Source organism: Fodinibius sp. GM21 (assembly GCF_058386955.1).
In genome coordinates, this window is the sequence record NZ_JBYEIQ010000003.1 from 461372 (window position 1) to 519042 (window position 57671).

The following is a 57671-nucleotide window of genomic DNA, read 5'->3' on the forward strand; positions in this document are numbered from 1 at the left end:
ATCTACATTTTTGACATGGCTTTTTAACTCCGCTATTATCTCTTTTCTTACCGCCTCGCTCATTTGAACCTTATTTTTATCTTTGTAAACAACACTATCATAGACGGTCTTTACCCGTTTATATAATCTTTTACTTAACCAAGTTCGCATAAACTCTCTGAATTTTTTGACATATTTTAAATCTAATAAGTGCCTTAGTGAGATACTTAATGGAATTGAACTGCTATTTACTTGTTTTATACGCGGTGTAAAATTCGGATCAACTTCCAAAAATGAATAGATCTCTTTACAAACCTTTAAATTATTATCGTAAAAGTCATCAAATAATACGATCTTAATATTTTTGCGAGGGAAAAGATTCAAAAATTTCTTTATGTGTTTATCGTATTTTGCCTGCTCTAAATAAAAAAGATGAGATAACGGCGGTCTTTTAACTTTGACAGCCATTCCTTTCTTCCTTTTTTCTTCATAGTTTAGAGCTTCTTCAATGTTCTCAGCCCCTTCAGCCAATAAATCAAACTTATTCCACTGATACCACGATCTTACAAAATGTATCGGATTTCTTATAGATATTATGATTTTGGAATCAGGATTATATTCATAGATTTTTTGTGCTGCCTTTCTTGAATACAGATAGTGCACAGAAGCCTCTCCTATCATCTTTTCTTCCCTAGCATCAGAAAAAAGCTCTAGGTATTCTTTCAACTTTCTAAATCTAAATCGTTTTTGAATACCTAAAAACCGACTTTTTTCTTGGTAATATTGATCAACCTCATCATGAAAATCAGTACAAAAAAAATGAGGTTCCTTTAAATCTGGCATATATATCTGATTATGTTGTTTTAAAAAATCATATAAGGCTGTAGTACCAGACTTAGGAAATCCCACAATAAAAAAATTGGGTTGCTTCATATTTAAAACCACATCAAGCTTTTTAACAGAAATAAATTACTTTGCCTTGAACACATAATACTTGCTTATTAGAAAAGCGGCTCAGTATAGCCACGTATCAATGAAGATTCTACAAGGAATCTATTATTGATACAACTCCCTTTTAACCGCTTGCAAGAGTACATTTTTCTTTCCTGAATGGTTATCTTTTTTATAACTAGCAGAAACATCCCATAAAATAGCACCTCCTAAGTTGTTATTTTTAACATATTCTATTTTTTCTTTGATTGACCTTGCGTTATCAAAACTCACAAATTGCTTCGGCGAATCAATACTTAGATAGGGTACTTTCGCTGACTTATCCCACTTAGCATTCGATAAATTATACCGATTGGCAAGTTCATAATATGGAACTCCACCTGCTCGCTCTACTTTCGGTGTCTGATCCTGCCAACCCTCTCTAGGGCTATTCACTCCATGCCATACATATCCGTAAAAGTCGATTCCAATTCCAATTTTTTGGGGAGGTATCCCCACTTCAAGAAATTCCTGAACTTTACGATCAACGGATGGCAATGGATTACCATTGCTAAAAGTATCTCCGCCATTGTAAAGTGGAGAGTTATGCCAGGTCACCCAACCTTGCCAAGCCCCACTCATATCGTATGTCATTAAATTAATTTGGTCAAATTTTTCATATAGTTTTGCAAACATTTCAGGTTTCCAATTGGTCGCAGCAGTTAGTAGGGGTCTATCTAAAAGTGGAGTGGTTTCTTTTTGTAGAGCCTCATAAAGTTTATTGACAAATGTAATGTAATCTTTCTTATCACTTTCTCGAATAGGTTCTAAGTCAAGGTCGATACCATCAAACCCCCACCTGTTCATTGTTGATATCAAGTTATCAATAAAAATTGACCGACTTTTATCTGAAAAAGCACCAACAAATTTGTCATGTAACCCATAACCTCCTATTGTCAATAAGACTGGTTTTTGATGCTTATGGGCAGCCTTAATGATTGAATTTAATCGGTCTGGATTAATATTCTCGTATGGCTCAACTTTTGAAAGGGTTCCATCTTTGTTAGGAGTTAGTGCAAAATATATTAGATGTGTAAAAGCGTCCCAATTGATCTCACTAGCTTGCAAATGCCCCCAATTACCTCCAGGTGGAGCAAAATGATTCCAAGAAACCAAATAAGCAGAAACCCAAATATCTGAGCCTTGGCCTTTAGTAAGGTTCTCATTATTAGTTTGAGCAAATACCGAAGATGCAAAGCCTGAGAGCAGAAAATAAACACCCACAATCACACCAATAAAAAAATATCTGTCTTTATTTTTTAAACACATGATTTTAAATACCCTCTGGATTTAATCTCCACTTTCTTGCAATTCTTGTTTAATGGCATTTAACAGTGCATCCCTCTCAACTTCTCGGGCATTACTTCTATAGCCACCTCCAAGTTCCCAAATCATAGCTCCACCAAGACCATTTTCACGCACAAAGTTAAGTTTGTGCTTTATTGATCGCTCATTTTCAAATGAGATAAAAGTCTCGGGTTCATCAATGCTAACATATGGAACCCGAGCTTTATCATCCCACACAAAATCTTCAAGATTATAGTTCTCATACAAAGTGTGGTATGCTATACCACCCCGAGGTGAAATATCTGGCGGATTATCTTCTGTCCAATTATCCATTGGTTCCGATACACCTTCCCATACGTAACCATAAAAACTGACACCAATACCTAGTTTATTGCGATCTACTCCTGCCCTTAAAAATTCATGAACCTCTCGATTCACTGAAGGCAACTGCTGATCTGTAGCCCCTGGAAAAGTTTGCCCCCCATTATATAAAGGAGAGTTATGCCAAGCTACCCAACCATCCCAAACACCACTCATGTCATACGTCATGATATTTATTTGATCGAATTTATCATTTAGCTTACCAAATAGTTCTGGTTGCCAGCTAACGGTTGCCGTCAATAAAGGCGTAGATACCAAAGCAGCCTCCTCGTCCTGTAACTGCGTATAAAGCTCATCGATAAATGTGGTATACGCCTCCCGATCTTCCTCTCTTATTGGTTCCATATTTATATCTATGCCATCAAAATTCCACTTATTTAATATCTTTATAAGATGTTGAATAAAGTCTTGTCGGTTTGCATCTGAGATAGCTCCCAAGAATTCTGTTCTGGTATTCCATCCACCCACCGAGTACAGAATAGGAGTTTTATTTTCATGGGCAGCCTCTACGATCGAAGTAATTCGACCTTCATTCAAATTATCCGACGAACTTACAGAAATAACTGATCCGTCATTTTGTGGAATAAATGTAAAATAAACTAAATGGGTGAAGGCTCCCCAATCAATTTCATGCGTTGGCAGATTTCCCCAATTCCCCTGAGGTGGTACATAATGATTCCAAGAAGCTAAATATGCAGATACCCAGATATCCTCAGAGTAAAACTTTTCTTTACCCTCATCGGTTAAAATAGTACATGAAACAAAGATTACTGCTAAAAGCGGTACTACTATATAACGTTTGGTCTTCATTGCTGGCTGACTATAATTCTATTTATTCCGAAGCTTCTATAGAAAATTCCTGCATCGTAAATTCACATCTTTTGACCTCAATGTTATGTCTTTTTGAAAAGGTTTTAAGCCTTTCTCTGATAACTGGTTTAATCTGCTGTTTTGCGGAAATTAGAATCCGATCGAAGCTTTTTGTCTGTAACAGTCGAGGCAGCTTCCAATGTCCGCCATAAACAGGATATCCATTTACATATGTACCCTCCAATTCTGGATCTTCATCAAGAAATCCTATCGGCTTATCCTTGTAATCCTCATTATTTAAAATTCGATGAAGTAACATAAGTCCCGACTCATTGACGCCATGGATTAAAATATTATTCTCTGCTTTTGTTGTGCTTTTGAATAGATATTTCAGAACATGATAAGAGAACCGTATCCCTAGCACAAAAGTAAGCAAGAAGTAGAAATCCAGCACCAGAAATAACAAATGGGGCAACCCAAACGAATCGATAACAAGTGGGAAAATGGAACCAAATGCTATAACAGCATAAGCGACACTTTTCAAGACTTTTAAGACATCGCCTAACCCAACAAGTCTAATATTTTCTTTATATAAGCCTGTTCCCCAAAATAAACTCAACTGTATAATACAAGCAAGCACAAGGATAAACTGAAATTTTGATGTTTGGAGATAATTTGGATCCATCCAGTTTACAACAAAAAATGATGCACCGAATGATAGCGTTATAAATCCAAGGTCAAGAAGGCTTTGAAATATTACTTTATTAATCAAAAACTTCTCATACAAGGGTAAGAAAATACCGTTCCTGAATATATCTATTTCCCGATACTTCAATTGTCTTATTCCCCAGAAAAAAGCAATTCCGGCAATAATAAACAGGATAATAGTGTCTTTAAAAGAGTTCATCCATGTAAGAGTAAAGGCACCAATAGCAAAAATTGCTGAGACAATATAGAGAAGGATAACCGTATTTCTGTGTGTAAAGCCTTGCGCCAATAGTTGATGATGGATATGTGATTTATCCGGTACAAACATGGAATAGAGTTTGCTCACTAGTGACTTTTCCTCCGCTTTTTCACTCGAAGGAATATAATAGTAAAGAAGCCTGCGTAACATCGAGAGTATAGTGTCAGTAATCGGAAGTCCAAGTACAATAATGGGGAACAGAATTGAGAAACCTGTTGTAATTTTAGTTGAACTGTGAATTGATAAGATTGCAAGTGCGAATCCTAAAAGAAGACTGCCTGAATCTCCCAAGAATATTTTGGCAGGATTAAAATTATATCTAAGAAACCCCACCAGGCTTCCTGCCAACATTAAAGCTATCAATCCATTCCAAAGCTCAAGATATTGAAAGGAAACAATAAAAATGGTCACACATGCAATCGTAGCTATACCTGAGGCCAACCCATCCAATCCATCGATCAAGTTAATTGCATTAGTAACCCCAATAATCCACAGGATAGTTAAAGGAAAGTTTATAAACTCAACATCAACCAAAAAGGGAGTAACAGGATTTATAACTGTGGATATTTCAAATCCCGCGAAATAAACTATCCCAGCGGCAATAAACTGAATAACGAATTTGAAGCCTGGGCTTAATGTTTTTATATCATCCCAAACTCCAAGTATAAAGACTAACGTTATTCCTATTGCCAATAACCCCAGCTGAAAAATATGTTCATTAGTGTCAATAAATAGGTGAGGAAATATCAAATAGAAGACAAGTAGAGAGAAAAGGAAACTGATAAATAAAACGGCTCCTCCCAAATAGGGAGTCGCTTTTTGATGGACTTTTCTTTCATTTGGTTTATCCACCGCATGCAAGGAATACGCAAGCTTTATCATATATGGTGTTATCAAAAGGGCAATTATCACTGGAATCAGAAACGCCGCTATTGATTGTATAACCGATGTAACCATAACTCTATAAATCAAGCTGTATTAAGCAACTGGTACCCTTTACTTTTTAGACCAGACATACTCATCTCAATAGAATTTTTATCTAGATAAGAGAATGCTGAATTATTCATGATTTCTGCTAATAATTGTTCTTCTGCTTTTTGAAAACTTTTACTCCGCTCAGTTGCAATTAGCTCCGGTCTATTCCACTGATCCCAATCAAGAGAAAACGGGAGATCTTTGGTTTTAATGCTACCACTTTGGGCCTGCATCAATGCATTGTTGATGGCATTTTCAAGCTGACGGATATTCCCGGGCCAATAATATGTAATACACTTATATAAAGCCCGTAGTGAAATCCGTGGATCACTTCCTTTTTGTTTTCGATATTCTGACAATAATAATTTAATTATTGGATAAATATCTTCTCGACGATTTCTCAACGGTGGAAGCCAAATACATACTGGATTAAGATGATGCTGGATATAATCCCAGTAATTTTTGCTGGCAACTTTTTTAAATTCACTTTTGCTAATTGTTAAAACGATACGAAAGTTATTTAGTCCCCGATCATAACCTGTAGACTTCTTCATTTTTTTCTGAGAGCTGGATACTATCTCTGCAATATGGATCTGATTTTCGAAAGAGAGCTCAGCAAAATGATCTAAAAATAAAACCCCTCCTTTTGCTTTTTCAATGGCCTCGTGTTCTATTTTAATTTCATCCTCTTCAATATCTAAATGACCCTGAAAATTTCTTTTGAAAATGGAATGATGAATGGCAGGACAGAAAAAGCTTTGAAATTTCCCCTCACAATTACTTTGCTCATAAATTATTTGAGCTAACAATTTCTTTCCTGTTCCTTCTTCCCCTACTATTATTACATTGGAATTCTCTTCTGCCACAATCTTAAGTTTTGAATAAATATCCTTCATCAACGCACTCTTGCTGATATTCATCAAGGTTTCTATATCTATATCTTCTCCTACTTTAACCATATTATCTGTCCTGTTTCTTGTTTTAAGCTAGAAGTTAATAGTGGCGGAAAAGTGATGCCCTCCCATGGTATTAGCAATAGGAGATAGACCATAATCAATTCGTACCAGTTCTGTTATAACTCCCAGCCCGAATCGGAATCCTCTTTCATTTATTCCCCTAACATAACCCGTTCTGATTGCTAGCTTATTTATTGGTTTTATCTCTAGGCCTCCTTTATAAATAAGGCCATCCTCCCCAAATATTTTTTTATTCCCCAGGGAAACGGACAAAAAATGACTATCCGCATTTTCGGGAAACGTCATTGTTGCACCAAGTTCTAAAGTCTTGGGCGTTGCCCAATCCCCTCTTAGTATGGTAGTATCATCAAAATCATTATGATACCATATATCGGGCCCGATATCTCTGAAAGCTATAGCATAACTGACTGACGAGGTTGGTGCATATAATACTCCTATATCTAAATTTCCTGCCCATGCTATCTGAAATCTATTCCACCCGCGTATTAAATTTCCCCGAATACCAACGCTTAATTTAGGGGTAACAGCTAAAGCATAACCGGCACTTAATTGAATTCTTCTAAGATCTAGCTTCGTAATAGGGGAACTGTCTATATATCTGAGTCCTCCAAGGCCGTTATTTTGGACTGAAAATCCCGCTGCTATTGCATGTAAGGAATTTTTAAATACCGGAATATCAATATATTCTGACGCAATATTGTTACTCCAATTCTGGTCACTGCTTATTACTATCGATTGAGGGTTTTCATTATAGATCAAAGTAGCTGGATTTAGGCTCATGTTGGTAACATCATGATAATCGGCAAGGGTTGCTCCACCTAAAGCGTACGTTCTTGCTGATGTTTCCTCACCATTAAAAAAGTCCCAACGGGTTTGAGCTACGCTCTCGGTACCTGAAAAGTGCATACATGCCACACATATCAAGCAAAGAAGAATACTCCGATTGAAGATATTATTGAACATTTTTGCGTAATTTTTCTAAGATTATATCAATTTACAGCCCGAAATAATCCAAATACCATTATTATATCTCTCAGGAATGATGATAGCTCCCTAACCAAATTTTCCTCCTGAGGGACATACACAATATCTCCTGGTCCCACCGTTACCTCAGGATTGAGTTTCCCCTCATTAAAGTAGGTTGTCATATCAACCTTTTGATAATGAGGATTATGCTCCCGTCTATATATTTTAACATTCGCAAGATCAGCGTCTCCCGTTGTTCCCCCAGCCTTTGAGAGCAAGGCGAAAACAGAAATATCATCAACTACTTCAAAATTATTAGGTTGATTCACTGAACCCAATACAGTAATTACATTATCACTCTTATTTAATATTGAGACAGTGATTTTAATTTCTCCTTTGACATAATTTTTCAGTCTTTCCCGCAACTCTTTTTTCAAGCCCTCTTTTGTCATTCCATCTACTTTTATCTCTCCTAATAATGGCATTGCGATAGTACCGCTGCTGGAAACTTTGGTTTGAGTATTAAAATCGTCGTGCCCCCAAACCATTATTTTTAATTGGTCACCAGACCGTATAGTTACTTGCTCAAATGTGCTATCTGGCATTACACTTTGATTCGAGGTAAGGGAACTTACGACTTGATTTTGAGAAGCTTTTTTGGTTGAAACACATCCCAAAATGAGTACTGGAGCAAGGATAATTAATATCAGAAGACGACAATTAGAGATCATATTTGGCTTCTTTTTTAAAAGTATTTCATTAAACATTCCTTCAAGAAGCATGCCATAAACAGAAAATCACTCAACAAGTAGCACTCTTAGGAGTGCACATCGGAAACTGTATCAAATCATATATCCTAACCATAGAAGCAGATAATGAAAATGAGAATTATCTGCACACTAAAGATTAAGATAGGTGTGCAAAATTTTGGATTTACTTACTTGAACCTAGTCGACAAAAACTATTGGCCTTTTATTTATTTTTTTAAAAGCAAGTTAGACCGAAATAGATAAATACTTTTATCCTGATATATATATAGCCATTGAAATTACCTACCTATCATTTATTTGGCATGAGTATTGCAATTACTTAGACAGGCATACAACTAACTGAGAGGCGGATCAGAATTTTAAAAAAACTTATTGGCATGAGTCCAATACAAATCACTGTACAGGAGCTAAAAAGAATCATTAAAAGGCGTAAGCGGCTTTTAATTGTCATTCCTGTCCTAATGACAATAATTGGTATTGCTATTTCCTATTTAATTACGCCCAAATATGAATCCTCAATCTCAATATTGGTACAGAAAGAGCAGACTCTTAATCCTCTTGTTCTACATGACATGGCAGTAAGTCTTGCATCCGAAGACCGCCTACAATCATTTAATGAAATCATTTATAGTCGACAAACCATTGAGGTACTTATAGATAGCTTAGACCTTGCACAAGATGTAACAAATAGCATGGAAAGGCAGGACCTCATTGAAAAACTAAAGCAAAACATTCAAACAAACTTTAAAGGGTCTGATTCATTCAACATTACCTATTATGATACAGACCCGGAAAGAGCCAAGAGGGGGACTGAGATTCTCGCTAATCATTTTATTGAAACCAGACTCTCAATTGAAAATAAACGTAATGAACAGACTGTTGAATTTTTTGAGAATAAAATTAAGGACTTGGAAAAGGCTGTCAAGAAACGACAAGAAACACTCTTAACTCTTTCCCAAAAACGAATAGAAGAATCCCCTAATGATAAAGCAGCCCTCAACAATAAACTCCAAAATATCGAAGAACAAATTGAATCAACGGAAGATCGGATATCTGAATTAAATAGAGTTTTGAAAATTGTAACCAATATCTCAGGAAATACGTTGGCAGAAAGTGATTTTGAAACACTTTATAGTTTGCCCTTAAATAATATCCCGCTGGGTAACAAACTAAGAAGTAACTTGGAAAACTATGATAATCTACAACAAGAATACACTACAAATTATCCTGAATTTGACAAGGTTACCCAACAAATCTTGTCTGTGTTAGATCGAATTCCCAATGCGATTCAATCCGAAATTGAATTAAAAAAAGTCAATTTAAAAGACTTGAAACAACAACGGGAACAGGTCAAAAATGCCTTACAGGAAAATATTGCTTCCAACCGCATAGACGAAGTAGAGAAAGCAGATTATGGGATTTATCGAGAGTTATACGACAAAATGAAAGTTAAGTTAGAACAAGCCCGCACTACGAAAGATCTCGGTGAGAAAACACAAAGCCAATTCATAGTCATTGATCCTCCCTATTATCCGGAAGAACCCACATCTCCAAATCGAGCGTTAATTACAGCCGGGAGTTTTTGTATAGGAATCATTCTCGCTGTCATTGCAGTAGCTGCTGCCGAAATTCTAGATACCATCATTCGAAAAGAAGAAGACGTCCACGACTTTGAAGCACCTGTAATTGCCTATATACCAGATGGAACCCAATAGAATAGTATTATGAGTGAAAAAGAAAACGAGCTTCAAGAAATTCAGAAATTACAACCACGACCATCAAAGCTTGACAATAAGCCCCCTCTGGATATAAAAATCAATGCCGAACAAGCCTCTTATCTAGATACAAATGTAGTTTGTAGTAAGTATTACAATAGTTTCAACTATTCCAAGTTACCCCAAGAATATAAAAATATTCAACTTACGCTGGGTGTTACTAGTGCTAAAAAGGGAGAAGGAAAAACATTGGTCTCCTCAAATATGGCCGTTTCTTTTGCTTTAGGATATCGGAGGAAAACGGTACTGGTTGACCTTAATCATAAAAATCCAAGACAGCATGAAATTTTTGGCGTAGATCAACGACCGGGACTGGTTAAGGCAATAGACAAGGGGAAAATTGATCTGACACAAACAAAGGTGGACGAATTGTTTTTACTACCAACCGGTGACGTTCAAAATTTTAGACTTGAGTTGAATAACATCATGGCCATCCGACATGTAATAGATTCTCTAAGAACGAGATTTGATTTTGTAATTGTAGATATGTCATCAGTACTACCAATTGAAGATTTTCCCGTCCTATTTGCTAACGAAGTAGATGGTTTATTAGCTGTATTAGATACTCAAAAGACCAGAAGGGACGATATTGAAGAAATGTTTAATCATTTAAATGAAAATCAGGTTCTCGGATTTATAATGAATAGATATGGTACTGAGAACTAGTGATTGCAATAGAATTTAGAAACTATGACAACACTGATGGGGATTATCGCCTTACATCTATTAGTTATCATAAGTGGTCGGAAATTTAAGAATAAAGGTCTCTTAGAGAATACAATAATCATCATCCTGACCCTTCTGTTGGTAGGATGGGTAGCATTGGGAATGTATATGATGGAAAAGCCAGAACCCAGAATAGGTTTTTAGGGATGTTTACTTCCAAGTACAGAAAAGTGTCATTTAAAAATCGATTTGAACAATTGGTTTTGCAGCCATTGAGGCTAAACCATAATTCAATTGCAATTTTAGGGATCACATTACTTGGAATAATCCTATGTAGTACCACTTTGTATTTAACAGAGGGTAATATTAAAGCAACCATAGCAGCTCTTGCACCTTATGTATTGATATTAATCTCTATTTATCGGTTGGATTATAGCCTATATATTTTATTGTCTTGTGTACTTTTATTTGATCAATTTGCTATTCCCGGATTTTCTCCCTGGACTTATGAACTCGATTTTTTTCGGAATCTCAAAGAGATATCCTATATCCCTTACCTTCCTTTTGGAGTCGTAAATCCAATTGAGCTTTATTTAATACTTTTGGGATCGTTATGGTTTTTAGTGGTTGTCGTTAAAAAAAACTATCGACTCCAGCAAATCCCTGTCTGGGGGGCATTTATAGGCTTCTTTCTTTGGTTTTTAGTAGCATTTGTTAATGGCATACGCTCTGGTGGGGATTTTCTTATTGCCCTTTGGGAAGTGAGAGCACTGTTTTACTTCTGTGCCTGTTATCTTCTGGTTCCGCAAATAATCCAAACCCGAAAACAGCTTAAGGGTTTGGTTTGGATATTTATTATCGCTATTTCATTTAAGGGCTTCCAAGTACTTGAACGATTCGTAAGCATGGGATTTAGTACTGCCGGCCTGCAAACATTAGCAAACCATGAGGATCCGGTATTTATAACCACGCTGTTAATATTGTTGACAGCAATGACGATATTCAAGTCTGAAAATAAACAGCGCTGGGTATTATTTATTTTGGCTGTACCCCTCCTTCTCAGCGTTTATTTATCGCTTCGAAGAGCCGCAATTGCCGGCATGTTGGTTTCATTTGCCGCAATGATATGGTTATTGCCCTTTCGGTATCAAAAAAAATTCTTAAAGTATGCTCTGCCCACATTAGTGTTTCTGCTGATCTATGGATTTGCATTCTGGAATAGTTCATCGACATTGGCAGGCCCGGTTAAACTGATAAAATCCGGAGTCACCGAACCTTCATTCGAGGAGTCTCGCCAAGATTATTACTCCAATATGTATCGTGAAATTGAAAACTATAATTTAGCAGTCACTTATAGACGTAATCCAGTCATTGGAATTGGGTTTGGCAAAAAATATGATATGCCACTGAACTTGGCGCGTATCACATTTCCACTGCGAGACTACATACCTCACAATGAAATATTTTGGTATTTAATTAAAACCGGTAGTATAGGATTTTTCCTATTCTGGTTTTTTTTCAATGGTTTTGTGTACAAGGGAGTAACAGTTCTGGATAAATTGAAGGATCCCTATCTAAAATCAGTCTGTATCATGGTTATCCTGGCCGTCATTAATCAAATGGTAGTTTCATATTTCGATCTTCAACTCACGTACTACCGTAACATGATATACCTTGGCACTTTGATGGGATTACTACCACTCATAGAAAATCTCGGAGAAAAGAATCAAGAAGAAGATCATAACAAAACGTGAATAATAAGAAAGATTGAAGATGATATAAGACCTTTTAATCAAAAGAACTTTAAATATGTCATCATTAAATACACAACATTTTTTGGGCGTAAGGGTCGATAACCTTTGGCTTCATCAAGCTAGAGAACAAGTAAAAAGGGTGATCGAAGGCAATCAAAATTCCACCTGTACACAATCAATATTTTTTGTAAATGTGCATAGCATATTTTTGAGCCGAAAAAATAGACGATTCAAATCCAAGATTAATCAAGCTGACTTAGTTCTTGGAGATGGTATGGGGCTAGAAGTTGCCGGACATATATTGAATAGTCCGATGCGAGACAATCTAAATGGTACTGATTTCATTCCCCAAATTCTAGAAATGGCAGAGAAAAAAAATTGGTCAATATACTTGCTGGGGGCCAAGGAACAGGTAGTAAAGAAGTGCCATCAGAATCTTAGGAGACAATATCCTGAACTTCATATTGCCGGTTACCGTAATGGTTATTTCAAAAAACGTGAGGAGAAGGAAATAATTGAAACCATTAACAAAAAGAATCCGGATATACTACTTGTTGCAATGGGATCACCACTGCAAGAAAATTGGATAAGTCGAAATAAAGACCAGCTACAGGTTCCGGTTTCATTTGCAGTTGGTGGCTTGTTTGATTTCATATCTGGTACTGTACCCCGCGCACCAAGTTGGTTGAGAAATCTCGGCCTTGAATGGCTCTATCGTTTTATACAACAACCCGTTAAAAAATGGAACCGTATTCTTATAGAGATACCACTTTTTATTCCTCTGATTATTCTGAAACAGAAGGTGCCTAACAAGCTCAAATCAATATTTTAAAAGATTTTCGAATGTTATCAAACGTACAAAAATCGATTGCTAAGAATACCTCGGTTATGATGGGAGCGCAACTCATAACCTGGGTATCTAGCTTTGTACTATTGATTTTCTTGCCTCGCTACTTGGGTAGTGAGGCATACGGCAGATTATATCTGGCTATCTCAATTTCTATAATCTTAGAAGTAACTATTGATTTTGGTGGCAAGCATTTAATTCCCAAAGAGGTTTCAAGAGAAAAACCCAAAACAGCTAATCTGCTTGTTAACTTCTTAACATTACGGGCTGTCATCTGGGCTTTAGCCATGATTGGATTGCTAATCTTTAACTGGTTGGCTGGCTATCCTGCTGTAACCCAATACCTGATAATAATATTAGGCTTCTCAAAACTCTGGCAAGCTGCCAAAAGAACATTGAAAAGCTGTTTCCAGGGCCATGAAAAGATGGAATATCCGTCCATTGGTTCTATTGTTGAAAGGGTATTTATCTCGGCTTCTGCAGTTTCAGCTTTACTGTTGGGGGCTGGAGCAATAACAATAGCGATAATAATGGCCGTTGGTGTCCTTTTAAATTTCTTGGTCCTAGCCAAATTCTCAAAAAAAATTGTGAAGGACCTTCCAAATTTTGATTGGGCAGTAATTCGAAATGTATCACAAATAAGCATTCCCTATTTCATGTGGTCATTATTTTCAGTCATCTATTATCGGATTGATACCGTTATGTTATCGCTATTGACTAGCGATAGAGTGGTTGGCTGGTACGGGGCTGCCTATCGTTTTTTTGATGTGGTTATGGTCTTTCCAAGCATATTTACAACGGTGATTTTTCCGATCTTTTCCAGATTGTGGGTTGATGAGGAAAACAAGATGTTCAAAACGTTTCAAAAGAGCCTTAAATACATGGTTCTGCTAGCACTACCTGTTTCTATTCTGATCGTATTCTACTCAGAAAATATTGTCTCACTTTTCTTTGGACTAGCTGAATATAAGCCTTCAATATTTGTCCTAAAGATCTTCTCAATAGGAATACCTTTAGTCTATATCGATTTTATACTCGGTAATACGATATTAGCTATAGATAAACAAAAAAAATGGGCCGTCGTCGGTTTTGTAGCAATAATTATCAATGTTGTGCTAAACTATATTGCTATTCCTTATGCCGAGGCAAGCTGGCAAAATGGGGGGATTGGGGCCGCAGTTACCACACTATTAACTGAGCTATTCATTATGGTCTCAGCGCTGACAATGCTCCCTTCCAAATATTTCAATACTATCCGCTACTCTCCAATACTACGGGTGATACCAGCTTCTATTCTAATGGGGCTATTATGCTGGTTGCTTTCTACTACACCAATCTATTGGATGGTTCAAGCAATTATTGCCGGAATTAGTTACCTGGTAAGCATATGGTACTTAAATGTATTTGATAAAAAAGAACAGCAAATGCTTCGTAAATATCGAGACATTAGAAAATTTTGGAAACTAATTAAAAACAAGGGGGAATCAACAGCATGAAAATCTTACATGTTTTTCCATATCTGCCTACTCCGAAAACTTTTGGTGGTGCACTACGGATCTATCATATCCTAAAACATCACGTAAAGCATCACGACGTTACCGTATGTGGATTTGATGATCGTGGCGATAAAGATGCCTTTTTTAAAGAATTTCCACAGTTAGAAGGGAAAGCTCATTTTGTATCACGACCATTTAAAAAAGGTTACAGGCGAATATTTCAGTTTTACTCTCTATTTACAAACCACAGCTACACCTATAATGTAACTGCGTCAACAAAGCTTCAGTGTACTATTGATGAACTGGTTCATTCCAATGAATTTGATGTTGTGTTGACCGAATTTCCAACAACAGGAAAGTATCAATTTGATACGAATGCAGTTCAAATCATCGATGCACACAATGTGGAGTACCACAATTTTAAACGGATGTCTAAAATTAAAGACTCCATTTTACGGAAGTATTTTTATAAACGTGAATATAAAAAAACAAAAAAAGAAGAGATAGAGATCATTGATCAAAAAGATGCCATGTTTGTGACAAGTAAACGGGACAAGGGAATTTTTGACCAAGATATTCCAAATGTACCAAAGTTTGTGATACCCAACGGAGTAGATACAAATTTTTTCAGCCCTTCCGAGAATGAACCTGAATCCAAAAGCTTAGTTTTTACCGGCTCGATGGGCTATGTACCTAACTCTGAAGGAATCTTATACTTTCTTGATGAAATATTTCCTCTTATTCAAGAACAGCTACCCGATATTAAGATATATATCGTAGGAATGAACCCGCCGAAATCAGTTCGTAAACGGGCTTCTGATAATGTAATTGTAACGGGGTTTGTTGATGATGTTCGTCCATATGTGCATAAAGCCAATGTATATGTAGTACCCCTACAAATGGGTAGCGGTACACGACTTAAAGTTCTTGAAGCACTGTCTATGAAAAAACCTGTAGTAACGACAAGTATTGGGTGTGAAGGTATTGACGTGGTAGATGGAGAATCTGTACTCATCCGAGATGAAAGCCAATCGTTTGCTAATGGAATTGTTGAACTCATTCGTAAAGAATCACTGAGAAATAAACTAATTAGTAATGGATATGAATTGATTAAAAATAAATATGATTGGAATGTAATTGGCAATCATATCGAGGAGACCTACAATACAATTCTTGACAACGAGACTAAAAAGTGAAATGAAATCAAACTTTATCAACGAAAATATTTGGAATACTAAAATCCGATTTTTCATCAAAAAACTAAGATCGAAGATTATGCAAGTGATTGAAGAAATAAAAACAGTCGATCCCAGTAACACAGAATCTACCATTCACAAAAAATCGAACCCTGTATCTAATTCTTCTCCAGTTACGATAGAGGTATTTAATACCGAGGAAGTATTTCAAAAATTACAGGGGGATTGGAATAAATTAGCTACTAAAGCCGATACCCCGATTTACGTTACTCGGGAATGGATATCTTGCTGGTGGAAACATTTTGGGCGACATCCCAAACGTAACCCTTTTGTTATTGCTTTATATAAGAATGACACGCTTATTGGTCTCGCCCCACTATATAAAGGAAGGTCAGCAATTGGATCTATAGATTTTCAAGTACGACTACATATGATGGGGTGCGGCGTAGGTAAACAAGAGTTTCTAGGCTTTCATGATGAATATGGGAGAAGTGATTTTTTAGATATTATTGCAGATCCGGACCATGAGGAAGAAGTAGCGAACAAACTCCTATCTTTTTTATTAAAGCCTGAACTTGAGGTAGACACCCTTTCATTACAGCATCTAAGGGATAATAGCTTCGTAAAGCGCAAACTGCAACCACTTTTAGATGACAAGGATATCGACTACGATTTAGAACAGACTGATATTTGTCCCTATATAACGCTACGAGAACCTGACACAATGGAGGAGTACCTAAAACAATTAAGCTCAAACACACGTCGAAGACTACGCCAAACGCTCAGAGCCATTGGAGAAGAAGATGGATATAAAACCAAACAAGTTGATTCGTCAGAAACACTTCAAGAGGAACTGGAAAAACTGCGGGAAATGCATCAAAGCAGATGGAATGGATTTGGATATCCCGGAGCTTTCTTTGACACACGTTTTGACCATTTTTTAAAAGAATTTGTTGAAGAGGTTTATGATCAGGGATGGGTCTGGTTTAAACAGGCGATTGATAAAGATGGATATGCCGCTACGAGGTTAGCACTAAAATTTAATAACCGGTTTTATGATTATATGTCTGGATTTGATGCAAGCTGTCCATCTTCAAAATATAGACCGGGTATAGGCTTACTTACTTTAATGATTAAAGATTCCATTGAAAAAGGGAATGCAGAAATTGTAGAGCTCCTCCGTGGTGATGAACGATATAAGTTTGATATGACATCCAAGGTCCAAAAAAACTGGAGGCTTTCTCTACCTCTGCGTACCAAAAGGAGCCCTGCAAGAAAAATATTATCTAAAATCTTACAAATTGGAACTTCCTTTCACGCCATAATCAGTCGAGAATGGACGCTAATGAAAGTTCAGAAAAAACTGAAAGGTACGCCTCTAATGGTTATAAACTATATAAAAACCCGTTACAGTATGCTAAAATACAAATATCAACAAAATTAAAGATTAAGATGCTTTTTAATACTAAATAACAAAATATCAGTCACTATGGAAAATGAAATGGAAATCCCGGCATTATCATGCAGTGAAATTGGCTTAGTTCAAGCTCTAGGGAAAGCTGATATATCTACCTACGCAGGTTCCTTTTTTAAGGATAATCCTGCATTGTATTCTAGATTTTCCCAAAGAAAAGTATTATTCAAACAATACGATAATACTGAATTTATCGCCCAGCTTTGTGATTTTGGAAAAAAAATAGATTCCAAACCAGTTCTATTTAGTGATGATGATAGGGCTTTGCTACTTATATCACGCTTTCGTGATAAACTACAAGAGTATTATCGTTTTCTATTACCCGATCATGAAATGGTTAAACAAATTCTGGATAAAAGGCTTTTCGTAGAGCTATGTGACAACTATAATTTACCAGCTCCCAAATCATTTGAAGTTAAATCCCTTGAAGATGTAAATAATGCCGCAACTGAACTTCCATTTCCTGTCATCATAAAACCTGCTTACAAGCAAGATTGGTGGCATTCTGACTTTGAAGAAAAGGTGGGTCCTTATAAAAAAGCCTATAAATGTGATACTCCGAATGATTTAAAAAATCTCTATTCCAAAATTTCAAAAATAAATAAACGCGCCGTAGTACAAGAATTTGTACCTGGGGATGACAATCAGCTCTACAGTATTAATATGTTTGTAAATGATGAGGGAAGCTTGAAAGGTTATTTCCTAGCCAGGAAAAAACGTATCTATCCAATTTCTGCTGGTACTGGCTGTTATATTGTAACAGTCAAAGATGAGAAAATGACAAATTTGGCAGTAGAAATTACTGAAAAACTTCAGTTGAAAGGATTATTGAATATACAATTCAAAGTAGATTCAAGAACAGGAGAACCTCGCCTTATGGAAATTCATACAAGAAATAGTTATTGGGGATACTTGGGATGTGAGGCAGGTGTTAATCTCTCAAATTTATATTATTGTAGCCTTACCGATAAAAAACCTCCCTCAAATAATAGTTATCAAAAAGGGGTCAAATACATAGACCTAGGGAAAGATATTAAAGCCTTTTTTCAATATAAAAATGCAGGTCTATTAAATTGGAAAGATTGGTTAAAAACATACAGAGGTGATTTTGTATTGGGAGGTATGCTTCTTGAAGACCCTCTACCTATCTTAATGAATTTTTTATTCATCTTACGACGACGATTACCCGGTTATAATTCCAACAGTAATAATGAGACCCTACCCACTTAAAACATGTAATTTAATTTTGTTTAGGACTAATACGATTTAGAAACAAGTGTATGAATGGTAATACCTTTCGATCTCTTTAGTTAAGGTGGCGGACTTAAAATGGGAGGGTACATTATACATGGGATATTTACTAATTTTCAAGGAGAACTGTAAAAAACTGAAGCAGAAGGAAAGCTGAATGGCGCTAGACAAAAAAAGAAATCAGATATGTAAGCTTACCCGAAAGTTGTCCGTTAGATAAGAATAGTCCGGTTTTTAGGATGGAGGTCAACTACTTCCAAATTATCTAATCTTTCTTTAGCAGGGGCTAGATTAGTTTGGTTTATAAAAGATGGGACGTTCTTATTTAGGGCCAAGTTACTTATACATATCTCGACCTGTCATCACCATAATATGTGCCCAGGGGGTGCCGGGTTCCATAATCCAGGGGGCTCCCTTGCTGGCCGGTTTCTTTGATAATCCGGTAGATTCCTGGGTAGCATAAGGAATATAAATAACATAAAGGGGGGAGGCATTTTTAACCATTCCGGTTTTGTAATCAAAACTTTGTGCGGATCCCGTAAGTGAATACAGAGCCATCGGTTTTTGTGGCAACTCGATTTCTCCCTCTTCAATTTCCTTATAGCGTATGCTATCCACCTTCTCTCGTGACAGTCCCCGGGCTTTTAGTTCCCGACCTCGTTTCATAAATGGCTCCAAGGCCTTGTGGTAGCAGGCCACATGAAAATTAGCCTGTTGGGGATCATCTGCGATGCATATCAACGGGTTTGCCCCCTCGCGCAAAGTCGTCAGTTCTCCACTGTCATTATACCCTAAAACTCTGGCGTCTTTTTTCATTCCATCAGGGGCCGGACTAACAGCGGCTTTTATCTGATCTTCTTTGCTTAGGGTATCGGGCTGTGCATAACTGACTGAAGTGCCTAACAAAAATATCGTTGCAACAATGAGGATAAAAGTTGTGGTAAGATTCACAATATGATGCTTTTGGTTAAGCAGTTATAACGTAGGGTGAAGTATAAATAAACCATTTGTAACATCACTAACAATAATGATCCCGCTTTCAAAAAAGGGATAATTACTCCAGGCGCCATCAAACAATAGATTGTTATTGTCCGGAAATGTGTCGAAGTAAGCAACTTCTTCTAAGTCTCCATTGGCAATATCATCAAGACTTAATATGTGAAGCCCCGCGGTGTAATTAGCCTGATAAGCATAGCTGCCTTTGACGTATTGATTATGGTCAATGGACGGCGTATTTGCTTCATGTACGCCAATCAACTCAGGATTATCAAGATCCTGTATATCCCAGATGTACGTTTGTGTATTGATTCCATTTTGTGCTTCGTCAAATTCATCATCAAGCAAAAAGTAGCGATGGTCGTCGGTTAACCATCCCTGGTGGGCATAGCCATTATTTTCATAGGTTGATTTTGCGATGGTTTCAGTCTTCTTTTTATCGGTCACGTTTGCTATCACCAGATGTGTTTCGCTGGAATTCATGCAAATTTCATCCCCCTGATAGTCGGCATCCGGACCATCGTATATCACACACTGCGTGTCATGTACGTAACCTGTTGAATCAAAACCGACCGTGCTGTCGCTGTGAAATCCTGCAAATTGGGGATCAAGCGGATTCTGAAGATCTATGATGTGCAACCCCCCGCCATAGGTATCCGATCCCACAATATATCCATACCCGGTCTCTTCATTGATAGCAATGTTATGAGCTTCCCCAAAACCATCGTATAGATAATCTTCCTGGAACCTCACCGGCGGATCTTCCACTTCTCTGAGGCGTGTTAAATCAAAGACCTGCATGCCGTGAGGCTGACCATCACTCACCACGTACAAATGGTTTTGATACACCTTGAAGTCACGCCATGATGATTTTTCATCATGCAAAAGCTCAGCACGTCTTCTCGTTTTTGCGGATGTATTCGAAACAGATTCAGGTTCCTCCAATTTTCCAATTACCCGCGGCTCAGAAGGGGTTGAAAGATCTATAAATGCAACGCCACCTACGAGTCCTACCAATGCATATTCAACCCCCGTTTCCGGATCAGTCCATCCCCATATATCATTAAGCGCCTGACCATCATCCAGCGGTTCAGCCAATAGATTCTGGGGCGATACCGTAGCCACCAAATCAATTTTGTTACATTCGTACCTATCATTTGATAGTCCGTCTGTGCATTCAAAGTCAGCAGATATATCAAACCCATTATCGGAATTGCCAACATTTGTCGTATTGTCGCTGCAACCTAAAACTAATATTGCAACAACAAACAGTAGAGAATAAAGAGATAATTTCATAAGAATACGGGCTGTATTTAGTCTTTTAACTGTACAAGAACCCCAAAGTTTCCATTTGATTCTTGTTTAAAGATATGCCCTTTTAGAAATCCGGAAGCCTTACAAAACCGACTTCCCGACCATAATTTTTATCAACTTATGATATCCCTACACTCTTCGCAATACCCAAATCAACTCTCCAATACAGTGATGAGTTTCACCCAGGTTAATTTCGGTATAATGCTCCTTCCCATTCTCAGATTGGGCCATCAGCTTCCTTTGCTCTTTTTGCAAACGTCGCAAGAATGCCCCCTGTGATGAGGCAATAAGAAATATGCTATCATCCTCAGGCTCCCCATCAAGGTCAACAACAGCAATGTCATTCTCTTCTATTGTTGGTGCCATTCCATCCTCGGAATTTACGTATCCTATTAAACTGTCAGGATCTGTAAATCCCCCAATATCATTTGAAATATCAGTATAGATATTTCCCGCCTTTGGACTGCTATCAAAATCCGGTTTTAGATCTTTTATATACAGCGAGGTATAAACTGGTATTGCTGTCTGTATATTTACCCCACTAACAGCTCTTTTTTCACCTTCACCATGCAGCAACCAATTTTTATTTAAATCACTGCATCTCTCAATTATTCTCTTGAGATCTAATCTTCCCCTGTTCTTTTGCATACTTAGGGTGCTGGGTTTCATATCCAAAAAATCTGCAACTTCTGCGTCTGTCTCTAAATGATACGCCTCTTTAATGCGTTCTAATATTACATTCACTTTGTATTAATGTCTACATTTTATAAGTTCACAATATGTGAATAAACAAATATTCAATTTATAAATAAACAACTTTTAAATCGAAAACAAATGCAAAACAGAAAGCGCAATGAGGCTGAGAAAGAGGTCATGAAAATGATGATCGATGCGGATATCACTCAAAAAATGATTGCTAAACATCTTGATATTACCCCTCAAGCTGTAAACAATCGTCTTAAAAGAGGTAGTGTCGATCCACTTATCAAAGCCATTGAGGAATTACAAAAAACTCGTTCGTAAGCAAAAAAGGACTGCGTGCGAATAAGGGTTAGGGGTTAGTACTAAAAATGAAAGGATTGAAAATTTAACCCTGTTGCAAAGAGATTATTGGAATTTTTGTCTCGGAATCCACAACCTCTTGTACAGATAATATTAAGCGGCTTATTACTTATTGTTCTTCGAAATAAAGATTCATAAACTGGCTTTCCTGTTCCACATTTCCAATTAAGACTAACTCATTATCGGAGTTAAGTTTGGTATCCGGATGAGGATTAATTTCCTGTTGCCCATTTTGTTTGATGGATAACACGCCACATCCGGTATCTTTTCTGATATTGGATTCTAACAGGGTTTTACCAATAAATGATTTTGGCGTTTCCAGGTTAAATACATTAAGGATCTCAATATCCTCACCACCGCCAAAAATATATTTATCATTATCGCGAACCCGCTCGGGATTTTTTTGATCACACGGCAACCCATATCCCGCTCTTCAAATTCTTAGGCCGTACCATATCCCACACGTCCGGCACCTACAATAATGACGGGCTTATTATTGAATCCATAGATTGCCACTTACTCATCAAAGCTTCGAAGCTGATCTACCCACCTGCTAAAAGCAAAACACTTTCTTTGTGGATAATTGTACCTGAGGCGGGTTTGATGAAGGGGAAAATCACGCTTACGCAATGATCAAAGCCGATAGCGCCTCCCAAAACCGAAGCAAACGTTTGATGCTTTACTTTGGTATTTCGGTTGCAAAGAAATTAGCTCATTTAGGAAGTAAAAAAACTCATAATCATCTATTAACCCGAACGCAATAAAAAGGAACTGTACCCGTCCAATCTATCAATCTTTTGATGCTTATGGGGAGATCTTATTCTTCCATAAATATAGGCGCTACGCTTAATACGCCAACATAATACCGAAAAAGTACTTATTCTAACACAAATCGGAAGGTAATCGTCCCCCATTGTGATTGCTGGGGTACTCCTGAAGGAAGCTGTGAAAAACGCCAACTGCGTAGTGTTCGCATAACTTCTCGCTCCAGTTCCGGATTCATTTTCTTGAGCGGCACTATGCGGCCAATTGAGCCATCGGGTTTTACCTCAAAACGAATAGTAATAGTAGCTTCGGCATCGGTCGTATTATCCGGTAACGGCTGCACCATGGGATTGCGCTCGATATCTCCCTCCCATTTGAGTTCGTACGGGGCCGATTTCTCTTGCTCATTTCCGGTCCCCTGGTCGGCATTGAGTTCTCCGGTATTCCCCTGTTCATCGCCGCTGTTTTCGGCGCCCTCTTGCTGTACTTCATCCTCCTCTGTTTTGGGCGGAATGGTTACCTCTTTGGGCTCATCAGTTTTAGTATCTTCCTGTGGATCCACCTTGTCCGTTTTCGGTGTTTCAATAGGCTCTTCCTCAACCTCTTCCGTTTGATCGGGTGCATCTACCGGCTTCGTCGTTTCTTCTGTGGATTCCTGCTGCTCTTCAACCGGCTCCGGCTCTTCGGGCTCCGGGTTTTCAGGTTCCCTCTCTGAAGGATCAGGACGTGTAGCCACCTGTTCAGCTTGCTGCTCAGCATACTCTGCAGGCGTACCTGTTTGAAACTCTCCAAATTCTACCTCTATAAAGGAAGGTCGTACATTTGACTCAATAGAAAAGGTATACAGCAAAAAAATGATCATCAGAGCCACGTGTACCCCGCCGGTTACGGCAAGCGCAAAACGATCTTCTTCGTTATTGAATACAGGTTGCTCCATAAACGTGTCTCTGTATTACCGGGATGCCTGTTCTGTAGCCATCACAATTCGCAAATTCAGCGCCTTGGCAATATTCATTACGCGCACCGCATTATCGATAATGGCATCCTTATCTGCTCTTAAAACAAGGGTAGCCTGCGTTTTGTTTCCTCTGGCTTCGCGCAGGGCCGAGGCCAACATGCCGCTGCTGGTAGGCTCACCATCAACATAAAACTGTCCGTCCTTGGTTACCGCAACGGTAATAAACTGGGCCTCTGTCTGGGCTCCGGTTTCTGCTTTGGGGATATCCACCTTGATCCCAAAGTTGGTAACAAACGACGAGGTCAACAGGAAGAAAATAAGGAGCAATAATACAATATCTGTCAGTGACGACTGTGAAAACAGCGTCAACGGCTCCATTCGGTTATCATCTTTTCTAAAATCCATTATCCCACCTTCTCACGCTCTTTTCCTTTCTTGTTTGACGGCGCCTGCAGCAAATCGATAAAATCTGCAGATGCGTTCTCCAGCTCGTGAACCATGCGGTTGATTTTACCTAGCAGGAAGTTGTAAAATCCATAGGCGATAATACCAACAATCAATCCCGTTGCCGTGGTAATCAAGGCCTCCCAAATACCCCCGGCCAATACACTTGGATTCACATTCCCCTGCAGCGACTGTATATCCATAAAAGCCTCAATCATACCGGTAACCGTTCCGGTAAACCCTATCAGCGGGGCAACACCTGCTATGGTAGCCAGCCAATTCATTCGTTTTTCCAGGTGATAAATCTCTTTTTTGCCGGCATTTCCAATGGCATCCTCAATATCTCGTATGGGTCGTCCCAACCTGCGGATACCCGCCTTAAGAATGCGCGCCAGAGGTTTATCTATGCCATCACAATAGGTTAAGGCACGCTGACGATCCCCATCTTTTAGCATGCTTTCCACCGTCCGCAAGAACCCATCGATTTCTACTCGCGCATTATTTAGTGAACGCCAGCGCTCGGCGATCACATAAATGGCAACAATGGACAGAATAAACAGCGGAATCATCAGTACCCCGCCTTCAGCCAGCAGTTCCAACATCGACATTTGTTCTTGTTCTGCAGCCATACTTAATGTGTCAGCGGCTGCGGTATCAGTTTGTACCTGTACTATCAAAAAGAATAACGCTTGCATAATGTTTTATAGTTACGAGTCTGTTATTGAATTCTTTTTATGAAATTATTGTCTTGGTATCGCTGCGGAATTTCACCCATCGCCTGCTGGGCATCACTGACGGTCTCAAACTGGCCAATACCCACACGATAATAGGTTGTTCCCTCAACCTGGGCCTGACTTATCAACGCACGAAAACCGGCCTCCTGTAGTTGCTGCCGATTTTGCTCTGCTTGCTGTTGATCACGCAGAGAATGTACCACAATAGTATAACCGTCCGCAATGTCTTGATTGGGTTCCCCCATCAATCCATAACGATTTTGCTGCTGAGTAGCCGGTTGGGTGCCAGTATCTTCTCCCTCTGTTGATACTACTGACGGCTGCTCAGGTTCCACGACCTCTTCATCTTGACTAGGTTCTTCATCTGATTGCGTATTGCTACCATCAGCAGGACTTACCGTTTCTGTGGATTGAGGCAATGCCGTAGATGTTTCAGTACTGTTTGTTCCCGTAAACCCAAAGTCATAAATCATCCACCCGCCAATACCCACAACCAGTACCACTACTACGGCAACGATAACAGTTCCAATCGTATCGCCTTGGGATTCTTCTTCAGTTTCTGCGACGGGTTCTTCCAGCTCCGGATCTTTTTGAGGTTCCTCTTCTTCGAGATCTTCCCCTGCTGTTTTCCCAAACACGGCATCAAAAACTTCTTCCGCTTTTTGTTGATCGGCTGCTATCTCTTCTTGTTCGGTATCTTTCTCACGTTCCGGTTCAAGTTCGGGTTCTTCATCTTGCGGCTCGGATTCAGGCTCAACAGCTTCTGTTTCTTTTTCTTCGTTTTCTTGCCGGGTAGCATCAGAATCAAAAGCCCATTTATTCTCAGAATCTATACCTTCCGGCTCAGCCTCAGTCATATCCACTTCGGGAACTTCCTTATCATTTTCAGGCTCTTTAAACGCCCCGATAAGCTCAATGGGTTTCATGCCCGCGTATTTGTTATTAATCTCTGTCTCGAGGGTATCGCCGGGCTCAAACTGCAAGCTTTCCTCTTCCATGCTGAAAGTACCAAACCCTTCCACTTCAAAAGCTTTTCCCTCTTCAGAAGCCTTTTGTATTCGGCTGATTAATTCAGAAAGCTGTGTCTCAACCTGTTCACGCTCCAATCCCGTTTTTTCTTCAAGAAGTGATATCAGTTGTTCCTTATCGATAGTCATATCCCCAGTTAATTTTCCGGAATAAAAGTGATGGTATCCTTGGGCGGCATCATCACAACCCGGCCGCTGTCATACTGTTTTTGAAATTGTTTTCGATGCTCAAACTCGAAACGGCCAACGCCTTCGAGATATACGTCATTTTTCCGGGCTATCTCTTCACGAATAACCTCAGAAAATGCTTTGATAAACTCTTTATCCATCACCATTATAATTTTACTGTTACCCCGCCATACGCTTGAAACGGTCGCTCATTATACCCTTGCCAAACCTCGTAATCCTGATTTAATATATTTACCAATTTAGCATAAACTCCAATCCGTTCTGTAATTTGCACATCAGCCTGCCCCCCGAGCAATATAAAGCTGTCCAGCTTTTCATTCGTCTGATAGGTTCTACGTGAACCTACATAATCAGCCCATGCTTCGAAAGATATTCCATCAAAAGGCTGCACTGTGAAGCCAGAGTTTACTCCTATTTTTTCCTCAAACGGAATACGTCCGCCACCATCAAGTTTAGGTGAACGTAAATAGACTTTTCCATCCACTCGTAGTCTTTCAGGAATAATCTGATGCACTACGCCCGCATAGGCTGATACTTTATAAGCATCCCTATACTGCATTTCATAAAACTCATACAGGGGATTTCCACTTCCATCCGTTTGCCCGTTTTCGGAACGCAGATAGATGGGGTAATCCGTCATATCCTCGTACTGAAATCCAAAACTAAACTCTCCCTGATCGGTATATTCTACACTGGCTTCTGCCTTTCCATACATGCGATAGGTATGGCGAAGCGTATTTTCAACGGTCAAAAATCGATTCTCTGTGTGTCGCTGCTCCAGTGTTTTTATATATGGCTGCGCTCCGGCCGTCACTTTCAACGTCAGAATATCCAGCAACGGATGCTCTACCGTCACCTCCGGCCCCACGTATATCTTGTCTGCATCCACATTATTTTGTGCATAATAGACACTGGCATCCACTTTAATATCGGTAGCATAATTAAACTGACGCTTATACACCATGCCACCCTGGGCGGTCAGCCAAGAATCCTGAGCGATGGCGTTTTCATAATTTCCGCCCTTGGCACCTGCTTTTATAGTAAAGGTCTGGTCGGTGTTTCTACCGGCCCATTGCTTAGCTACCGACACGTTATACACCCGCTCGTCACTCTTTCCAGTCAACGCATCTGCATTTTTCAGATCAATATTGTAGTAGCGAATATTAGCATCTGCTTTCCAGCCGGTGACAGTATTTTTAAAATGTCGAAATTCCATTCCCAAATTAATGCCATTATACTCTTTGCGAGCACCGGCCGGGATCGTGGACGAGGGCAGATCATACATATTATTAAAACTGGTTTTGAAGCCCCCATTCACTGATAGCTCAATTTTTTCGCTAAGCTTTGTAGCATACTCTGCGTTGGCATCAAAAAATCGAAAACTACTGTTCTGGTTATCGAGATGCCCATCAGAAGAAGAGTAATCAAAATCGCCACCGATGTAACTTTTGTTATTGAGTCGCTTCACCCCCCAAAATTTTGCTTCGGGACTCATGTAACTTCCAAAACCCAATCGGCTGAATATATTTTGTGTCGAGGAGTAAGGAAAACTCATATAGGCCGGCGGTTCCGGGCGGGACAATTGACTTACCGGAATATTGGCAACAACCTGCTCAGGCGTTTCCATAAAAGGCTTGCGATTAGGATCAATCTGATATACCCTCGGATTAGGATCGAACCCCAGAATAGGCTGCCGGCGTAAGCCCGGAAACCGCGCCTGAAACTGGCTGCGTATTTCAATGTCCTGTGGATCGATCTCGGGCAGCATGGATGATTCCGCATCCTGTTGCTGTTGAGCAGCCAAGGGGTTGGCCGCCAAAACCGTAACGATAGTAAATGCTAATGCTGATAATATCCCTTTCATATATGTTTTACTGCTATGATGCTCATAAATCAGTGTTAAAGGTACTAATTTTTTAGCAACGATTAATGTCTCAATTAAGGCCATTTTATACCCGGTTCTGAGCCGTCTGTTTCGAATAACGAAAAAAGAATGAGAGAATTGCAAGAAGGCGCGACTTGCAGAAAAAAACCCTAAAACAATCCTCAAATAAACTTTAAACGACCGGTTTCCCCGCCTTGGTCGATCGAAGCTTGTCAATAAATAAAAATATGGGCGTTATACTTGATACAAATAATACCATCACTCCGTGGGTAACCGTTGCATATGCAATACCGGTAACGGCGGGCACGGCAAATAATACTAATAGCGACTGTTTTACAAAATAGTGATAGGTTCCGAGGCCACCGGGCGACGGAATAGCAATACCGATGGCAGAAATAACGGTAATTACGAGAGCATCCAGCATATCCAAGTTATATGCCTCCTGCATATCAAACATCCAGAACGGAATATAAGTCATCAACGTGTAGCACAACCAGATTAAAACGGTATAAAGAATAAATAACCACCACCGCTCTACATCGCGGGCCGCCAAGAGTCCATTTCTGAACATGATATAAGCTCTTTTAGCCTTAAAAATCCACCTTCGGAGAACTTCAAACCTGGAACCGAGATAGACTATAAACTTGATCAACAAGTAGCCAATACCAATAACAGCTGCCAATAAAAACGCTACCCATACATACGTTAGTAAACTTGACTCATTCGTAAGAAAGTTAATGGTTTCATCCCCAAAGATCTGTCTCAGTAAATTCAGGTCCGCAATAACATACACCGACACCACAACCATCAGAAATACCATAACAGCAATATCGATTACGCGCTCCAATACGATTGTGCCCATTAATTTCGAACTGCTCAATCCCTCCTTTTTGCCTACATACACCGGACGGGAAACCTCTCCAAAGCGCGGGCCGACAAGGTTCATCATATATCCAACCAAAACCCCCGAAATCAAGGTGATGCGATCAAGCTCTTCTTTGTCCTGCTCAATAAAAAGGCGCCAGCGTTCAGCTCTAAAAATATGACTGAATAGGGCCGTAATCGCGAAAGGAAACAACCAACCAAACTGGATGTTCTTCGAGTACTCCCACACTTCCTGTACGCGCACATTACGAAAAGCCAACCACAGAAAAAGGACTCCCAAAGATAATGCGAGCCCTATCTTAATTACTTTTTTATACATTAATATCTAACAATCTGTTAGTTTCGCATGTCAACTTTTTCAGCACTCTCGGGATAGCTAAGGGTAAACATTCCTTCCTCCGGTTTCATAAACTCCCCGTCAGAAAAGGTTGTTGTAATTATATTATCAGCCGGATCAACAGCTTCAATCTTTTTTGGCACCAGACCATTCGAAAGAAAAATTTCGACTTTCTTATATATAGCGAAAGGATCATCCGAAGATAATAAGATGTAAATCCCGCCATCTCGCTTTTCCTGGGTCTGCACCGTAAAGGTAGAGTCCACTCCGTTCAGGATTCGCGAGGGTGCAAAATCGTCATCTTCCGGCTCGTAATTACTAATAATAACCCGATTTCTATTCTCGTCATACACCTTTGATGTTTCCCCATCCACAACAACAGACTTGTTGTCGGCCTCTACTCTATACTTTTGACCTCCAACCCAGATACGCCCATCACTGGCAACAGTATCCTGCGTATAAGAGTCTACAGTTTGATGATAAAAATCAGCCTTAAAAATTGATCCATCCTCAAATGTCTGTTTTAAGTCTGAGAAATAGGACTGCTGTCCCAAAGCCAACGAAGGCAACCCCAAACCAATAATTATTGCAATGAAAACTATAGGTACCTTATCGTTCAAATTCTTCCAGATCATCTAATAATTCTTCTAATTCTTCTTCATCGTCAACTAACACATCACGCGCCGTACTGCCCTGATAAGGACCTACAACACCGGCATTATACAGCTGGTCAACAATTCGTCCGGCACGATTATAGCCAATCTTAAGCTTACGCTGCAACAGTGACACTGATCCCTGCTGATGCAGTACAATAACTTTGGCAGCCGCCTCAAAAAGTTCATCAATGTCGTCCAGTGGATCAGGGATATCACCACTTGATGTGGTTTCATCTTCTAAAACAGGAAGTTCATACTTATTATTGTATCCCCGTTGATTTCCAATGAAATCAGTAATCTCTTCCACCTCCTCAGTCGACACAAAGGCATTCTGGATTCGAGTCATACCACCACCGTTGGTAAACAACATATCACCCCGACCAATAAGCTGGTCGGCGCCCCCGGTATCAAGAATGGTACGCGAGTCCACTTTCGAAGCCACTTGGTACGCTATACGTGCAGGAAAGTTGGCTTTTATCGTACCGGTAACCACATTCACCGATGGACGCTGTGTTGCCACAACAAGGTGAATGCCAACCGCACGCGCCAGCTGAGCCAGTCGGGCAATCGGTTCCTCAATATCTTTTCCGGCTGTCATCATTAAGTCTGCCAGCTCATCAATAAGCACCACAATATAGGGCAGATGACGGTGTCCTTCATCCTCATCAAGCTCCCCGTTGTCAAATTTTTCATTGTATGCCCGGATATCGCGGACCATCCCGTCCTTGAGCAAGTCATAGCGCTCGTCCATCTCCTTCGTCAGGCTTTCGAGCGTCTCCTTCGCTGCAGAGGTATCCGTGATGATAGGTTCTTCGGCACCGGGCAGAGTAGCCAAAAAGTGTTTTTCAATTTTTTGAAACAGCGAGAGCTCAATTTTCTTGGGATCAATCATCACAAACTTCAGATCATCGGGATGACATTTGTACAGCAGGCACGTAATGATCGTATTGATCCCTACTGTTTTACCCGATCCCGTGGCACCGGCAATAAGCAAGTGCGGCATCTTGGTCAGATCCACCATAAACACTTCGTTCTCGATGGTCTTACCAAAGGCCACGGGAAGCTCATAATCACTTTCTACGAATTTCTTGGTATTAATGACCGACTTGATAAATACCGTTTCGCGTGACCCATTGGGCACCTCAATTCCCACTGCCGAACGCCCGGGAATAGGCGCCATAATACGCATCCCCTTCGCCGCCGTTGCCATCTTCAGATCGTTCGCATAGCTCTCGATCTTACTAATCTTGACATCCGGAGCAGGGTCAAGCTCATACAGCGTAACCGTGGGACCCACAATGGCATTAATGCTGCGAATCTCAATATTGTGGCGTTTCAGCTTATCGAGGATAATCCGTTTGTTCTCTTTGATTTCCTCGAGATCAACCTCGTTCCCTTCATTTGGAGGTGAATCCAGCAGATCTATAGTCGGAAATTTGTAACGAACCTTGGGGACTTCCTTGGCCTTATCTTTATTCTGCTTATCAAGCTCTTTCTCATCGGCCTGTTCATCACCTTCCCCGACATACACCGAAATATCAACATCGTCTTCCTCATCCTCGGCAATCTTTTTCTTTTCAATATCTGCCCGGGGACGTTGATCAAGTGATTTCACCTCTTCTTTCTGCTGACGCATTCTTTCCCGATCTCGCTTCTGCGATTCTTCAACAATGTCATCAATACTGCGGGATTCAGGCTCCTCTTCTTCAGGTTCGGTCTTCGTTTCTTTTTGAGCTTCAGCTTGCTGCTCCGATTGTTGCGACTTTTTACGCATCCGCTGTTCGGCCTGTCGCTGCTTCTCAATCTCCTTTTGCTCAGCTTCCTGCTGCTTGCGTTTCTTTTTCTCTTCTTTTTTCTGGCGTCGGCGCTCTTTCCAGTCGGCATACGAGACCTTAATGTTATCAACCCATTCTTTTACTCGTTCCACCGTGTATTGGAGATCGCGATCGAGCAGTGCCAATAAGGTCGTTAACAACAATACCGACAAAATAATAATAGAACCGATCCCTGTAATATTTTGAAGAATGCGAGCTATATAAAAACCGGCCGAGCCATTCCATACCGACTCAACCCACTCGTAATTGGTGTTCAGCCATCCCAAAATAGTTGATAACAACACCATGCTCCAGATGCCGTAGGCCGTGGGCCACAGCATTAGGCCGACATCCCTATTTCTGAAAATAAACCAGCCGTACCCCACGATAATAAGCGGCATGATGATGCTCATATATCCGAACAAGAGGTGGACAAAAAAGTGAGCCAAATAAGCTCCAATAACGCCCAATCCATTTTGGATGCGCAGAGCAGGGCCTTGATCCAGTGCAAATAAACTATCGGTCGACAGCGATTGGATAAGCGTGTAATCGGCCGGATTGTACGTCACAATACTAAACCCAAGCAGGCCGCCAACAGCCATCACCAAAATCCCCAGTATTTCCATTTTCCGGGATTCCGAAAGACCTCCCAAAAAACTATCTGAATTACTTTTTTTAGCCATTTATATCTGTAATGATTCCTTCATTAAGTGCCGGTAAAACATCCGTAATACTGCGTTGGCAGCAATACTCAAGATCCTCTTTGCTTACAATATCTTTGAGGCGGATCGCATAATTCGATGATTTGATACTCTTTTCTATATCATCACTAAATTTTTCATAAAGACCAAAAGCAACTTTTGCTCCGTCTCTGGCCTCATCGGGCAAATTCCCACCACAAAGTTCGTAAATAATATTCCCGGCACAAAGAATATCCTCCAGTGAGAGTCGCCCCCTCCATCCGGCGCATACCAGCAGTACTTCTTCATCAAGATTCTGCAAATATTGTACGATGACATTCAGATTCAGAAATGACCCCACAATAATTTGATCGGCCAAACTGCAGCGCCGAATCGCCTTTGTGCCATTCGTGGTATTTAGGATAATTGTCTTGCCGTTTACAACTTCCCTGGTATGTTCCAACGGAGAGTTTCCCAAATCATATCCATCAATGGTAACACCGTTTTTTTCGCCACTCATCAAAAAACTTTCCGCATCGAGGTTATGTGAAAATTTACTGGCATCGTCCATATCCTCAACCGCAATAACGCCCTTGGCCCCATTTTGCAATGCCGTAACCATCGTTGAGCTAGCCCGCAGTACATCAATCATTACCACTGCTTTGTCGCGAATATCCTCTTCCTTAAAAGAGTGAGCCGATGAAAACACATCAATTTGATTTATCATAAGCTGTAAATAATGTCATATTCCCTGTTTATCCCGGTTGATATATTAGCAACTATTCTCTTATGCAACCACTTCTTATTTTACAAACGGTGGTTTTGTTACTGTAGCCTCAGCTTTTTTGTTTCGGATCTCTACAAAAACCGATGCCCCCTCTTCGGTATGATTTACATCCACATATCCCATAGCGATATTGGTACCCAAAGTGATAGAGCGAGAGCCGCTGGTTACAAAACCGATCTCATTATCATCTTCATCAAAAATCGCATAGCCCTTTCGGGGAATAGAGCGCTTATCATCAATAGTAAGACCCACGAGTTTTCGTGAAAGCCCTTCCTCTCTAACCTCAACAAGTGCATCGCGACCAATAAAATCCCCCTTATCCAACTTGGTGAGCCAGCCCATGCGGGCTTCAAGCGGATGCGTATCTTTGGTGATGTCATTTCCATAGAGTGCAAATCCCTTTTCCAGTCGCAGCGTATCCCGAGCGCCGAGTCCGCAAGGCTCTATACCGAACTCTTCCCCCGCTTCCATAATAGCATTCCAGATAGCTTCCGGGTCAACATGATCTTTATTGAAATACAACTCGAAACCTTTTTCGCCTGTATACCCTGTGGCCGAAAGTGTCACGTCATCATAGCCCGCCAGCGTGCCCAACTCAAATGTGTAAAATTTAATAGCTGAAAGATCAGTATCAGTTAATTTTTGAAGCGTTTCCACGGATTTTGGTCCCTGCACGGCCAACAAGCAAGTATCATCCGAAAGGTTTGTCAGCTCTGCATTAAAGGAGTTATTCTTAGCAATCCAATCAAAATCTTTCTCGATATTGGAGGCATTCACCACCAGGATGTATTCATTCTCATCCAGCATATACACCAAAAGGTCATCCACAATGCCGCCGTCTTCGTAACACATCGCCGAATACTGTGCCTTCCGGGGCACCAATTTTGAGGCATCGTTAATCGTCACATACTGAATTAAATCCAGCGCCTCCTCACCGGTAACATAGAATTCTCCCATATGGGACACATCAAACATCCCCACCTTTTCGCGCACGGTGTTGTGTTCTTTACGGATACTATCGTACTGCACGGGCATTTCAAATCCGCCAAAATCTATGAGCTTTGCTCCGGCTTGTTCGTGAAGATCGTAAAAGGGCGTTCGTTTTGACATCGATTACTTTTGTTTTACTGTGATTTCAGACTTCTTTGGGCTTATTTTCTCTTAATTACAAGATATCAATTTCCAGTCGACCAAAATACGGATTTCGCAATAGAATTGAGAATGATTATCAAACTTTGATCTACTTTGCGATGTGTCCTCAACAGAAGACTGTAGCAATAAAAAAGAAGTGTATAACTTAAAAGACGCTTTTACTTTTCCTGAAAAGTATCTGTCCGAGATGAAAGTCTGCTATGAAAAACCGATCAGTAAGTACCATTCGTGTTCTGCATAACCGAATTTTTTCTGTACAATCAGCGTTTAGCATCTGAAAAGAAATCCTTATCTTACAAGACTCAAAAATTTAGCTGCAACAGAACACTTTTACCCAATGGCCATCAACAAGCAACAAGTCCGTACGGCACTTACCCATGTGATGCATCCTGAGATGGAAAAAGATCTGGTCACCCTCGATATGATCGAAGATCTTATTGTTCAGGATTCGTTTATCACTTTCACCATTGATCTTCCGGAAAAAGATCCCAAGCTGGAATCCAAGCTAAAGGATCTGTGCGAAGATGCGATTCGCAAATTCGTGGATAAAGATGCCGTTCTTGATATAACGACGGCCGTTAACATTTCGAAATTTCGAAATAACGAGGACAAGGGCGAATTTCCGGGACAAGGCCATCGCAAAAAGCGTGAAGAGCAGCAAGAGCAAGGCGATGAGGAGGTACTGTCGGGCGTTAAAAATATTATTGCGGTAGCTTCCGGCAAGGGTGGCGTTGGCAAATCTACTGTTGCTGTGAATCTGGCTTGTGGATTGGCACGAACCGGTGCAAAAGTGGGGCTGTTGGACACGGATATTTACGGCCCCAGCATCCCTACCATGATGGATGCCCACGGAAGACCCAATATTACAACCAGCAAGAAACTTATCCCCAAAGAGAAATATGGGGTCCGATTTCTGTCAATGGGTATGCTGGTTGACCCTGACCAAGCTATGATCTGGCGCGGTCCCATGGTAACAAGTGCGGTCAAACAATTTATGAATGAAGTGGAGTGGGGCGAACTCGATTACATGGTATTAGATCTTCCACCCGGAACGGGCGATATTCAGTTGACGCTGGTACAAACCGTTCCGCTGACCGGAGCTGTTATTGTTTCTACCCCGCAGGATGTTGCACTTGATGATGCCCGAAAAGGGGTGGCTATGTTTAAGAAGGTAAATGTGCCGGTATTAGGTATGGTTGAAAATATGGCGTACTTCATCCCCGAGGATATGCCGGACAAGAAATACTATATCTTTGGCAAGCACGGAGTTCGTAATCTGGCGGAGCGAATGGGTACCAACTTCCTGGGCGAAATCCCACTGGAACAGAAAGTGCGCGAGAGCAGTGACGATGGCAAACCTATTGTGTTGGGGGATATGGAAACGAAATCAGCACAAAAATTTGTAGAACTTTCCAACAATGTGATTCAGCAACTGGCGATTCGGAACCAAGAGCAGGATCCCACGGAAAAAATCGATATCAAGATTCGGCCTTAGGAAAGCTGTCATGCTGAACTTATTTCAGTATGACACTTACTTCTTTTTAGTTTAGGGTTCATTTGTTATACCGCTGATGCAAGACCTGCTTTCGGTATTCAAAAATATCGCGTAGTTTATTCACGATTTTACCCAATATCCCGTACGGAGGCACATAATTTACCTGATCGATCATTTTTACCCCCGATTCCGCCTCTTCAATTTTATGATGGTGATACCAAAAACGGTATGGCCCTATCCGTTGCTCATCAACAAACTCTTTCCCGGGAATAATATGCTTGATTTCAGTAACCCATTTCGAATGTCCCAACAAGGGAAGCTTTAGATCATATTCGATTAGTAAGCCATTGTACATTGTTTCCGGTACGTCGCTTATGATCGTGAAGTCGAGTTCCGGAGGCGTGATTTTATTAAGATTTGCCGGATGGGATATAAATTGCCAAAGTTGATCTGCTGAAATATCTAACATTTGCTCTTGCTGCAATGTATACATGGAAAGCTATTTGTTTGCTTGTAATTTGTCCGATAATGCAGCACTAACCACATAACCACAAGCAAAGGTTCCATCCCACCTATTTTAACCTGCTTGCACCCCTAATAGTACAATATCTGATGACTACAAAGGGCTACCCACCATATCAGAGCGTGAATCCAATTGTAAATTTTTATAATGGGTTAATCTTATCTCATCAGTACATTCTTTAGGACAACAAGCATTTCTTCAATTATTTTCGGATCAAGAGCAGACTCGGACTGCAGCTTAATATGCCTGGCATTTTTGCCTGAGCCTTCCAGCTCAAACCCTTTCTTTTTTAACTCTTTCCATCCGTGAAAATAAAGCTTACACATTGTTTCAGTAGGCTGAATCCCACAAATTACATTGTCAGGGTTTTTAAAACTGTACAATGCCATACCCATCTTTTTGCCGCCACTAACATTTTCATCAGCTTCCGGTAGGATTTTCTTTATACTTTTGCGAAGACGAAAGGCAATATGTTGTATCTCTTGGGGCAAAGGGTCCGTTAACGCTTCAAATGTTGTGGGCGTTTGCTTATAGAGAGTCATATTCATCTCCATTGAATAGTTCAGGTTGCCTAACGCTCGCTTAACCCCAGCAAAAAATTCCAGATCGTAGCCGCAGCTAGCTTTGCCGTTTGGTTATCACGGTCGTGACGCGGATTTACTTCCGACAAGTCAAATGAGGTGACCTGCTCGTTTCTGCCGGCCAGATATGCAGCTGTCAGCCACAAATCAGAAGGCAAACCATTTGCACAAGGAGCACTTACCCCCGGTGCCTGCGATTGATCAACGGCATCCATATCAAACGTTACCATAAGTCTTTCACTCTCGTGCTGATGAAATAATCCGGAAATAGAGGTGATATTCGTTTCATCTCGCAACTTATATTCCCCGCCACTTTCCTTTATATACTGCAAATGCGACTGTGCTACTGATTGCGGCTGCAATCCCGCCACCAAATACATTTCAGCACATTCACTTTCATGTTCAATAGCTTGACGAAAAGGTGATCCCGAATGCGCTTTCCCATCTTTTAACGGACGCACATCCGCATGGGCATCTAAATTAAAGATTGCTGTTTTTAACCCTGCTTCTGCATATCCCGAGAAATGACCGAATGCAGTTTCGTGTCCACCACCAAGAATAATGGGAATTATTCCCCGCTCTAAATAACTTGCCAATACCTTGCCCAAATTTTGCTGATCCTCCTCTACTTCATAATGGATATTTAGATCTCCCACATCCAGTATGTTACTCACCAAATCCACAAAAGCTTTATAGTTTTCAGGGTTTGGCGTCATTTTATATAACTGTTTGCGAATAGCCTCAGGAGCATCTGCAGACCCGGCACGACCTCCGTTTATGGTCACTCCTTTATCCGATGGAAAACCTATAATAACGGCTTGAGGAGTATCATTCTTCTCGAGATTAGACTCAATTAATTGACCAATTCTCGGGTCATTACCGGTTGTTTTTGGGATGTTTACAGATACTTGTTTTAATAATGACATTTTAAAAATCCTTTGTTCCGTTTTTCCATTCTCTGACCAACATAAAAAGCCCCGTGATTAATGTCATGGGCAATACAAACCCTCCCATCGCAGCATTAAAGTACGGCAGCAAATGATGTTCGGTAGCTGTTAAGTTTTACGTTCAACTTAATTTATTGCCCTTTACGAAAGCTCCCATACAGTTAGCCCCCTTATAATGATATATCCAGAAATTTGGATCGGGAGCATCGATAATAGCAAAATCAGCAGATTTCCCCTTTTCAATAGAACCCAATTTGCTGCCTCGTTTAATGGCCTTGGCTGCATAGATCGTAGCTCCCTTCAACACTTCCGCCGGACTCAGTCGTCCCTGGTTACACGCCAACATCATCGCCAGCGGCAAATCGAAACTGGGCGCCGATCCGGGATTAAAATCTGTAGCCACGGCCACTTCCACACCTCCATCAACCAACTTTCGGCAGCTAAGAGGTTCTTCCTGCGTATACAGCGAAGCCAGTGGAAGTGTTACGCCCACAACACCGGCTTTCGCCATTGCCTCAATTCCTTCATTTGAAATCTTTTCGAGATGATCCGCGCTGGCAGCTCCCATCTCCGCGGCCAGTTCTGCTCCACCACAAGAAGTAAGCTGATCGGCATGCAGCTTAGGGGTTAGTCCCGCCGCTTTGGCGGCAGTTAAAATTTGCCGCGATTCTTCTACCGAAAAGGCCGACTCTTCGGTAAAAATATCGCAAAATTCTGCCAGTTTTTGTTCAGCTACGGTGGGGATCAACTCCTCAATCACCAAATCGATATATGCTTCCCGATTCTCTTTAAATTCGGGCGGAATGGTATGTGCCCCCAAAAAAGTGGGGATGATATGCATCGGCTGGTCTTCGGCCAACCGTTGATAAACCCGCAGTATTTTCAGCTCATCTTCCAATGACAACCCATAACCGCTCTTGCACTCAACAGTAGTAACCCCAAGTTTAGCCATCTCTTTTAAAAATCCGGATCCCTTTTCATAAAGCTTATCTTCGGTGGCTTTTCGCGTCTCCTTAACCGTAGAAAGAATTCCACCACCCGCTTTAGCAATTTCGAGATAGCTTTTCCCTTGCACGCGCATCGCAAACTCATCAGGTCGCCAACCGCCAAAGGCCAAGTGCGTGTGGCAGTCAATAAGACCGGGAATCACCATTTTCCCGCTGGCATCGAATACTTCTTCATTATCATATTCTGTAGGAAGCTCAGATTCTGATCCCACCCACGAAATGGTATCATCCTGCCAGGCAATTGCCGCATTTTTTATGGGATGGATATCGCCCTGTCCACCTTCATCTGTGCACGTTGCTAAAAACCCAATATTTGTTAATACAGGCATTAAAAAATTGGTTCGTTATTATTATAGTTGATGATTCATCCGATGGTAAAACCAAAGATCATAACCACATTAAAAAATTCCAATGTAAATGCTGAATGATTTTATATACTTTTTGTCCCTTCATGAAATAACTTAACTCCTTCTGCTTCAATAAGCTAAAGGTAGCGTTGGCAAAATTGCATTTTTAGGTCATCAGCAAACAAAACAAAAAGAGTACTATTATGGGCAGTTCGGGTAAACAAATTTGCAAACTTTTCATTTCATTACTATTGCTGTTCCTTTTCGTATTCAGCAGCAATACCAAAGCACAGATGCAGACCACAGATCGCATCAGCTTTACAGCACATGGCGGAATAAATTTTCAAAACATGAGTTCGGGATCGGGACTTCCGATCATGAGAAGCAATCTTAGCCGGCTCACAGAAACTTCTACTGCTTTCGGTGCGGGCATACAATATGCAATTACTCCAACATGGACTATTGAAACAGGTTACAAATACTCCAACATAGAAGGTAGTACCAGCAGTTTTTCAACATCATTAAATACCATAGCCTTTAAAAATATAGTCAATCTGAACCAAGTATTTTCCCTCGGTGATCGCTTATCGGGCGTAAATCCGTTTCTTAGCGGCGGCGTCGGCTACGATTTCTATACCGTTGATACACCCTCCAGCAACCTCAGCGGTAACAGTGCCAGCTACAATTTGGGGGCCGGAATAGCTTTTAAAGTCAACGAAAGTATCGATCTTTTTACCCATTATGAGTACCATATTGCTTCAAATACTATTGACAACCGAAGCACAGGATTTAATGCCGATCTATTAAATTCTCTATCGGCGGGCATACGATTTAATTTTGCCGGTCTATCGAACCGAACTATTAACCCTTCCTGGAAGCCCGAACCGGTAAAACTGTCTCAAAAGGAGTACAACAATCTTAAAGCAACGAGCCGGCAAGTAGATCACTTAAAAAACAAGGTTGAGACCTTATCAAAATCTGTCGAGCAAAAAGAACAGGCTCAAAAAGACACTCATGATCGCAATTCCAAAGCCGTTGCCAATTTATCTCAACGATTAGACCGAATCGAAGCGCTTTCGCAACAAATACAGGACAGTACCAAAAAATCAGCCAACGAAGTGAACTCCGGCAATGCAGAGTTGATTCAGACTGGAAACTTTGTACAGGTTTTTTCTTCGTATAGACTGGGAACTGTGCAAAAGGTTCGCAACCAAACGATAAACCTTGTAGAAGAAAGATTCTCTAATTCCAAAGAATATGTGTTTATAGCACAACGAGGATCCTTTTTCCAGGTATTAATCGGACCATTCGACACCAGAGAAAAAGCAGAGAACATTAAAAAAACTGTTTCATCTACATTCAAAGACGCTTTTACCATTAGTTTCCCACGTCCCTCAACGTTGCAGCCCGCCTACAAAAACTTTCAGAAATTAAGCTTTGAAAATGCTAAATAAGTGGCTTTAGCTCACGCTGTACAGCTGCAATCCATCGACGATCCTGTAACAGCTCTACCGCTTTGCTAATATCATCCTTAAAATAGTGATCCTCTTCGGCATGCGGAATGGCATCGCGGACAAATTCATGAGCAATTTTGACTCCCTTTCCCGGCTTTAAAGGCTTTCGAAAATCCAGCGCCTGCGCCGCGGTAAACAACTCAATCGCCAGCACCTGTTCCACATTTTGATACACTTCCAGAAGCTTTAACGCACTGATGCTGCCCATACTCACGTGGTCTTCCTGCCCCAGGCTGGTGGGAATGGAATCCACTGAAGAAGGATGGCACAACACTTTATTTTCGGATACCAACGACGCCGAGGTGTATTGCGGTATCATAAATCCTGAATTGATGCCTGTCTCCTGCATCAGCAGTTCCGGCAAGCCATCATGACCTTCGAGCAACAAATATGTTCGTCGCTCTGAAATACTAGCTAGCTCGGCCAGTGCAATCTTAGCATGATCTAGTGCAAGCGCCAACGGCTGACCGTGAAAATTTCCACCACTAATGATATCCCCGTTTTCAAACACCAGTGGATTATCCGTTACGGAATTCAACTCTGTCTCAATTGTCTTTTGGCAATAACGCAGGCCGTCGCGGCTGGCCCCATGCACCTGTGGAACACAGCGCAGACAGTACGGATCCTGCACTTTTCCACAATCACGATGCGACTCTAAAATCTCACTTTCAACTAAAAGCTCCCGCACATTTCGAGCCACTTCCTGCTGCCCGTTATGCGGACGAATGTCGTGAATGCGCTCATCAAACGGTTTGATACTTCCCTGTAGCGCCTCTAGGCTCATCGCCGCGATCAAATCGGCGGCCTTTATCAGACTAAGTGATTTTTCCAGCACATAAGCTCCATATGCCCCCATCTGTTGCGTACCGTTTATCAGCGATAGCCCATCTTTAGGCTCGAGATTTATAGGCTCCAAATCATGTTCATTTAATACGTTTTCAGCGGGAATGGTATCCGTGCCGTCCTCATTCCAAAACAACCCATAACCGAGCAGTGGAAGGGACATATGTGCCAGTGGAGCCAAGTCGCCCGAAGCTCCCACACTTCCCTTTTCCGGCATGGCGGGGATCAGGTCGTGATCTGAGAAATAAACCAGTCGGTCAAACGTCTTCTCCGATATCCCCGAATTACCCAATCCCAGCGCATGAATTTTAAGCTGAAGCATCAATCGCGAGATATCTTTGGGGATAAGTTCTCCCACCCCTACTGAATGCGACAAAATTAAATTACGCTGCAGCTGTTCAAGCTGCTCTTCGCTCACTCGCTTATTTGCCAACGCACCAAAGCCGGTATTAATCCCATACATCGGCTCGTCGCGGTCGAGGGCGCTTTCAACTATTGATCTCGCATCCCGAATAGTAGATTTATCTCTTTTCAGATGAGCAATACTTTTAGAAAGATCATCGTATAAATTGGCTATCGTTATTTTCACTGTGCTAACATTTTCTTCCCGGTAATTTTATTAAAAATACGAGGACTCACGGCCCATCCCAACTTAGATTTTAATATCGCTTATGCTTATCATCGTATAACCAAAAAGATACTTTAGCCTATGAACCAACTCCTCCTTATTATCGGCATTTCATGGCTGGCGGGATTTACGGCCTTCATCGGCAGCGTCATTGCCCGGTTCGAACCTTCTGCCGACACCGAAGCAAAGCAGGAGTTTATTTATGGTATTGTCGCCCTTGGCGGAGGTATTCTGCTCGCGGCCATTGCTTTTGCCCTTGCACCAAAAGCTGTTGAAACATTAGGCATCGTTACCCTTGGCATCACATTTTGTTCAGGAGGACTCGTATTTTGTCTGATTGATGCTTTAATCACCCAAAAAAGCGGTAGCAAAGCCCAACTTATGGCGATGCTGCTTGATTTTATTCCCGAGGCTATTTCTTTGGGGGCATTATTCAGCCAAAACAAAAATCTGGGTATACTGCTAGGCGGGTTTATTGCTGCCCAAAACCTGCCTGAAGGATTTAACTCATATCGAGAACTACGACAATCGGACATTGCTACACGAAAAATTCTAAAGCAGTTATTTTTAATAAGCTTCCTGGGACCGCTGGCAGCCTGTGTGGGCTATTTTTTCTTACAGAATCATGAACTCTGGACCGCTGGTATTATGAGCTTTGCTTCCGGTGGTATCCTTTATCTAATATTTCAAGATATTGCCCCACAGGCTAGAATGCAGAATCATTGGAAACCACCGTTAGGGGCAGTTCTGGGCTTTGCTATCGGGATGATCGGACATAAATTGTTAGGATGACACATGATGAAACCTGAAACATGTATCTTGTGCAATAACGATCAGATCCACCATTTCTATAAAGATACCTCTGAACATTATTCTTCGGAATATTACCAATGTCGGCGCTGCCGCCTGATTTTTGCCCCACCCAACGATCGCCCCGATCGCAACGAAGAATTTGAGCGATACGAAACCCATGAAAACGACCCCGAAGACGAAGGGTATCGCAACTTTCTGAGCCAGCTTTTTCATCCTCTGAATAACTTACTAGAACCAAAGAGCAAGGGCCTGGATTTTGGATCGGGGCCCGGCCCCACACTAAGTCTGATGTTTGAGGAAGAAGGTCATAATATGTCGATCTATGACTCTTTTTATGATGACGACCCCTCAGCATTTAATGAAACATATGACTTTATCACGGCCACAGAAGTAGTCGAGCATCTCTTTCATCCCGGGCAGGAATTAGAACGATTGTGGGGTTGCCTGCGTCCCGGAGGATATCTGGGGATTATGACAAAAATAGCTGAAGACGATGTCGATTTTTTTGAAGACTGGCACTATCGACTCGACATTACCCACGTAACCTTTTATACCAAAGATACCTTCCGTTGGCTGGCCAAACATTGGAATGCCTCGGTGAATTTTCCTGCAGATCGGGTCATACTTTTTCAAAAGTCTTATTAATCAGAAGGCATTTATCACAAAATAATATCCCATTACCCCACTGGCGATCACTTTCATCAGCGTATTTACCAATAAGCCGACAAATGAACCAAGGGCTGATCTCAACGCACGATCCGAGGTTTTTCCGCCAATAAGTTCGCCCGCAAAAGCACCAACAAGCGGTCCAACGATAATGCCAAAGGGAGGAAAGAAAAAGATCCCAATTACCATGCCCAGCAGGCTTCCCCAGATGCCGTAAGGCGATCCACCGAACTTTTTAGTCCCATAGGCGGGAATCACATTATCTAAAATCATAATAGCTGCCACAATCAGCGCCCAGACAATTAAAAATGTAGCTGAGAATGGTTGCAAGGAAAGCTGTAAAACAAGCAATCCACAATAAGTTACCGGCGTGCCCGGAACTACCGGAAGAAATGATCCAATGAATCCGGCGATTATTAGCAGTGTGCCAAGAATAAGAAGAATTATATCCATAACGGCCTGTTACCTTAAAAGTTGACCCGATGGCTATATAAAACGATAAATTCTCCAACAAGTTACATCCAAAATTTACGATTGGATGTTAAAAGTCCTAAACTTGTCTTAACAATGGGGGCCATAAAACAAAAAATGTAGGGATGATGGATTTAAAATCATTCTTCAGCGAACTCAAGAGGCGTAATATTTATAGGGTATCCGTCGTATATGCTATTACAGCTTGGGTGCTAGTTCAAGTTGCCTCGATAGCAACCGACACCTTTGGCGCTCCTCCCTGGGTGATGAAGATGATCATCACTCTCATCCTACTTGGACTTCCCATTACACTTGTGATTACTTGGGCTTTTGAGGTCACCCCCGATGGGATCAGAAAGACGGGTCCAAAATCAGGAAACAACCAAGACTATGAAAATACTTTCTGGATCGGCGTTTCTGTTGTAGTTTTAATTTTGTTTAGTGGCTGGTGGTATCTAACAATAGGGCTAAATAACAAACAAGCTGCATCACAAAATATCAGTGATTATTCTATTGCTGTATTGCCCTTAAAAAGTATAAGCAGCAGGGATGAACCCTTGCCACTGGCAGAGGGGCTCCATGATGATTTATTAACGCGATTGGCTAACGTTTCTGACCTAAAGGTTATCTCCCGTACATCGGTCGAAAAATTTCAAGGAAGTGAGTTAACTCTTCCTGCCATTGCTGATAGCCTAAATGTTAAATGGATACTAGAAGGAAATGTTCAAAAAGGCGGTTCCAAAGTTCAAATTAACGCACAACTCATTGATCCCTCTACAGACACCCACATCTGGGCCGAAACATATCAGCGAGAACTAAACGCACAGGATATTTTTGCTATTCAGGGAGCAATAGCTCGAGAAATTGCCGATGCTTTGCAAGTGGAGCTCTCTGCAGGAGAACAGGACCGGATAGCTGGCGCACCATCAGGAGACCTTGAGGCGTATCGTCTATATGCACAAGGTAGGCAAGAACTGGCTCAGCGGACATATGGTATAGATGAACACGTAAAAAAAGCTACAGAATACTTTCATGAAGCGACCAAGTTAGATTCAACTTTTGCTCTGGCCTGGTCGGGCTTAGCAGATGCTGCAGCAAATTACTACGGAACACGATCAGATACTCTTTCCTTTCTACCGATAGATCAAGAAACAGCGGCCAAAAGAGCATTAGAGCTAAATCCTAATTTAGCTGAGGCACATACTTCTATGGGCCATGTAAAGCTTAAAAACATGAATGCTCCAGCAGCCCTGGAGCAACTAGAACGTGCCATAGAACTTAAACCAAGTTATTGGGAGGCTCATCACCTACTTGGCGAATTGTATTATAAGATTATGCGTCCTAAACAGGCTTTAACCCATATAAAAACAGCAACTGAGCTCAACCCTCAACACACCCGTGCCCGTCACTTGCTTTACGATGCCTACAATACCATTGGAAAACCGGAGAAAAGTCTTAAAGAAGCCCGTCTTCAAAAAAAGATGGGACTTGAACACGCCGTAGCAATTGGTGGTGAGGTGCGGGCACTTATGGACTTACAAAAACATGAGGAAGCCCAACGGCTTGCAAAAGAAAACTTGGAAACAATTATGGGACCATGGTTTAAAGCCTATCTAGTACAGATTACAGCGATGCAAGGGGATACGCTCACAGCTCAAAAATATCTTGATAATCTAGAAACTGCCAACCTCCCACCACGTTATTTGGCGTGGGGATATTGGGGACTTGGAAAAACAAAAAAGGCTATCGAAACATATCAACAGCTCGAACCAACGGACTGGGAATACTTTGGAGCTATGGATGGATTACGCAGACTTGGTGGAAAGTATCCAGATATTGAAGATAGTGCTGAATATAATGAACTAATACAAGGTTTTTACGAAGCTTGGAATTTAAATCCAGATGGAAGTTTTCCGAAAGATTAATTTAACCAACTAATACTGGGCCATATTCTTTTCTATCCCGGATCAACCTGCTTCTTGTATTTACTGATTGAGATCGCTCCCAATATCGGTCCCACAAACAACACCAGAAACACCAGAGGCTCCTGCCACTGCGCCCAGAGCCAATTTGTTAATTGTATGCTTACAATCGTAATCGCGAAACCGATACTGTTGACGATGGTCAAACCTGTAGCCACGTAGTCAGAATCCGATGAATGGGCTACAAGCGTTGAAAATTGGGGCGAATCTGAGACCACAAAGAACCCCCATACCAAGAGTAGTGTGATAAAAAAAGCGAATGGAAGCTCCACAAAAAATGGCAGCGCCAAGCAACAAAGTCCCGACCCTATCAAGGATACAAATGCCACTTTTTTACTGCCAGCTGATAGCGACCAATGTCCGCCCAAAGCACAACTTATACCTCCCACAGCAATAGCCCCAAATGACCATAGTGAGATATTTGATGCTGCTAAGCCATTTATTTGCCCATGAAATTCAATCATAATGGGGATGAACGCCCAAAACGTATATAGCTCCCACATGTGTCCGAAGTAGCCAAATGCCGCCGATCGGAAGTTCTTATTCTTAAAGAGCCGAACCATTGCCGATGGCTTGAATTCGCCCTTTTTACTTTGATAGGGTCCATCAGGAACTGCAAAATAAAGCACTACTCCCCCCGCTGTAGCAAACCACGAGGTCGCAAATAAAATAATTTTCCAGGGTAAATCAGCGCTCACGTATTTTATCAAATGAGGGAACGCCGTACCCACTACTAAAGCTCCCACCAAATAGCCCAAGGCTTTGCCCAATCCTTTTTTATGCCAGTCTGAAGCAATCTTCATACCCACCGGATAGATGCCCGCCAGGAAAAATCCCGTGGCAAATCGGCTGAGTATCAGCCAGAAAAAGGTACCGCTATACACCGTAAGAGGATTTGCGCTAGCCCCCAAAATAGCACACCACATAAACACTTTACTTGGCGAAATACGATCTGCAATACTGAGAAGTGCAAATACCAGCGTACCGATAATGAATCCAAATTGCACGGCCGACGTGATATATCCAACAGCCATCTCGGTCAGCTGCAACTCCTGCACCAAATCGGGAATAACGGCATTGCCCGCAAACCAGAGCGAAGTCCCGGCGAACTGGGCTAACACAATGACTGGAAGTATGCGCTTGGGTGCTGTATTCTGCATCAACTACTCCACCATCGGCAGATCTACGCCGCGCTCTTTAGCTGTCTTGATCGCCTCATCATAACCGGCATCCGCATGACGCATAACGCCACTGCCCGGATCATTAGTCAACACACGCTCGAGGCGCTCATCGGCTGATTCTGTACCATCGGCCACACACACCATTCCGGCATGAATCGAATATCCAATACCTACGCCTCCACCGTGATGCAGCGATACCCAGCTGGCACCGCTTGCTGTATTTAACATGGCATTCAGCAGCGGCCAGTCGGCAATAGCATCAGAGCCGTCCTTCATTCCTTCGGTCTCGCGGTTCGGGGATGCCACCGATCCGGTATCCAAATGGTCACGACCAATAACAAGCGGAGCATCCACTTTATCATTCTTGACAAGCCAGTTGAACTTGGCACCCATCTCGGCGCGTTCGCCGTATTCCAGCCAGCAGATACGTGACGGCAACCCCTGGAATTGCACCTGATCCTGTGCTTTATGAATCCACCGGTGAAGCGCTTCTTTTTCAGGAAAAGTCTCTAACACTGCCTGATCAGTCGTATAAATATCTTCAGGATTACCGGACAGCGCTGCCCATCGAAACGGTCCAGATCCTCTGCAAAACAGCGGACGTACAAAAGCAGGGACAAATCCGGGAAAATTAAAGGCCTCTTCCATGCCACGATGGTCGGCCACCTGTCCCCGTAAGTTATTGCCATAATCAAAGGTAATAGCTCCTTTTTCCTGCATTTTAAGCATCGTTTCCACGTGGGTGACCATCGAGTCGAGCACGGCCTCCTGATACATTTCGGGATTTAGCTCGCGCTCTTCGGCAGCCTCTTCGACGGACATTCCTGCCGGAATATATCCAAGATGGAGGTCATGAGCTGCAGTTTGATCAGTCAACACATCGGGAATCACACCCTTTTCAAGCATTTTGGGCAGAACCTCGGCCACATTGCCTAGCAATCCAATGGAGAGCGTTTCTCCTTTTTCTTTGGCATCCAGTGCCTTGTCAAGCGCTTCGTCAAGATTAGTGCACTTTATATCACAATAACCAGTTTCAATACGGCGATCTATATGACTTTCCTCCACCTCTATGGCAATACATACCGCACCGTTCATTGTAGCTGCTAACGGCTGAGCGCCGCCCATGCCACCAAGTCCGGCCGTAACTAACAGCTGACCTTCGAGTGTACCATCAAACTTCTGGCGGGCGCATTCGGCAAAGGTCTCGTACGTGCCCTGTAAAATTCCTTGTGTCCCGATATAAATCCATGAGCCTGCCGTCATCTGTCCGTACATGGTCAATCCCATTTTATCAAGACGACGAAATTCATCCCAATTAGCCCAATTTGGCACCAAGTGAGCGTTGGCGATAAGTACGCGCGGGGCTTCTTCGTGGGTCCGAAATACTCCCACCGGCTTGCCGCTTTGCACCAAGAGCGTTTCGTCATTTTCCAGTCTTTTCAGCGTTTCAACAATCTTATGATAGCTCTCCCAGTTGCGCGCCGCTTTGCCACTTCCACCATAGACGACCAACTCCTCCGGCTTTTCAGCTACTTCCGGATCAAGATTATTCATCAGCATGCGCAGGGCAGCCTCCTGGTGCCAGCCCTTGCAATGCAGATCCGTTCCCGTTGGTGCTTTAATATTTTTAACTACGCCTTTATCTGTACTCATCACCACTGTTTTTACTTCGGATTTTTGGGCAATGTAATAAATTTAATAGGCATTGCGTACCATTCAAACCAGTAAAAGACAACATCGTTTACGTTGCTATACAACAGAACAACTTTAAAGTTGCTTCACTATGTCGGTTTAATTATCATGCACGGCGTAAATCAATTATGTTATTGGGAATTGCAATTCTAAATAAATACCAGTTTCAATGGCAAACGAACAAACAGGGACGGTAGACACCGCCCAACAAAATGACTTTTTTGGTCATCCGAGGGGGCTGTCAACGCTATTCTTTACTGAGCTTTGGGAACGCTTCAGTTATTATGGAATGCGAGCATTGCTCGTTCTATATATGACAGCTGAAACTATGACCGCAAATCCCGGTTTGGGGTTCAGCGTCGGCAAAGCTACTGCCATATATGGACTTTATACTTTTTTCGTCTACGTACTTTCACTGCCCGGTGGATGGGTTGCTGATAAACTTTGGGGACAGCGTAAGGCAGTTTTTGTAGGTGGTTGTATCATTGCCGCCGGACACTTTAGCATGGCCGTCCCACTAATAGAATTCTTCTACCTCGGACTGGCACTTATCGTAATTGGTACAGGCTTACTGAAACCCAACGTCAGTTCCATGGTTGGTGACCTCTATCCCGAGGGTGGTGCCCGACGCGATGCCGGCTTCTCCATCTTTTATATGGGGATTAATTTCGGTGCCATTTTGGGACCATTGCTCTGTGGCGTTCTTGGAGAAGGCTACAATTGGCACTGGGGATTTTCACTGGCCGGATTTGGAATGGTCCTTGGACTTATTTCCTACAAGTACGGATATAAATTCCTGGGAAACGCCGGAGATCTAAAAACCGGTGAAAGTCAAGAAGTGCTTAATGCCCGAAGCCGAAAGTTTTACACAATTTTATCAGTTGTAGCAGGAGCTATTGTGGTCTTCGGCTTTTTAATGAGTTCGGGCGTTATAAATATCACCCTCCAAACCCTCGCTGAATACCTTGGTGGGGCGGCCGTTGCAATTACGATTATCTTTTTTGCATACATCATCTTTTTTGGAGGACACAACAGGGAAGAGCAAAAGAAACTGGGCGTGATTTTCTGGCTGTTTATCTTGGCCGCACTCTTCTGGAGTGGATTTGAACAGGCCGGCTCTTCGCTAAACCTATTTGCTAAAGATCTCACTGATCGTGCCATTGGAGGTGTTGCTTGGCTTGGACCAACTACAGCCGGATTAATCACTTTATTAATCGCTATTCCGGTCTTTTATATGGTTTATCGCGTATATAAACGCGATGACTTATGGAACTTTGCGAAAGGCGTTGTTGCTGTTTCTTCGGTTGGAGTACTCATCTTTCTATGGTGGCTCATCCAGCGCATTGGCATCGGATGGGAAACGCCAGCCAGTACGCTACAGCTTATTAATCCCTTTTTCATTGTTGTATTTGCCCCTATTTTCGGATTTATGTGGACATGGTTGGCCGCGCGTAATGCCAATCCATCTATTCCCGTTAAATTTGGTTTAGGATTGTTTGGCCTCGCTGCCGGATTCTTTGTCCTCTCTTGGGGTGCTGCAAATGCAACCGAAGCAAACCCGGTAAGTCCTGCATGGCTTATCGTTACCTATTTCTTACATACAGCTGGTGAACTTTGCCTATCACCGGTAGGACTTTCATCCATGACCAAACTGGCACCCAAATCACGTGTTAGCCAAATGATGGGTATCTGGTTTGTGGCGGCCGCCGTAGGTAACCTCTTTGCAGGCCTTATGGCTGGTCAGCTCGAAGTTCTCTCTGAAGCCAGCCTCTTCTGGTGGGTAGCCATGATTGTTGGCGGTGGCGGAGTCATTGCCTTAATCGCAAGTCCATTCGTACAAAAGCTAATGGGCGATGTAGAGTAATTATTTAGAAACTTTTCCCAGAACCCTGTCAAAGTGTACAGCTTTGACAGGGTTTTTTATTTGAATGATATAAGGCACAAAACCCCTTATATTTATTGCTATGACAAAACAAGAAGCCACTCCCGATACAAAAAAAGAGCAAGAAATCAACCAGAAAGAACCCATTGCAGCCATTGCCACACCTGTAGGTGAAGGGGGAATTGCTGTAATTCGAGTCTCGGGCAAAAACGCCATTCGGATCGTCAACCAAGCTTTTGAAGCAACAGACCTTACCCAAAAAGATTCCCATACCGTTCACTTTGGCAGAATTATAAATAAAGATGGAAATGTGGTAGATGAAGTATTGGCTACGCTGTTCCACGCTCCCAAATCGTACACCGGTGAAGAAACAGTTGAGATCTCCTGTCACGGCGGTGTACTCGTTACCCAGGCTGTTTTAGAAGCTATGCTGGGGTTGGGCATCCGCTCAGCCGAACCGGGAGAGTTTACCCAACGGGCTTTTCTTAACGGCAAAATGGAACTCAGTCAGGCAGAAGCCGTTGCCGATCTTATCCACGCAAAAAGCCAAAAGGCGATGGATGCGGCTCACCAACAGCTCGAAGGACAGCTCGGAGAACACATCAAGCAATTTCGGCAGCAGATTATTGATGCCACGGCCATGGTGGAACTCGAACTCGATTTTGTGGAAGAAGACGTCGAATTTGCCGACAAGGAAGAGCTGGAGCGTCTCTTGAAAGAATTGGATAAAGAAATTGATAACCTGCTGGCTACCTACGAAACAGGTCGGCTGGTTAAACATGGCGTGCGAACTGTTTTTATCGGATTGCCTAATGCGGGTAAATCTACCTTGCTAAATACACTGGTGGGCAAAGAGCGTGCGATTGTTACCGATATTGCGGGCACTACGCGCGATACCATTGACGTGGACTGGAGTTACGATGGACTCCGGTTTAAGCTCACCGACACGGCCGGACTTCGCGATACTGAGGATATCATTGAAGCCGAGGGCGTAAAGCGATCGCAGGAAGCATTCGAGAAAGCCGATCTGGCGGTCTACCTGAAAGATCTATCACAAGAGCTAACTCAAAAGGAGCGGGAAGATATCGCCCGCTTTCAAAAAAGTGCGGGAGATACACCTTTTGTACTTATCGGTACCAAAAACGATATCGCACTGGATGTCAAGGACGAACGCATGGATTACGACCTAAAGATATCGGCGATTGAGGGCGAAAAAATTGACGAGCTAAAAAAACTAATGAAACAGCGAGCACTCGAAAATAAAGAATACGACTCTTCAAGCCTGCTTGTCACATCCAGCCGACACCGCGATGCCTTACAAAATGCTCAGAAAAATGTACGCAGTGCCCTAAAAGCGCTCGAACAGGGTATGACGGGCGACTTTCTTTCTATTGATCTGCGGTCGGCCCTCAAAGATCTGGGAACCATTACCGGCGAAATTACCACCGAAGATATTTTGGATTCGATATTTTCGCGGTTTTGTATTGGTAAGTAAAGATGAACTTAAAAACCCTTCCTTTTCGTTGTTGGAGATGAGAATTCCAATTCATTATTCAGTATGAAAAAATCGCTCATTCCAGCTTTTGTCATTTTATTTCTGCTTGGCACAGGCGCATATCCTGATGCTCTACAAGCACAACCATATGAAACCATTAAAGCACAAGACAATCTCTACTTAGTTGGTGACCGCACCTATCCCCTGTTTTACATCACTGATCAGGGCGTAATTGTTATCGATCCTATTAACGAAAAGCATGCCCGGGCAACGCAGGCGGCTATTGACAGCCTGACTAACAAACCGGTAACACACGTTTTCTACAGCCATAACCATTGGGATCACATCAGTGGGGGAGCAGTGTTTAAATCGGATGGAGCAAAGTTTATCAGTCATCAAAAGGCCGAGCAACATATTACTCCCAATGACAATGTAGTTATGCCGGATACCACATGGAATGGATCCAAGAACATTTTCAAATCAGGCGATACCCTTATTGAGATGTACTATTATGGATTCAATCATGGCAACGGGATGACCGTTTTTCGATTTCCGGAACACAACGCGGTCTTTATTGCTGATCTTGTCGTTCCTGATCGTGTTCTTTATACCTATCTTCCGGATGCATCCCCTAAAAATTGGGTGCAGGATCTAAAGCAAATTCAACAATTAAATTTTGAAGAATCATACTTTTCGCACGTTCGAGCTATCGGTAATCGGAGCGATGTGCGACTGATGCAACAATATTTTGAGGATTTATATATAGCAGTAGAAGAAGAACTGGCTGCTGATACTCCTTTTTTTGAAATTCCAACAGCAGTAAAACTGCCCAAATACCAACATTTGAACAATTATGAGCAATGGCTGCACATGAATGTGTGGCGAATTCTGATGGAAAAATCAATCGGACAATAGCTATACTCACAAGCTTTTCTCATTTTAACCAAGTAAATATAAACACAAGTAAAAAGATATGGACATTTTACTTATAGGCGGAACCGGAACGATTGGATCGAAAGTCGCAGAACGACTTGATGCCGACAATAAACTCATCATTGCCGGACGTAGTTCGGGCGACGTGCAAGTGGATATAACCAGTCCGGAATCTATTCAAAACCTCTTTGAAGAAACAGGAAGCGTCGATGCGGTGATAGTCACGGCGGGATCGGCGCCTGTAAAACCGCTGGCTGAGTCTACCAATCAGGATTTTCTGGAGGGGGTTCAAAGCAAGATGATGGGACAGATCAATGTAGCCCTTACCGCCATGAATTACCTTAATGAAGGCGGCAGTGTAACGCTGACTTCCGGAATTCTTTCCGACGATCCTATCCCACAGGGAACTATTTTGAGCACAATCAATGGCGCGGTCAATGGATTTGTGACGGGCGCATACGGAGAATTCCTGCAGAAAGGGTTTCGTATTAATGTCGTAAGTCCCGCGCTAGTCGAAGATTCGGCTGATGCACTCGGTGACTTCTTTCCCGGCCATACACCTGCAAAAATGGAGCACGTTGTTGACGGATATGAAAAAAGCCTAAAAACACTCATAACCGGGCAAATTATTAATATAGAATAGCAGCTATTTATCCATTAGATTACAGTGAAGATCCTCAGAAACGTAACCACTATTCACGATGAGATATACAATATTAATAGCATTTATTATGGCAGTGGGATACGGCTGTCAGACCGAATCACAACAGCAAATAGATAATAGCATTTCTTATGATACAACGGTTGTAGTTAATGAAGGACAAAAAATTGCAAAGGCTACTTTTCAAACGCTTAGCTCGAACCTGAAGAAGGCCATGACAAAAGGCGGTGTCGAATATGCCCTGCAATTCTGTAACGTTGAGGCCATGCCTCTCACCGATTCTCTTTCTAAACATCATGATGTAAGCATCCGTCGAGCCAGCCATAAACCCCGTAACCCATACAATACCGCTGACTCTATCGAAGCTGAAGTCATCAAACAGTATATTGACAAATTGGAATCTGGTGACGAGTTACAACCCGTTACCTATGCCGATGAAAACAGGATCACTTTTCACGCCCCAATTACTATTACCAATTCTCTCTGTCTGAACTGTCACGGTAAGGTCAACGAAGACATCAGCAAGGAAAACCTGGCTACCATCCAGGAGTTGTATCCCAAAGATCAGGCTACCGGTTTTTCAATGGGCGATTTGCGCGGTGTTTGGACCGTACGCTTCCCGGCCACTCATTTTGACTCTACTAAAATTGAGCAATTAAATAAGTAATCGCTTTTATTCTCAATCGTATTTTCTGAATTTATATTTTTTTAAAGACTTTCAAGTAATTCATGAGTAAGAATTCCCTTTCTGACGTAAGGTTTTCTGTCTTAGATTTAGCCGTAATTACCGAAGGAGATACACCCGCCGATGCCATCCATAACAGCCGGGATTTAGCCCGCCACGTCGAAGACTGGGGCTATACCCGATTCTGGATGGCTGAGCATCATAATATGGAAAACATTGCCAGCTCGGCGACTTCGGTGCTCTTGGGACATGTTGCGGAAGCTACCAAGTCGCTGCGCATTGGCTCGGGTGGCGTAATGCTGCCAAATCACTCCCCGCTGGTTATTGCCGAACACTACGGCACGCTGGCTACGCTTTATCCCGATCGCATCGACCTGGGGCTCGGTCGGGCTCCCGGCACTGACCAGAAAACCGCGCAGGCCATTCGTCCCGACCGGATGCAGCAGGTGCGGCAATTTCCTCAAAACGTGAAACAGCTGCAGCAGTATTTTTCTACCGATAACAGCTCTTCTGATGTCCGTGCCATTCCGGGAGAAGGAACTGAAGTACCGCTGTGGATTTTGGGATCAAGTACTGACAGCGCCCATCTGGCCGCGGCACTGGGCTTGCCCTATGTCTTTGCCAGTCACTTTTCGCCCCAGCAACTGCATGCGGCCTTACAGGTATATCGTGATAAGTTTGAGCCCTCCGAACAACTGGATAGACCCTACGTAATGCCTTGCGTTAATATTGTTGTTGCTGATACTGATGAACAGGCCGAATTTTTATCTACATCACTAAAGCAGATGTTTATGGGCGTGGTCACCGGCAATCGTGATCCCATGCCGCCCCCTGTTGACGATATGAATACCGTCTGGAATTTACGAACAAAAATGGCGGTTGAGCAGATGTTGAAATATACCTTCGTGGGCAGCAAAGAAACGGTCAAAGAAGAGCTTTCCGAGTTCGTAGAAAAAACCGCTGCCGATGAGATTATGACTGCCACTTACATTTATGACCATGATCAGCGACTTAAATCACACCGTCTTCTATCTGAAATTATGGCCGGCCAATAACAAAGCCCGATCTCCTGTTCAGAAATCGGGCTGAAAATCTTTAATCAATACGGAAATTAGTTATCGTTTCCGGAATTTCCTCCGTTATCTCCACCACCATTGTTGCCACCTTGATTTTGTGGCAATTCAGGTACTGCAGATGGACTTTGCGATGCATCCAAACCATCCGTTTGTTCCGTCGGAGCATCAACACCACTCTGTTGTACCGCACTTTCAGTAGGTCCTCCACGGTCAATCGCAAAGTTCGCTAATACGCTTAGAACTAATAACGCCGTACCAAGCACAGTCGTGGATTTTGATAATAGGTCAGCTGTGCGACGTGCGCCAAGGCCCTGTCCACCAGCTTGGCCACCTGCCAAACCTCCGGAAATTCCTTGTCCCTGACCCGGTTGCAACAGAATTACAATGACCAAAAGAACACTGACAAGAGTAATTATCGAAAGTATTATTGTATAAAGCATGATTATAATCTATATAACGGTAATTTTCAGACCCATAAAGTTATTCAAAATTCCTTTTCTTTCCAATGAAGATATAATAGAAATTTACCTGTGATGCACCTATACTAACTACATAAATTGGCAAATATTTCATCGCCTAACTAAATAGCCGTGCAAGATTTCCCGAATAGAGTTCAAGAGTTTATCCAGAATTCGCCCGGTATTACCTACCAGGTTACCCTTTCGATTATTGCCATTTTTGTAATTTGGCTGGTTCGCCTCATCGCTATACGCATCATCACTAAGAAATTACCGGGTGAAAAGGCCCAATATAAATGGCGCAAAAACCTAACGTATATTGCTGTTTTTCTGGGCTTTTTAGTTGTTGGACGTATCTGGTTTGAAGGATTGCAATCACTGGCCACCTTTCTAGGTTTACTTTCTGCCGGTTTAGCCATTGCCCTGAGGGGGCCCGTCACCGATTTTGCCGGATGGATCTTCCTTATCTGGCGTAAACCTTTTGATGTTGGTGATCGCATTCAGGTAGGAGATGTCAAAGGGGATGTTATTGATGTTCGGGTTTTTAAGTTTACTCTGTTAGAAATTGGCAACTGGGTGCATGCCGATCAAAGCACTGGTCGCGTAATTCATGTGCCCAACCATTTGGTTTTTGATGATTCGCTGGCTAATTACACCAGCGATTTTGAGTTCATCTGGAACGAACTACAGGTGCTCGTTACCTTTGAAAGTGACTGGAGGAAAGCGAAAAAAATTCTCCAAGAAGTTGCCGATGAGCATTTAAAGGATTACGTGAAAGAGGCCCAAAACCAGATAAGCCGCGCCAAAAAATCCTATCTCATCCATTATCGCTACCTGACCCCTACCGTCTATACAGATGTACATGACAGCGGTGTTTGCCTGACGATTCGCCACCTCTCGAACCCCCGCCGGCGACGGAGTCTTGGAGAAGCCATCTGGGAAGATATTTTAGATAAATTTGGTCAACACGATGATATTGAACTGGCTTATCCCACCATGCGAATTTTTAGAGAAGGCGAAGGCAAGCAGTAATGTAACCAGGTGATTGGTATATCCTGAGTTCTTCTCCTATTTGGGAATCGGCTGGATAAGCTCAGGACTGTTGTTTTCGGGATCATTGACATCCTCAGATACACGATTGACCGTCAATTCAGTCATGGCATAACCATTGATAACTTCTTCTAGCTCCGATTCACTCAATGTCCCCTCTCCCAGCCACTGGTCACGATCATCAGGATGCACAAAAACAGGCATGCGATCATCAACCGGCTGAACGAGCGTATTGGCCTCTGTCGTGAGCATCGCGCAGGAATATACATCACGCCCTGCTGAAGATTCCCAAACAGAATATATTCCCGCTATGGCGGTCAGCTGATTAGAAAGCAATCGGATATAAAAAGGGGTACTTTTCTTTTCGCTAAACTTCCATTTGTAGAATCCATTTGCGGGGATCAGGCATCGGCGCCGAGCGACACATTCCGTAAGCCATTCATCCTTTTCCAGATCCTCAATGGGTACAACAAAATTGTCATTACCCTCCATTT

At 41.9% G+C, this 57671-nt stretch carries 53 protein-coding genes (2 of these 53 running past the window's edge); 21 read left to right on the forward strand and 32 right to left on the reverse strand.

What is annotated here, in order from left to right; all coding sequences use genetic code 11:
- The 7 genes from ACT3IB_RS09280 to ACT3IB_RS09310 all read right to left on the reverse strand — a co-directional run.
- A protein-coding gene (locus ACT3IB_RS09280; protein ID WP_491538724.1) for a sulfotransferase domain-containing protein crosses the window boundary here: on the reverse strand, positions 1 to 912 show its 5' portion. Its footprint begins 69 nt before the window's first position; 912 of the gene's 981 nt are visible here — the first part of the coding sequence; it begins with the start codon at positions 910 to 912; the stop codon falls past the left edge of the window.
- A gap of 123 nt (positions 913 to 1035) precedes the next feature.
- The gene (locus tag ACT3IB_RS09285) at positions 1036 to 2238 is read right to left on the reverse strand and encodes a glycoside hydrolase family 18 protein (RefSeq protein ID WP_491538725.1); all 1203 of its coding nucleotides are present in this window, start codon (positions 2236 to 2238) and stop codon (positions 1036 to 1038) included.
- 21 nt (positions 2239 to 2259) lie between these two features.
- Positions 2260 to 3447: a glycoside hydrolase family 18 protein gene (locus tag ACT3IB_RS09290; protein WP_491538726.1), complete on the reverse strand. Its 1188-nt coding sequence runs from the start codon at positions 3445 to 3447 to the stop codon at positions 2260 to 2262.
- Between the two features lie 22 nt (positions 3448 to 3469).
- Positions 3470 to 5371 carry a hypothetical protein gene (locus ACT3IB_RS09295; RefSeq protein ID WP_491538727.1) on the reverse strand — a complete coding sequence of 634 codons (1902 nt, stop codon included), beginning with the start codon at positions 5369 to 5371 and terminating at the stop codon, positions 3470 to 3472.
- Between the two features lie 11 nt (positions 5372 to 5382).
- A complete protein-coding gene (locus tag ACT3IB_RS09300; RefSeq protein WP_491538728.1) occupies positions 5383 to 6348 on the reverse strand; it encodes a sigma 54-interacting transcriptional regulator in 966 nt (321 codons plus the stop codon).
- Positions 6349 to 6375: 27 nt separating this feature from the next.
- Entirely contained in the window at positions 6376 to 7272 is an 897-nt protein-coding gene (locus ACT3IB_RS09305) for a PorV/PorQ family protein (RefSeq protein WP_491538729.1), read from the reverse strand.
- Positions 7273 to 7355: 83 nt separating this feature from the next.
- Positions 7356 to 8114 carry a polysaccharide biosynthesis/export family protein gene (locus ACT3IB_RS09310; protein ID WP_491538730.1) on the reverse strand — a complete coding sequence of 253 codons (759 nt, stop codon included), beginning with the start codon at positions 8112 to 8114 and terminating at the stop codon, positions 7356 to 7358.
- Positions 8115 to 8479: 365 nt separating this feature from the next.
- On the opposite strand from ACT3IB_RS09310, the gene ACT3IB_RS09315 reads away from it, so the two are divergent.
- The 8 genes from ACT3IB_RS09315 to ACT3IB_RS09350 all read left to right on the forward strand — a co-directional run bounded on the left by ACT3IB_RS09315 (position 8480) and on the right by ACT3IB_RS09350 (position 18540).
- Positions 8480 to 9817 (forward strand): GumC family protein, encoded by a 1338-nt coding sequence (locus ACT3IB_RS09315; RefSeq protein WP_491538731.1) that lies wholly within the window; start codon positions 8480 to 8482, stop codon positions 9815 to 9817.
- Between the two features lie 9 nt (positions 9818 to 9826).
- Positions 9827 to 10543 (forward strand): tyrosine-protein kinase family protein, encoded by a 717-nt coding sequence (locus tag ACT3IB_RS09320; RefSeq protein WP_491538732.1) that lies wholly within the window; start codon positions 9827 to 9829, stop codon positions 10541 to 10543.
- Between the two features lie 344 nt (positions 10544 to 10887).
- Positions 10888 to 12297, forward strand: coding sequence for an O-antigen ligase family protein (locus tag ACT3IB_RS09325; RefSeq protein ID WP_491538733.1), 1410 nt, complete (start codon positions 10888 to 10890; stop codon positions 12295 to 12297).
- A 55-nt stretch (positions 12298 to 12352) separates the two neighbouring features.
- Complete coding sequence (locus ACT3IB_RS09330; protein WP_491538734.1) at positions 12353 to 13129, forward strand: WecB/TagA/CpsF family glycosyltransferase; 777 nt, start codon at positions 12353 to 12355, stop codon at positions 13127 to 13129.
- 11 nt (positions 13130 to 13140) lie between these two features.
- Positions 13141 to 14640 carry a flippase gene (locus tag ACT3IB_RS09335; RefSeq protein WP_491538735.1) on the forward strand — a complete coding sequence of 500 codons (1500 nt, stop codon included), beginning with the start codon at positions 13141 to 13143 and terminating at the stop codon, positions 14638 to 14640.
- A complete protein-coding gene (locus ACT3IB_RS09340; RefSeq protein WP_491538736.1) occupies positions 14637 to 15836 on the forward strand; it encodes a glycosyltransferase in 1200 nt (399 codons plus the stop codon). Before ACT3IB_RS09335 ends, ACT3IB_RS09340 begins: the two co-directional genes overlap by 4 nt.
- 1 nt (position 15837) lies before the next feature.
- Positions 15838 to 17280, forward strand: coding sequence for a GNAT family N-acetyltransferase (locus ACT3IB_RS09345; RefSeq protein WP_491538737.1), 1443 nt, complete (start codon positions 15838 to 15840; stop codon positions 17278 to 17280).
- Positions 17281 to 17325: 45 nt separating this feature from the next.
- Positions 17326 to 18540: a carboxylate--amine ligase gene (locus ACT3IB_RS09350; protein WP_491538738.1), complete on the forward strand. Its 1215-nt coding sequence runs from the start codon at positions 17326 to 17328 to the stop codon at positions 18538 to 18540.
- Positions 18541 to 18897: 357 nt separating this feature from the next.
- On the opposite strand, the gene ACT3IB_RS09355 is transcribed toward ACT3IB_RS09350, so the two are convergent.
- From ACT3IB_RS09355 to ACT3IB_RS09365, 3 genes are all read right to left on the reverse strand, one after another.
- Positions 18898 to 19512 carry a hypothetical protein gene (locus ACT3IB_RS09355; RefSeq protein ID WP_491538739.1) on the reverse strand — a complete coding sequence of 205 codons (615 nt, stop codon included), beginning with the start codon at positions 19510 to 19512 and terminating at the stop codon, positions 18898 to 18900.
- A gap of 24 nt (positions 19513 to 19536) precedes the next feature.
- Positions 19537 to 20853, reverse strand: coding sequence for a choice-of-anchor B family protein (locus tag ACT3IB_RS09360; protein WP_491538740.1), 1317 nt, complete (start codon positions 20851 to 20853; stop codon positions 19537 to 19539).
- 147 nt (positions 20854 to 21000) lie between these two features.
- Complete coding sequence (locus ACT3IB_RS09365) at positions 21001 to 21615, reverse strand: LexA family transcriptional regulator (RefSeq protein WP_491538741.1); 615 nt, start codon at positions 21613 to 21615, stop codon at positions 21001 to 21003.
- A gap of 90 nt (positions 21616 to 21705) precedes the next feature.
- On the opposite strand from ACT3IB_RS09365, the gene ACT3IB_RS09370 reads away from it, so the two are divergent.
- Complete coding sequence (locus ACT3IB_RS09370; protein WP_491538742.1) at positions 21706 to 21894, forward strand: hypothetical protein; 189 nt, start codon at positions 21706 to 21708, stop codon at positions 21892 to 21894.
- Positions 21895 to 22042: 148 nt separating this feature from the next.
- On the opposite strand, the gene ACT3IB_RS09375 is transcribed toward ACT3IB_RS09370, so the two are convergent.
- The 12 genes from ACT3IB_RS09375 to gcvT all read right to left on the reverse strand — a co-directional run bounded on the left by ACT3IB_RS09375 (position 22043) and on the right by gcvT (position 34205).
- A complete protein-coding gene (locus ACT3IB_RS09375) occupies positions 22043 to 22351 on the reverse strand; it encodes a cation:proton antiporter regulatory subunit (protein ID WP_491538743.1) in 309 nt (102 codons plus the stop codon).
- A gap of 459 nt (positions 22352 to 22810) precedes the next feature.
- Positions 22811 to 23635: an energy transducer TonB family protein gene (locus ACT3IB_RS09380; protein ID WP_491538744.1), complete on the reverse strand. Its 825-nt coding sequence runs from the start codon at positions 23633 to 23635 to the stop codon at positions 22811 to 22813.
- 15 nt (positions 23636 to 23650) lie between these two features.
- Complete coding sequence (locus tag ACT3IB_RS09385) at positions 23651 to 24061, reverse strand: ExbD/TolR family protein (RefSeq protein ID WP_491538745.1); 411 nt, start codon at positions 24059 to 24061, stop codon at positions 23651 to 23653.
- Positions 24061 to 24795: a MotA/TolQ/ExbB proton channel family protein gene (locus tag ACT3IB_RS09390; RefSeq protein ID WP_491538746.1), complete on the reverse strand. Its 735-nt coding sequence runs from the start codon at positions 24793 to 24795 to the stop codon at positions 24061 to 24063. The genes ACT3IB_RS09385 and ACT3IB_RS09390 overlap by 1 nt, the downstream gene beginning before the upstream one ends.
- A gap of 23 nt (positions 24796 to 24818) precedes the next feature.
- Positions 24819 to 25991: an SPOR domain-containing protein gene (locus ACT3IB_RS09395; RefSeq protein ID WP_491538747.1), complete on the reverse strand. Its 1173-nt coding sequence runs from the start codon at positions 25989 to 25991 to the stop codon at positions 24819 to 24821.
- Between the two features lie 8 nt (positions 25992 to 25999).
- Positions 26000 to 26191 carry an HU family DNA-binding protein gene (locus ACT3IB_RS09400; protein WP_491538748.1) on the reverse strand — a complete coding sequence of 64 codons (192 nt, stop codon included), beginning with the start codon at positions 26189 to 26191 and terminating at the stop codon, positions 26000 to 26002.
- Positions 26192 to 26196: 5 nt separating this feature from the next.
- Entirely contained in the window at positions 26197 to 27999 is a 1803-nt protein-coding gene (locus ACT3IB_RS09405) for a TonB-dependent receptor (RefSeq protein WP_491538749.1), read from the reverse strand.
- A 109-nt stretch (positions 28000 to 28108) separates the two neighbouring features.
- Positions 28109 to 29140 carry a lysylphosphatidylglycerol synthase transmembrane domain-containing protein gene (locus ACT3IB_RS09410; RefSeq protein ID WP_491538750.1) on the reverse strand — a complete coding sequence of 344 codons (1032 nt, stop codon included), beginning with the start codon at positions 29138 to 29140 and terminating at the stop codon, positions 28109 to 28111.
- A gap of 17 nt (positions 29141 to 29157) precedes the next feature.
- Positions 29158 to 29793 (reverse strand): LolA family protein, encoded by a 636-nt coding sequence (locus ACT3IB_RS09415; protein ID WP_491538751.1) that lies wholly within the window; start codon positions 29791 to 29793, stop codon positions 29158 to 29160.
- Entirely contained in the window at positions 29768 to 32311 is a 2544-nt protein-coding gene (locus ACT3IB_RS09420; RefSeq protein ID WP_491538752.1) for a DNA translocase FtsK, read from the reverse strand. The genes ACT3IB_RS09415 and ACT3IB_RS09420 overlap by 26 nt, the downstream gene beginning before the upstream one ends.
- The gene (locus ACT3IB_RS09425) at positions 32304 to 33035 is read right to left on the reverse strand and encodes a 2-phosphosulfolactate phosphatase (RefSeq protein ID WP_491538753.1); all 732 of its coding nucleotides are present in this window, start codon (positions 33033 to 33035) and stop codon (positions 32304 to 32306) included. Before ACT3IB_RS09425 ends, ACT3IB_RS09420 begins: the two co-directional genes overlap by 8 nt.
- Positions 33036 to 33110: 75 nt before the next feature.
- Positions 33111 to 34205 carry a glycine cleavage system aminomethyltransferase GcvT gene (gcvT, locus tag ACT3IB_RS09430; RefSeq protein ID WP_491538754.1) on the reverse strand — a complete coding sequence of 365 codons (1095 nt, stop codon included), beginning with the start codon at positions 34203 to 34205 and terminating at the stop codon, positions 33111 to 33113.
- 379 nt (positions 34206 to 34584) lie between these two features.
- Here gcvT and ACT3IB_RS09435 point away from each other — a divergent pair, with 379 nt between their 5' ends.
- A complete protein-coding gene (locus ACT3IB_RS09435; protein WP_491538755.1) occupies positions 34585 to 35742 on the forward strand; it encodes an Mrp/NBP35 family ATP-binding protein in 1158 nt (385 codons plus the stop codon).
- A gap of 58 nt (positions 35743 to 35800) precedes the next feature.
- On the opposite strand, the gene ACT3IB_RS09440 is transcribed toward ACT3IB_RS09435, so the two are convergent.
- The 4 genes from ACT3IB_RS09440 to hutI all read right to left on the reverse strand — a co-directional run bounded on the left by ACT3IB_RS09440 (position 35801) and on the right by hutI (position 39129).
- On the reverse strand, positions 35801 to 36235 hold the full coding sequence (locus tag ACT3IB_RS09440) for an SRPBCC family protein (protein ID WP_491538756.1): 435 nt from the start codon (positions 36233 to 36235) through the stop codon (positions 35801 to 35803).
- Positions 36236 to 36423: 188 nt separating this feature from the next.
- Entirely contained in the window at positions 36424 to 36807 is a 384-nt protein-coding gene (locus ACT3IB_RS09445; RefSeq protein WP_491538757.1) for a hypothetical protein, read from the reverse strand.
- 29 nt (positions 36808 to 36836) lie between these two features.
- Positions 36837 to 37772 carry a formimidoylglutamase gene (locus tag ACT3IB_RS09450; RefSeq protein ID WP_491538758.1) on the reverse strand — a complete coding sequence of 312 codons (936 nt, stop codon included), beginning with the start codon at positions 37770 to 37772 and terminating at the stop codon, positions 36837 to 36839.
- Between the two features lie 142 nt (positions 37773 to 37914).
- On the reverse strand, positions 37915 to 39129 hold the full coding sequence (gene hutI / locus ACT3IB_RS09455; RefSeq protein ID WP_491538759.1) for an imidazolonepropionase: 1215 nt from the start codon (positions 39127 to 39129) through the stop codon (positions 37915 to 37917).
- 221 nt (positions 39130 to 39350) lie between these two features.
- Between hutI and ACT3IB_RS09460 the strand changes: the two genes are divergently transcribed.
- Entirely contained in the window at positions 39351 to 40601 is a 1251-nt protein-coding gene (locus ACT3IB_RS09460) for an outer membrane beta-barrel protein (RefSeq protein ID WP_491538760.1), read from the forward strand.
- Here ACT3IB_RS09460 and hutH read toward each other — a convergent pair.
- Positions 40594 to 42093 (reverse strand): histidine ammonia-lyase, encoded by a 1500-nt coding sequence (gene hutH / locus ACT3IB_RS09465; RefSeq protein ID WP_491538761.1) that lies wholly within the window; start codon positions 42091 to 42093, stop codon positions 40594 to 40596. The two genes, ACT3IB_RS09460 and hutH, sit on opposite strands and share 8 nt — an antisense overlap.
- Positions 42094 to 42213: 120 nt before the next feature.
- Here hutH and ACT3IB_RS09470 point away from each other — a divergent pair, with 120 nt between their 5' ends.
- Both ACT3IB_RS09470 and ACT3IB_RS09475 read left to right on the forward strand, forming a co-directional pair.
- Positions 42214 to 42924: a ZIP family metal transporter gene (locus ACT3IB_RS09470; RefSeq protein ID WP_491538762.1), complete on the forward strand. Its 711-nt coding sequence runs from the start codon at positions 42214 to 42216 to the stop codon at positions 42922 to 42924.
- 3 nt (positions 42925 to 42927) lie between these two features.
- On the forward strand, positions 42928 to 43590 hold the full coding sequence (locus ACT3IB_RS09475) for a class I SAM-dependent methyltransferase (protein WP_491538763.1): 663 nt from the start codon (positions 42928 to 42930) through the stop codon (positions 43588 to 43590).
- Here the strand turns inward: ACT3IB_RS09475 and ACT3IB_RS09480 are convergent, their stop codons facing one another.
- Positions 43591 to 44064, reverse strand: a complete 474-nt coding sequence (locus tag ACT3IB_RS09480) for a DUF456 domain-containing protein (protein ID WP_491538764.1) — start codon at positions 44062 to 44064, stop codon at positions 43591 to 43593.
- Between the two features lie 227 nt (positions 44065 to 44291).
- Between ACT3IB_RS09480 and ACT3IB_RS09485 the strand changes: the two genes are divergently transcribed.
- Entirely contained in the window at positions 44292 to 46007 is a 1716-nt protein-coding gene (locus ACT3IB_RS09485; protein ID WP_491538765.1) for a tetratricopeptide repeat protein, read from the forward strand.
- A 32-nt stretch (positions 46008 to 46039) separates the two neighbouring features.
- On the opposite strand, the gene ACT3IB_RS09490 is transcribed toward ACT3IB_RS09485, so the two are convergent.
- Both ACT3IB_RS09490 and hutU read right to left on the reverse strand, forming a co-directional pair.
- On the reverse strand, positions 46040 to 47224 hold the full coding sequence (locus ACT3IB_RS09490) for an MFS transporter (protein WP_491538766.1): 1185 nt from the start codon (positions 47222 to 47224) through the stop codon (positions 46040 to 46042).
- Between the two features lie 3 nt (positions 47225 to 47227).
- Positions 47228 to 48898, reverse strand: a complete 1671-nt coding sequence (gene hutU / locus ACT3IB_RS09495) for a urocanate hydratase (protein ID WP_491538767.1) — start codon at positions 48896 to 48898, stop codon at positions 47228 to 47230.
- A 208-nt stretch (positions 48899 to 49106) separates the two neighbouring features.
- Between hutU and ACT3IB_RS09500 the strand changes: the two genes are divergently transcribed.
- The 6 genes from ACT3IB_RS09500 to ACT3IB_RS09525 all read left to right on the forward strand — a co-directional run bounded on the left by ACT3IB_RS09500 (position 49107) and on the right by ACT3IB_RS09525 (position 55648).
- Positions 49107 to 50801, forward strand: coding sequence for a peptide MFS transporter (locus tag ACT3IB_RS09500; RefSeq protein WP_491538768.1), 1695 nt, complete (start codon positions 49107 to 49109; stop codon positions 50799 to 50801).
- 100 nt (positions 50802 to 50901) lie between these two features.
- Entirely contained in the window at positions 50902 to 52314 is a 1413-nt protein-coding gene (gene mnmE / locus ACT3IB_RS09505; protein WP_491538769.1) for a tRNA uridine-5-carboxymethylaminomethyl(34) synthesis GTPase MnmE, read from the forward strand.
- A 63-nt stretch (positions 52315 to 52377) separates the two neighbouring features.
- Positions 52378 to 53229 (forward strand): MBL fold metallo-hydrolase, encoded by an 852-nt coding sequence (locus tag ACT3IB_RS09510; protein ID WP_491538770.1) that lies wholly within the window; start codon positions 52378 to 52380, stop codon positions 53227 to 53229.
- Positions 53230 to 53287: 58 nt separating this feature from the next.
- Entirely contained in the window at positions 53288 to 53890 is a 603-nt protein-coding gene (locus ACT3IB_RS09515; RefSeq protein WP_491538771.1) for a short chain dehydrogenase, read from the forward strand.
- Between the two features lie 58 nt (positions 53891 to 53948).
- Positions 53949 to 54575: a Tll0287-like domain-containing protein gene (locus ACT3IB_RS09520; protein ID WP_491538772.1), complete on the forward strand. Its 627-nt coding sequence runs from the start codon at positions 53949 to 53951 to the stop codon at positions 54573 to 54575.
- 62 nt (positions 54576 to 54637) lie between these two features.
- Positions 54638 to 55648 (forward strand): LLM class flavin-dependent oxidoreductase, encoded by a 1011-nt coding sequence (locus ACT3IB_RS09525; protein WP_491538773.1) that lies wholly within the window; start codon positions 54638 to 54640, stop codon positions 55646 to 55648.
- A 56-nt stretch (positions 55649 to 55704) separates the two neighbouring features.
- Here ACT3IB_RS09525 and secG read toward each other — a convergent pair whose 3' ends face one another.
- Positions 55705 to 56109, reverse strand: coding sequence for a preprotein translocase subunit SecG (secG, locus tag ACT3IB_RS09530; protein WP_491538774.1), 405 nt, complete (start codon positions 56107 to 56109; stop codon positions 55705 to 55707).
- Positions 56110 to 56259: 150 nt separating this feature from the next.
- Here secG and ACT3IB_RS09535 point away from each other — a divergent pair, with 150 nt between their 5' ends.
- Positions 56260 to 57159, forward strand: a complete 900-nt coding sequence (locus tag ACT3IB_RS09535) for a mechanosensitive ion channel family protein (RefSeq protein ID WP_491538775.1) — start codon at positions 56260 to 56262, stop codon at positions 57157 to 57159.
- Between the two features lie 36 nt (positions 57160 to 57195).
- Here ACT3IB_RS09535 and ACT3IB_RS09540 read toward each other — a convergent pair whose 3' ends face one another.
- On the reverse strand, positions 57196 to 57671 hold the 3' portion of the coding sequence (locus ACT3IB_RS09540) for an SOS response-associated peptidase (protein WP_491538776.1). The gene runs 199 nt beyond the window's last position; the window shows 476 of its 675 coding nt (coding positions 200-675); its start codon lies beyond the right edge, outside the window — the gene reads right to left on this strand; the stop codon is at positions 57196 to 57198.

Excerpts from the sequence above, each read along its gene's own strand:
- ACT3IB_RS09285 (WP_491538725.1), bottom strand. The coding sequence starts at position 2,238 with ATGTGTTTAAAAAATAAAGACAGATATTTTTTTATTGGTGTGATTGTG.
- ACT3IB_RS09290 (WP_491538726.1), bottom strand. The coding sequence starts at position 3,447 with ATGAAGACCAAACGTTATATAGTAGTACCGCTTTTAGCAGTAATCTTT.
- ACT3IB_RS09295 (WP_491538727.1), bottom strand. The coding sequence starts at position 5,371 with ATGGTTACATCGGTTATACAATCAATAGCGGCGTTTCTGATTCCAGTG.
- ACT3IB_RS09300 (WP_491538728.1), bottom strand. The coding sequence starts at position 6,348 with ATGGTTAAAGTAGGAGAAGATATAGATATAGAAACCTTGATGAATATC.
- ACT3IB_RS09305 (WP_491538729.1), bottom strand. The coding sequence starts at position 7,272 with ATGCACTTTTCAGGTACCGAGAGCGTAGCTCAAACCCGTTGGGACTTT.
- ACT3IB_RS09310 (WP_491538730.1), bottom strand. The coding sequence starts at position 8,114 with ATGCTTCTTGAAGGAATGTTTAATGAAATACTTTTAAAAAAGAAGCCA.
- ACT3IB_RS09315 (WP_491538731.1), top strand. The coding sequence starts at position 8,480 with ATGAGTCCAATACAAATCACTGTACAGGAGCTAAAAAGAATCATTAAA.
- ACT3IB_RS09320 (WP_491538732.1), top strand. The coding sequence starts at position 9,827 with ATGAGTGAAAAAGAAAACGAGCTTCAAGAAATTCAGAAATTACAACCA.
- ACT3IB_RS09330 (WP_491538734.1), top strand. The coding sequence starts at position 12,353 with ATGTCATCATTAAATACACAACATTTTTTGGGCGTAAGGGTCGATAAC.
- ACT3IB_RS09335 (WP_491538735.1), top strand. The coding sequence starts at position 13,141 with ATGTTATCAAACGTACAAAAATCGATTGCTAAGAATACCTCGGTTATG.
- ACT3IB_RS09340 (WP_491538736.1), top strand. The coding sequence starts at position 14,637 with ATGAAAATCTTACATGTTTTTCCATATCTGCCTACTCCGAAAACTTTT.
- ACT3IB_RS09345 (WP_491538737.1), top strand. The coding sequence starts at position 15,838 with ATGAAATCAAACTTTATCAACGAAAATATTTGGAATACTAAAATCCGA.
- ACT3IB_RS09350 (WP_491538738.1), top strand. The coding sequence starts at position 17,326 with ATGGAAAATGAAATGGAAATCCCGGCATTATCATGCAGTGAAATTGGC.
- ACT3IB_RS09360 (WP_491538740.1), bottom strand. The coding sequence starts at position 20,853 with ATGAAATTATCTCTTTATTCTCTACTGTTTGTTGTTGCAATATTAGTT.
- ACT3IB_RS09370 (WP_491538742.1), top strand. The coding sequence starts at position 21,706 with ATGCAAAACAGAAAGCGCAATGAGGCTGAGAAAGAGGTCATGAAAATG.
- ACT3IB_RS09380 (WP_491538744.1), bottom strand. The coding sequence starts at position 23,635 with ATGGAGCAACCTGTATTCAATAACGAAGAAGATCGTTTTGCGCTTGCC.
- ACT3IB_RS09385 (WP_491538745.1), bottom strand. The coding sequence starts at position 24,061 with ATGGATTTTAGAAAAGATGATAACCGAATGGAGCCGTTGACGCTGTTT.
- ACT3IB_RS09390 (WP_491538746.1), bottom strand. The coding sequence starts at position 24,795 with ATGCAAGCGTTATTCTTTTTGATAGTACAGGTACAAACTGATACCGCA.
- ACT3IB_RS09395 (WP_491538747.1), bottom strand. The coding sequence starts at position 25,991 with ATGACTATCGATAAGGAACAACTGATATCACTTCTTGAAGAAAAAACG.
- ACT3IB_RS09400 (WP_491538748.1), bottom strand. The coding sequence starts at position 26,191 with ATGGATAAAGAGTTTATCAAAGCATTTTCTGAGGTTATTCGTGAAGAG.
- ACT3IB_RS09405 (WP_491538749.1), bottom strand. The coding sequence starts at position 27,999 with ATGGCCTTAATTGAGACATTAATCGTTGCTAAAAAATTAGTACCTTTA.
- ACT3IB_RS09410 (WP_491538750.1), bottom strand. The coding sequence starts at position 29,140 with ATGTATAAAAAAGTAATTAAGATAGGGCTCGCATTATCTTTGGGAGTC.
- ACT3IB_RS09415 (WP_491538751.1), bottom strand. The coding sequence starts at position 29,793 with ATGATCTGGAAGAATTTGAACGATAAGGTACCTATAGTTTTCATTGCA.
- ACT3IB_RS09420 (WP_491538752.1), bottom strand. The coding sequence starts at position 32,311 with ATGGCTAAAAAAAGTAATTCAGATAGTTTTTTGGGAGGTCTTTCGGAA.
- ACT3IB_RS09425 (WP_491538753.1), bottom strand. The coding sequence starts at position 33,035 with ATGATAAATCAAATTGATGTGTTTTCATCGGCTCACTCTTTTAAGGAA.
- gcvT (WP_491538754.1), bottom strand. The coding sequence starts at position 34,205 with ATGTCAAAACGAACGCCCTTTTACGATCTTCACGAACAAGCCGGAGCA.
- ACT3IB_RS09435 (WP_491538755.1), top strand. The coding sequence starts at position 34,585 with ATGGCCATCAACAAGCAACAAGTCCGTACGGCACTTACCCATGTGATG.
- ACT3IB_RS09440 (WP_491538756.1), bottom strand. The coding sequence starts at position 36,235 with ATGTATACATTGCAGCAAGAGCAAATGTTAGATATTTCAGCAGATCAA.
- ACT3IB_RS09445 (WP_491538757.1), bottom strand. The coding sequence starts at position 36,807 with ATGACTCTCTATAAGCAAACGCCCACAACATTTGAAGCGTTAACGGAC.
- ACT3IB_RS09450 (WP_491538758.1), bottom strand. The coding sequence starts at position 37,772 with ATGTCATTATTAAAACAAGTATCTGTAAACATCCCAAAAACAACCGGT.
- hutI (WP_491538759.1), bottom strand. The coding sequence starts at position 39,129 with ATGCCTGTATTAACAAATATTGGGTTTTTAGCAACGTGCACAGATGAA.
- ACT3IB_RS09460 (WP_491538760.1), top strand. The coding sequence starts at position 39,351 with ATGGGCAGTTCGGGTAAACAAATTTGCAAACTTTTCATTTCATTACTA.
- ACT3IB_RS09470 (WP_491538762.1), top strand. The coding sequence starts at position 42,214 with ATGAACCAACTCCTCCTTATTATCGGCATTTCATGGCTGGCGGGATTT.
- ACT3IB_RS09475 (WP_491538763.1), top strand. The coding sequence starts at position 42,928 with ATGATGAAACCTGAAACATGTATCTTGTGCAATAACGATCAGATCCAC.
- ACT3IB_RS09480 (WP_491538764.1), bottom strand. The coding sequence starts at position 44,064 with ATGGATATAATTCTTCTTATTCTTGGCACACTGCTAATAATCGCCGGA.
- ACT3IB_RS09490 (WP_491538766.1), bottom strand. The coding sequence starts at position 47,224 with ATGCAGAATACAGCACCCAAGCGCATACTTCCAGTCATTGTGTTAGCC.
- hutU (WP_491538767.1), bottom strand. The coding sequence starts at position 48,898 with ATGAGTACAGATAAAGGCGTAGTTAAAAATATTAAAGCACCAACGGGA.
- ACT3IB_RS09500 (WP_491538768.1), top strand. The coding sequence starts at position 49,107 with ATGGCAAACGAACAAACAGGGACGGTAGACACCGCCCAACAAAATGAC.
- mnmE (WP_491538769.1), top strand. The coding sequence starts at position 50,902 with ATGACAAAACAAGAAGCCACTCCCGATACAAAAAAAGAGCAAGAAATC.
- ACT3IB_RS09510 (WP_491538770.1), top strand. The coding sequence starts at position 52,378 with ATGAAAAAATCGCTCATTCCAGCTTTTGTCATTTTATTTCTGCTTGGC.
- ACT3IB_RS09515 (WP_491538771.1), top strand. The coding sequence starts at position 53,288 with ATGGACATTTTACTTATAGGCGGAACCGGAACGATTGGATCGAAAGTC.
- ACT3IB_RS09520 (WP_491538772.1), top strand. The coding sequence starts at position 53,949 with ATGAGATATACAATATTAATAGCATTTATTATGGCAGTGGGATACGGC.
- ACT3IB_RS09525 (WP_491538773.1), top strand. The coding sequence starts at position 54,638 with ATGAGTAAGAATTCCCTTTCTGACGTAAGGTTTTCTGTCTTAGATTTA.
- secG (WP_491538774.1), bottom strand. The coding sequence starts at position 56,109 with ATGCTTTATACAATAATACTTTCGATAATTACTCTTGTCAGTGTTCTT.